Source organism: Paenibacillus plantiphilus (genome assembly GCF_927798095.1).
Lineage (GTDB): Bacteria > Bacillota > Bacilli > Paenibacillales > Paenibacillaceae > Paenibacillus_Z > Paenibacillus_Z plantiphilus.
Map to the genome: position 1 here is coordinate 1 of NZ_CAKMMF010000030.1, position 40,865 is coordinate 40,865.

At 51.4% G+C, this 40,865-nt stretch carries 42 protein-coding genes; 41 read left to right on the forward strand and 1 reads right to left on the reverse strand.

The genetic code is table 11. The annotated features are described in order from the left end of the window. The first annotated feature begins 1,140 nt into the window (after positions 1 to 1,140). From ndk to L6H65_RS21520, 25 genes are all read left to right on the forward strand, one after another. The gene (ndk, locus tag L6H65_RS21400; protein ID WP_236344802.1) at positions 1,141 to 1,584 is read left to right on the forward strand and encodes a nucleoside-diphosphate kinase; all 444 of its coding nucleotides are present in this window, start codon (positions 1,141 to 1,143) and stop codon (positions 1,582 to 1,584) included. Between the two features lie 44 nt (positions 1,585 to 1,628). Next, entirely contained in the window at positions 1,629 to 2,414 is a 786-nt protein-coding gene (locus tag L6H65_RS21405) for a CheR family methyltransferase (protein ID WP_236344803.1), read from the forward strand. 63 nt (positions 2,415 to 2,477) lie between these two features. Further along, the gene (locus L6H65_RS21410) at positions 2,478 to 2,645 is read left to right on the forward strand and encodes a hypothetical protein (protein WP_236344804.1); all 168 of its coding nucleotides are present in this window, start codon (positions 2,478 to 2,480) and stop codon (positions 2,643 to 2,645) included. Between the two features lie 301 nt (positions 2,646 to 2,946). After that, positions 2,947 to 4,116, forward strand: coding sequence for a chorismate synthase (aroC, locus tag L6H65_RS21415; RefSeq protein ID WP_236344805.1), 1,170 nt, complete (start codon positions 2,947 to 2,949; stop codon positions 4,114 to 4,116). Next, a complete protein-coding gene (gene aroB, locus L6H65_RS21420; RefSeq protein WP_236344806.1) occupies positions 4,116 to 5,213 on the forward strand; it encodes a 3-dehydroquinate synthase in 1,098 nt (365 codons plus the stop codon). The genes aroC and aroB overlap by 1 nt, the downstream gene beginning before the upstream one ends. A gap of 1 nt (position 5,214) precedes the next feature. Further along, positions 5,215 to 5,583 carry a chorismate mutase gene (gene aroH / locus L6H65_RS21425; RefSeq protein ID WP_236344807.1) on the forward strand — a complete coding sequence of 123 codons (369 nt, stop codon included), beginning with the start codon at positions 5,215 to 5,217 and terminating at the stop codon, positions 5,581 to 5,583. Positions 5,584 to 5,915: 332 nt separating this feature from the next. Continuing rightward, on the forward strand, positions 5,916 to 7,466 hold the full coding sequence (trpE, locus tag L6H65_RS21430) for an anthranilate synthase component I (RefSeq protein WP_236344808.1): 1,551 nt from the start codon (positions 5,916 to 5,918) through the stop codon (positions 7,464 to 7,466). Between the two features lie 6 nt (positions 7,467 to 7,472). After that, positions 7,473 to 8,519 (forward strand): anthranilate phosphoribosyltransferase, encoded by a 1,047-nt coding sequence (trpD, locus tag L6H65_RS21435; RefSeq protein ID WP_236344809.1) that lies wholly within the window; start codon positions 7,473 to 7,475, stop codon positions 8,517 to 8,519. Next, positions 8,509 to 9,303: an indole-3-glycerol phosphate synthase TrpC gene (gene trpC, locus L6H65_RS21440; RefSeq protein WP_236344810.1), complete on the forward strand. Its 795-nt coding sequence runs from the start codon at positions 8,509 to 8,511 to the stop codon at positions 9,301 to 9,303. The genes trpD and trpC overlap by 11 nt, the downstream gene beginning before the upstream one ends. Next, the gene (locus L6H65_RS21445; protein WP_236344811.1) at positions 9,303 to 10,013 is read left to right on the forward strand and encodes a phosphoribosylanthranilate isomerase; all 711 of its coding nucleotides are present in this window, start codon (positions 9,303 to 9,305) and stop codon (positions 10,011 to 10,013) included. Before trpC ends, L6H65_RS21445 begins: the two co-directional genes overlap by 1 nt. After that, positions 10,010 to 11,215 (forward strand): tryptophan synthase subunit beta, encoded by a 1,206-nt coding sequence (gene trpB / locus L6H65_RS21450; protein WP_236344812.1) that lies wholly within the window; start codon positions 10,010 to 10,012, stop codon positions 11,213 to 11,215. The genes L6H65_RS21445 and trpB overlap by 4 nt, the downstream gene beginning before the upstream one ends. Beyond that, positions 11,202 to 12,008, forward strand: a complete 807-nt coding sequence (gene trpA / locus L6H65_RS21455) for a tryptophan synthase subunit alpha (RefSeq protein WP_236344813.1) — start codon at positions 11,202 to 11,204, stop codon at positions 12,006 to 12,008. The genes trpB and trpA overlap by 14 nt, the downstream gene beginning before the upstream one ends. Positions 12,009 to 12,195: 187 nt before the next feature. Continuing rightward, complete coding sequence (gene hisC / locus L6H65_RS21460) at positions 12,196 to 13,293, forward strand: histidinol-phosphate transaminase (protein WP_236344814.1); 1,098 nt, start codon at positions 12,196 to 12,198, stop codon at positions 13,291 to 13,293. 4 nt (positions 13,294 to 13,297) lie between these two features. Continuing rightward, positions 13,298 to 14,389 carry a prephenate dehydrogenase gene (locus L6H65_RS21465; protein ID WP_236344886.1) on the forward strand — a complete coding sequence of 364 codons (1,092 nt, stop codon included), beginning with the start codon at positions 13,298 to 13,300 and terminating at the stop codon, positions 14,387 to 14,389. 505 nt (positions 14,390 to 14,894) lie between these two features. After that, on the forward strand, positions 14,895 to 15,491 hold the full coding sequence (locus L6H65_RS21470) for an RNA polymerase sigma factor (RefSeq protein WP_236344815.1): 597 nt from the start codon (positions 14,895 to 14,897) through the stop codon (positions 15,489 to 15,491). Further along, entirely contained in the window at positions 15,488 to 16,090 is a 603-nt protein-coding gene (locus L6H65_RS21475; protein ID WP_236344816.1) for an anti-sigma factor family protein, read from the forward strand. The genes L6H65_RS21470 and L6H65_RS21475 overlap by 4 nt, the downstream gene beginning before the upstream one ends. A 25-nt stretch (positions 16,091 to 16,115) precedes the next feature. Then, positions 16,116 to 16,706 (forward strand): histidine phosphatase family protein, encoded by a 591-nt coding sequence (locus L6H65_RS21480; protein ID WP_236344817.1) that lies wholly within the window; start codon positions 16,116 to 16,118, stop codon positions 16,704 to 16,706. 134 nt (positions 16,707 to 16,840) lie between these two features. Next, positions 16,841 to 18,052: a hypothetical protein gene (locus tag L6H65_RS21485; RefSeq protein WP_236344818.1), complete on the forward strand. Its 1,212-nt coding sequence runs from the start codon at positions 16,841 to 16,843 to the stop codon at positions 18,050 to 18,052. A gap of 291 nt (positions 18,053 to 18,343) precedes the next feature. Next, a complete protein-coding gene (locus tag L6H65_RS21490; protein ID WP_236344820.1) occupies positions 18,344 to 18,526 on the forward strand; it encodes an IDEAL domain-containing protein in 183 nt (60 codons plus the stop codon). Positions 18,527 to 18,680: 154 nt separating this feature from the next. After that, positions 18,681 to 19,103 carry a DUF2487 family protein gene (locus tag L6H65_RS21495; protein ID WP_236344822.1) on the forward strand — a complete coding sequence of 141 codons (423 nt, stop codon included), beginning with the start codon at positions 18,681 to 18,683 and terminating at the stop codon, positions 19,101 to 19,103. A gap of 246 nt (positions 19,104 to 19,349) precedes the next feature. Beyond that, complete coding sequence (locus tag L6H65_RS21500) at positions 19,350 to 19,874, forward strand: Rieske (2Fe-2S) protein (RefSeq protein WP_236344824.1); 525 nt, start codon at positions 19,350 to 19,352, stop codon at positions 19,872 to 19,874. 17 nt (positions 19,875 to 19,891) lie between these two features. Continuing rightward, positions 19,892 to 20,563 carry a menaquinol-cytochrome c reductase cytochrome b subunit gene (gene qcrB / locus L6H65_RS21505; protein WP_219870652.1) on the forward strand — a complete coding sequence of 224 codons (672 nt, stop codon included), beginning with the start codon at positions 19,892 to 19,894 and terminating at the stop codon, positions 20,561 to 20,563. 22 nt (positions 20,564 to 20,585) lie between these two features. Then, positions 20,586 to 21,455 (forward strand): menaquinol-cytochrome c reductase cytochrome b/c subunit, encoded by an 870-nt coding sequence (locus tag L6H65_RS21510; RefSeq protein ID WP_236344826.1) that lies wholly within the window; start codon positions 20,586 to 20,588, stop codon positions 21,453 to 21,455. 1,058 nt (positions 21,456 to 22,513) lie between these two features. Beyond that, positions 22,514 to 23,107, forward strand: coding sequence for a DUF1405 domain-containing protein (locus tag L6H65_RS21515; protein ID WP_236344888.1), 594 nt, complete (start codon positions 22,514 to 22,516; stop codon positions 23,105 to 23,107). A gap of 74 nt (positions 23,108 to 23,181) precedes the next feature. Continuing rightward, complete coding sequence (locus L6H65_RS21520; protein ID WP_236344828.1) at positions 23,182 to 24,108, forward strand: sporulation protein YpjB; 927 nt, start codon at positions 23,182 to 23,184, stop codon at positions 24,106 to 24,108. Positions 24,109 to 24,185: 77 nt separating this feature from the next. Here L6H65_RS21520 and L6H65_RS21525 read toward each other — a convergent pair whose 3' ends face one another. Next, on the reverse strand, positions 24,186 to 25,052 hold the full coding sequence (locus tag L6H65_RS21525) for a YitT family protein (RefSeq protein WP_236344830.1): 867 nt from the start codon (positions 25,050 to 25,052) through the stop codon (positions 24,186 to 24,188). A gap of 150 nt (positions 25,053 to 25,202) precedes the next feature. On the opposite strand from L6H65_RS21525, the gene L6H65_RS21530 reads away from it, so the two are divergent. From L6H65_RS21530 to L6H65_RS21605, 16 genes are all read left to right on the forward strand, one after another. Continuing rightward, a complete protein-coding gene (locus L6H65_RS21530) occupies positions 25,203 to 25,538 on the forward strand; it encodes a nucleotide pyrophosphohydrolase (RefSeq protein ID WP_236344832.1) in 336 nt (111 codons plus the stop codon). A gap of 53 nt (positions 25,539 to 25,591) precedes the next feature. Then, entirely contained in the window at positions 25,592 to 26,134 is a 543-nt protein-coding gene (locus L6H65_RS21535; RefSeq protein WP_236344834.1) for a tetratricopeptide repeat protein, read from the forward strand. A gap of 9 nt (positions 26,135 to 26,143) precedes the next feature. Beyond that, positions 26,144 to 26,944 (forward strand): 4-hydroxy-tetrahydrodipicolinate reductase, encoded by an 801-nt coding sequence (gene dapB, locus L6H65_RS21540; protein WP_371877749.1) that lies wholly within the window; start codon positions 26,144 to 26,146, stop codon positions 26,942 to 26,944. 54 nt (positions 26,945 to 26,998) lie between these two features. Further along, on the forward strand, positions 26,999 to 27,412 hold the full coding sequence (mgsA, locus tag L6H65_RS21545) for a methylglyoxal synthase (RefSeq protein WP_236344836.1): 414 nt from the start codon (positions 26,999 to 27,001) through the stop codon (positions 27,410 to 27,412). After that, the gene (gene bshB1 / locus L6H65_RS21550; RefSeq protein WP_371877750.1) at positions 27,412 to 28,125 is read left to right on the forward strand and encodes a bacillithiol biosynthesis deacetylase BshB1; all 714 of its coding nucleotides are present in this window, start codon (positions 27,412 to 27,414) and stop codon (positions 28,123 to 28,125) included. The genes mgsA and bshB1 overlap by 1 nt, the downstream gene beginning before the upstream one ends. Positions 28,126 to 28,237: 112 nt before the next feature. Next, the gene (gene bshA, locus L6H65_RS21555) at positions 28,238 to 29,398 is read left to right on the forward strand and encodes an N-acetyl-alpha-D-glucosaminyl L-malate synthase BshA (RefSeq protein WP_236344839.1); all 1,161 of its coding nucleotides are present in this window, start codon (positions 28,238 to 28,240) and stop codon (positions 29,396 to 29,398) included. Between the two features lie 42 nt (positions 29,399 to 29,440). Continuing rightward, on the forward strand, positions 29,441 to 30,823 hold the full coding sequence (locus L6H65_RS21560; RefSeq protein WP_236344841.1) for a CCA tRNA nucleotidyltransferase: 1,383 nt from the start codon (positions 29,441 to 29,443) through the stop codon (positions 30,821 to 30,823). Further along, positions 30,820 to 31,803, forward strand: coding sequence for a biotin--[acetyl-CoA-carboxylase] ligase (locus L6H65_RS21565; protein ID WP_236344843.1), 984 nt, complete (start codon positions 30,820 to 30,822; stop codon positions 31,801 to 31,803). The genes L6H65_RS21560 and L6H65_RS21565 overlap by 4 nt, the downstream gene beginning before the upstream one ends. A 282-nt stretch (positions 31,804 to 32,085) precedes the next feature. Then, positions 32,086 to 33,027: a 3-methyl-2-oxobutanoate hydroxymethyltransferase gene (gene panB / locus L6H65_RS21570; protein ID WP_236344844.1), complete on the forward strand. Its 942-nt coding sequence runs from the start codon at positions 32,086 to 32,088 to the stop codon at positions 33,025 to 33,027. Beyond that, positions 33,002 to 33,892 (forward strand): pantoate--beta-alanine ligase, encoded by an 891-nt coding sequence (gene panC, locus L6H65_RS21575; RefSeq protein WP_236344891.1) that lies wholly within the window; start codon positions 33,002 to 33,004, stop codon positions 33,890 to 33,892. Before panB ends, panC begins: the two co-directional genes overlap by 26 nt. After that, positions 33,885 to 34,268 (forward strand): aspartate 1-decarboxylase, encoded by a 384-nt coding sequence (gene panD / locus L6H65_RS21580; RefSeq protein ID WP_236344845.1) that lies wholly within the window; start codon positions 33,885 to 33,887, stop codon positions 34,266 to 34,268. The genes panC and panD overlap by 8 nt, the downstream gene beginning before the upstream one ends. Positions 34,269 to 34,400: 132 nt before the next feature. After that, the gene (locus L6H65_RS21585; protein ID WP_236344846.1) at positions 34,401 to 35,159 is read left to right on the forward strand and encodes a tetratricopeptide repeat protein; all 759 of its coding nucleotides are present in this window, start codon (positions 34,401 to 34,403) and stop codon (positions 35,157 to 35,159) included. Positions 35,160 to 35,188: 29 nt separating this feature from the next. Then, positions 35,189 to 38,074 (forward strand): ATP-dependent DNA helicase DinG, encoded by a 2,886-nt coding sequence (dinG, locus tag L6H65_RS21590; RefSeq protein WP_236344847.1) that lies wholly within the window; start codon positions 35,189 to 35,191, stop codon positions 38,072 to 38,074. Further along, entirely contained in the window at positions 38,071 to 38,727 is a 657-nt protein-coding gene (locus tag L6H65_RS21595) for a redox-sensing transcriptional repressor Rex (protein WP_236344848.1), read from the forward strand. Before dinG ends, L6H65_RS21595 begins: the two co-directional genes overlap by 4 nt. Further along, positions 38,708 to 40,009, forward strand: a complete 1,302-nt coding sequence (locus L6H65_RS21600) for an amidohydrolase family protein (protein WP_236344849.1) — start codon at positions 38,708 to 38,710, stop codon at positions 40,007 to 40,009. Before L6H65_RS21595 ends, L6H65_RS21600 begins: the two co-directional genes overlap by 20 nt. Then, the gene (locus L6H65_RS21605) at positions 40,009 to 40,539 is read left to right on the forward strand and encodes a cell wall elongation regulator TseB-like domain-containing protein (RefSeq protein WP_236344851.1); all 531 of its coding nucleotides are present in this window, start codon (positions 40,009 to 40,011) and stop codon (positions 40,537 to 40,539) included. The genes L6H65_RS21600 and L6H65_RS21605 overlap by 1 nt, the downstream gene beginning before the upstream one ends. Positions 40,540 to 40,865 lie beyond the last annotated feature (326 nt).

A 40,865-nucleotide genomic window follows, 5' to 3' on the forward strand; every position in this document is an offset into this window, starting at 1 on the left:
CTACTCTCCCCTTCCTCCCCCCCACTAATAATTTGTAAGATAGAAAGGTCGATCGGACGTCTAGTGCTTGTCCGATCATCAGTCTTTTACTATCATTAAAGGATAGTTAAACCTTTTTGCTGCTGCAAGCATAGCAAGCCAAGCAAGCCAAGCAAGCCAAGCAACAAGCATTGCGAGCACTGCAAGCCAAGCAAGCATTGTAAGCCAAGCATAGCAACAAGCATTGCAAGTATTGCAAGCATTGCTTAACAGCTTGCCATCGCAACGCTCGATAGCACGGCGCTGAACTGTATTTACAGCTCTACCGCTGCCGCTGGGCAGCACGGCGCTGAACTGTAACTGCAGCTCTACGACAGTCGCTCGGCAGCACCTTGTTACGCCCTGATTGAAGATCCCAGTTGAAAACTAACTGGTAACAGCCTATTGTTATTGCGACTCTTTGGCTCGATTATATGGAAAAGCTCCCTGCTGATGAAATGCGCCTAATGGTGCAACAATACAGAAATTTAGAGGTAGTCAGTCCAGCTATTTCAATGCTACTATGGCGGAAGAATCACCTGTATTATTCAGTCTGCTGTGTAAGTCATTCGAGACATTCGCTATAAGGCGGAAATACCGCTTTACAGCACAAAAAAGTGGATTGAGTTGCGCTGTAAGCTTGAAAAACCTTCTTACAGATGACAATGTATCGTAGAATCGCCTTCTGCTGTAGCTATAAGGCGGAAATACCGCTTTACAGCACGGAAAAGTGGATTGAGTTGCGCTGTAAGCTTGAAAAACCTTCTTACAGATGACAACGTACGTAGAATCCCCTTCGGTTTTCATGGTTAGGCGGCTGAAATTGAGTCTGCCGATTAGCTGTTGTAAATAGGCTCGCTGAATACACATGTATAACAAGTCAATTTAAGTGGTTAGTCTTAAAGGATAAGCTGCTTTAATGGCGCCTTTTGGTTCGTTTCAGCTAAGCCCGAATGAATGAAGCTTATTTGGTTTGTTTTCTGTTCCAATGTGTCTACGCAGCTTGTAGGGTAATCCCAATTAATGAACAGCATGCTTGCGATGTGAGTTTTTGCTCGGCCGGATGGACAAGCTTTCATCCGGTCGGCAGGGCTCGCAAAAACTTTTGAGGAGGCAACTTCGATGGAAAGAACATTTTTGATGGTGAAGCCGGATGGGGTTCAACGTGGCTTGATTGGGGAGATTTTGTTGCGATTTGAACGTAAAGGTCTGCAGCTTGTTGCTGCAAAGCTGCTGCAAATTACGCCTGAGCTTGCTGAGAAGCATTATGCGGAGCATGTCGGCAAACCGTTCTATCCGCCGCTCGTTGACTTCATTACTTCAGGTCCGGTGTTCGCGATGGTTTGGCAAGGGGATAATGCGATCGCGCTGGCCCGTGCTCTCATCGGCAAAACAGACGCAATCGATGCAGCTCCAGGCACGATCCGCTCAGACTATGCTGTACATACTAATTTCAATCTCATCCATGGCTCAGATTCGCCAGAGAGCGCGAAGCGGGAAATCGGCATCTTTTTCTCTGATCATGAGCTGGTTCAATATGTGCAAACAATTCAACGATGGATTTAAGTTAATTTAAATCCAACTAAGAATTATCATCGGAGGAACCGCAGATGGAAGATGCAGATTTTAATGTTTTTGTAAAACGAATTAAAGAGAAGACTGCCATTGATCTCTCGCAATATAAAGAGGCCCAGATGAAACGCCGGCTTACGACGCTGCGGCTCAAGCATGGCTTTACGACCTTCGCCGCCTACTGGGATGCGATTGACAGGGACCTTAATCTCATGAATGAGTTTCTGGACCGCATGACGATTAATGTGTCCGAATTTTGGCGTAATCCCAGCCGCTGGGAAGCGATGGAGAAACGATTTCTGCCTGAGCTGCTCGCGACCCAAAGCCGCGTCAAGCTGTGGAGCGCAGCCTGTTCTACCGGCGAGGAGCCATACACGCTTGCAATGCTAGCCTCAGAGCTGGGGGGGCAGGATCGAACGTCCATTCTGGCGACGGATCTGGACAATATTGTGCTGGAAAAAGCAGCGCAAGGGGTATATCAGGAGCGCTCGGTTCGTGATGTGCCGCAATCCTATGCCCGCAAGTATCTGGTGAAGAAGGGTCATGACGGGATCGAGGTGTCCGGCGAGCTCAAGAAAATGATCTCTTTCAAGCAGCAAAATCTGCTGCATGATCCTTTTGGTCATGATTTTGATATTATCATTTGCCGTAATGTGATGATCTATTTCACTGAAGAAGCGAAGCATCTGCTGTATCAGAAATTTTCGAACGCCCTGCGTCCTGGCGGATTGCTCTTTGTCGGCAGTACGGAACAGATTTTTTCGCCTGCGCAATATAATTTCGAATCGATCGAAACGTTCTTCTACCGTCGCCGCGCGGACTGAGATGTATATCGTTTTCCATCTTCTCCAATACTATAGGGTAACAATGGGATTTGGAGGTACGTAATGGACAAACGCAAAGTAATTGCGGCATACCGGAGAGGTTTTATCAATGTCCGCGAATGCGCGCAAATATTAGGCATTGACATCGGCCAAATATCAGGCTTGATCAATGATCCTTACCTGATTGCCGATCCACAGACTTTGCGGAGCAGCCAATCCGTAAACGGATAACCTTGTTCAACCTGAAGCTGTCCTCTGCACGCTGTCATTACGGTGCTCGGGGCAGCTTCTTTTTACATGCTCAAGGGTTGCGATGGCTGCTGAATTTCTTGTCAAACAGGCAAGGCTATACTATAATGAGCAAAGACATTTGGGCAGAGTTACATATTCGGACAACCGATAGCGGCACGCGGCGCAATTAGACACAGCAGCAGTACTGCCGCAGCCGATGCTTGGCTTATAATATTAAATTACGAGACAGAGGCCGTTCATATAGGAACGGCATCTGTTTACGCATGGGAGGCGCAATTACGTGAGTTTACGTTATTTGACAGCAGGGGAGACGCATGGCCCGCAGCTAACGGCCATTATAGAAGGATTGCCAAGCAATTTGCAATTGGATTTTGAGGAGCTGAATTTCCAGCTGCACCGTCGCCAGAAGGGCCACGGGCGCGGGAGACGGATGCAAATTGAGAAGGATACGGCGAATATTGTCGGCGGCGTGCGCCACGGCAAGACGACGGGCGCTCCAGTTGCGCTCATCGTGGCCAATAACGATTGGAAGCATTGGACAAGCGTTATGAATATCGAGCCGATTGAAGGCAGCGATGAGGATAAGCGCAGAGTACACCGCCCGCGTCCAGGCCATGCGGATCTGAACGGCGGCTTGAAGTATAATTTGAAGGATCTGCGCAATGTGCTGGAGCGCTCCAGCGCGCGTGAGACTGCTGCTCGTGTAGCTGTTGGAGCTGTAGCGCGTCAATTTCTGGCGAACTTCGGCATCAAGGTTGCAGGTCAGGTTATCCGAATCGGCGATATTGAAGCGCCTGCGAATGCTCTGCCCGTTGATGAGCTGATCCGCTTGACGGAGGAATCGTCCGTTCGTGTCGTTGACAAGGCGACGGAAGAGAAGATGACTGCTTATATCGATCAGATTAAGGCTGAAGGCGACTCCATCGGAGGCGTTGTGGAATGTATCGTTGAAGGCGTTCCGGTCGGTCTGGGCAGCCATGTCCAGTATGACCGCAAGCTTGACGGCCGCATTGCGCAAGCTGTCGTCTCTATCAATGCATTCAAGGGCTGCGAGATCGGGATCGGCTTTGAAGCTGGCATACTGCGCGGCTCGCAGGTCCATGATGAGATTATGTACACGGAGGATCGCGGGTTTTACCGCGCCAGCAATCGTCTCGGCGGCTTTGAAGGCGGTATGACCAATGGCGAGCAAATCGTCGTAAGAGGCGTTATGAAGCCGATTCCGACGCTGTACAAGCCATTGCAAAGCGTAGATATCGATACGAAGGAGCCATTCACCGCTCAGGTTGAGCGTTCGGACAGCTGTGCCGTACCTGCGGCAAGTGTTGTTATGGAGCATGTCGTAGCTTGGGAAGTAGCGAAGGCGTTTCTGGAGAAATTCGGCGGCGATTCCATGGAGGAAATCCGTGCCAACTACGATAACTATTTGACGCAAATGGGGCGGTACTAGTGCGTGAGGTGACGGTTGAATTAGGCGAGCGCTCTTACCCGATCTATATCGGGGAAGGACTTATTGAAGAGGCCGGAACGTATTTCACCAAGCATGAGATCAGCAAGAAGTCGCCGCTTTTGATTGTTACGGACGAGAATGTCGCGAAGCGGCATTTGGCAAAGCTGGAGTCGGCGCTCACGACTGCCGGCTTCCAGGTGCACAGCGCTGTAGTCCCGCCAGGAGAGAAATCGAAGTCGTTGTCTGTCTTTGAGGATCTCGTAACGAAAGGGCTGGAATGCGGTCTTGACCGCAAATCGGCAATCGTCGCTCTTGGCGGCGGTGTTGTCGGTGATCTTGCCGGATATGTTGCTGCCGCCTATATGAGAGGAATCAAGTTCATTCAGATCCCGACGACGATTCTTGCTCATGACAGCAGCGTAGGAGGCAAGGTTGCTGTCAACCATCCTCTAGCCAAAAATATTATCGGCGCGTTCCATCAGCCTGAGCTTGTGCTCTATGATCTTGCAACGCTGCAAACGCTGCCCCAGCGAGATGTCAAAGCTGGATTGTCCGAAGTGATCAAGCATGGCTTGATCTGGGATGCGGCGTTTACAGCTTGGGTGGACGATAATGCGGAACGTTTGCTCGCGCTTGATCCAGAGGCGCTTGGCTATGCGTTATCGATAGGCTGCGGCATTAAGGCGCAGGTGGTTTCGAAGGATGAGCGCGAGAACGACCTGCGGATGATCCTCAATCTGGGTCACACGATCGGACATGCGCTTGAAGCTGTCGCCGGATATAATGAGCTGCTGCACGGTGAGGCAATCTCCATCGGCATGGTCGGTTCCGCCAGACTCGGCGTGAAGCTCGGTGCGCCTCAGGAAGTCTATGACGTGACCAAAAGAGTACTCTCCCGTCTAGGGCTGCCGGTTCAATTGCCACAGCATTTGGACACGGATGCGATCATGGAAGCGATGCTGCACGACAAGAAGTTCTCGGAAGGAACGATGGTCTTCGTCGTTCCAACAGCTATTGGGCAAGTGGAAATTAACAAATCCGTCTCTACGGAGCTCGTAAGAGAGATTGTGGAGCAATTGAAACAGGAGGCCGTTTAACATGAGTGTTCGGGGAATTCGCGGCGCAATTACAGTAGATGTTAATGAAGAGGGGCCGATCCTCCAGGCAACTGTCGAAATGCTGACGGATATCATCAATGCGAACAGCATTGCGCCTCACGATATTTGCAGTGTTTTCGTAACGGTTACCGGCGATTTGGACACAACCTTCCCGGCACGAGCTATTCGTCAGATGGAAGGCTGGGAGCTAGTCCCGCTCATGTGCGCGCTTGAAGTGCCGGTTAAGGGCAGCCTGGAAAAATGTATCCGCCTGATGGTTCTCGTTAATACGGACAAGTCCCAAGATGAGATCGAGCATATTTATTTGGGCGGCGCACAGGCGCTGCGGCCAGATCTGACTAAAGCATAAGTATAAGCAGGGGCTTCAAGTCAGGTTGACGGATAGATAGACCTGAGGTATAGTATGTGTAATTAACATGTAAGAGCAGAGCAGAGTTGAGCCCAGCAAGTTAGCGTTCGTGTAACTTGAGATGAGATGAGTAGAGCTGAGTTGTAGTGAAGAATAAACCGAGTTCATAGGTCATGAATGGGAATCGCGCTGCTGCATGCAGTCATGCGCAATGTATTCCATCATGCTTTGAATTTGTGTTCCAGCACTCATGTACCATCTTCTGATATGCACACGGACACTCCTGCTGCGGCAGGAGTTTTTTTATTCCCAAAATAGAGGAGAGAGCGAGCATGAATCAAGAGCTGCAGCAAGTCATCAAGCTTGCGGGTACGTACAATCTCATTCCGATCGTCCGTCATGTGATGGCGGATACGGAGACGCCGATTCGGCTGTTTCAGCATTTTTACCGGGAGCGCCGCGCATTTCTACTTGAAAGTGTTGAGGGCGGGGTCAAATGGGCGCGTTATTCGTTCATCGGGACAGATCCCTTCATGCTCATTCAAGGCAAGAACGGTGAGATGCACATCGAGCAGCAGGGTGAAGTCAAGACGCTGAGAGAGAAGCCGCTAGAGCTGCTGAAGGAGCATTTGCGTTCGTTCCGCAGTCCCTCTATTCCTGAGCTGCCGCCATTCACAGGCGGGGCCATCGGTTTCTTCGGCTACGATCTGCTGCAATATTATGAGAAGCTGCCAGCGCATCGCATCGATGACTTGAACATGAATGATATGCAGTTTATGTTCTGCGATCAGATTATTGTTTTTGACCATTTCAAGCAGCAGATTCAAATCATCGGCAACGTGCATATTGGGGAAGGCGCTGTGGAAAATGATATTGCAGCCGCTTATGACCGCGCATTGTCCAAGATCGAGGCGACGATCGAACGTATTCAGCAGCCGCTGCCGACTGCGATTATGGCTGGAGGCGCGATACCGACTAACCCTGAGCTTGGCGAGGTTCAGTCGAATGTGACGAAAGAGCAATTTATCGCCAATGTGGACAAGGCGAAGGAATATATTCGCGCCGGGGATATTTTTCAAGTGGTGCTCTCCCAGCGCTTCAGTATTGAGACGACTGTTGATCCGCTTCATGTCTATCGAGTGCTGCGAACGATGAATCCATCGCCTTATATGTATTACTTGAAGATGGACGATGAGATTATTGTCGGCACATCGCCGGAAGCGCTCGTCAAGGTGGATGGTGATGTTGTCGAGACCCGTCCTATCGCGGGGACACGTCCTCGCGGAGCGACGGAGGAAGAGGATTTGGCGCTTGAGAAGGAGCTGCTGGCCGATGAGAAGGAATGCGCAGAGCATCTGATGCTTGTCGATCTCGGCCGGAACGATATTGGCCGGGTGTCTGAATTCGGAACGGTTCGTTGTGATTCTTACATGGATATCGAACGTTATTCGCATGTGATGCATATCGTCTCCAACGTTTCCGGCAAGCTTCACAAGGATAAGGATTTCTTTGATGCCTTCGTCTCCTGCATGCCAGCAGGCACGGTATCAGGCGCTCCCAAGCTTCGCGCGATGGAAATTATCGCAGAGCTTGAGAATGAAGCGAGAGGCCCTTATGCAGGTGCGATCGGTTATCTCGGCTTCGCCGGCAGCCTTAATACATGTATTACGATTCGAACGATTGTGTTCAAGAACGGAAGAGCCTATGTGCAGGCGGGCGCCGGAATCGTCTGGGATTCAGTGCCGGAGAGTGAATATACGGAAACGGTCAATAAAGCAATGGCGAGTCTTAAAGCGATTCGTGCCGCAGAGGCTATATTCGCAGCGCCGGAGCGCAGAAGCACGATGATTAATTCCGATTACTATGCAGGGGCGAAGGGATGAGCCGTGATGACCATTGAAACGATGACGATGCAGCGCGCGCTTGCGACCATTATTAGCGGTCAAGACCTGACTCGCGGGGAAGCGCGTGATGTGATGGAAATTATTATGAGCGGCGAGGCTACGGGCGCTCAGATTGGCGCAGTTGCTACCGCGCTTCGGATGAAAGGCGAGACAAAGGACGAAATTACGGGCTTCGCCGAAACGATGCGGGCACATTCCGCACATGTGCATACCGAGCAGCAAGGTTTGCTCGATACTTGTGGGACAGGCGGCTCCGGCATTCATAAGTTCAACATCTCGACGGCTTCATCGATGATTGCAGCCGCGGCAGGTGTGCGGGTAGCGAAGCATGGCAACCGCGCCATGTCGGGCAAGGCTGGCAGCGCCGATGTGCTGGAAGCGCTCGGCGTCAATATTTCGCTGACCGCTGACCAAGCCGCACGCTGTCTGGAATCCATCGGCATCTGCTTTATGTTCGCCCAGCTGTATCATCCATCGTTGAAGCATGCTGCCGGACCCCGCCGCGAGCTTGGCGTTCGGACAATCTTCAATATGCTGGGACCGCTGACGAATCCTGCAGGTGCGGATCGTCAGCTGCTCGGACTATATGACCGTTCCCGAACAGAGGTCGTCGCACAGGTGCTTAGCGACCTTGGACTCAAGCGGGCGATGGTTGTGAGCAGCCATGATGGCTTGGACGAGATCAGCATCTCGGCGCCAACCCAGATCTCCGAGCTGCGCGATGGCGTTGTCCGTACGTTCGACATTGCTCCGGATGAGCTTGGATTAGCTGTTCGGCCGATCGATGAGGTGACTGGCGGCGATGCAGCTGTGAATGCATCTATTATCCATGGTATATTCGCTGGCAATGAACGGGGAGCCTATCGGGATATCGTGCTTGCTAACGCAGGCGCATGCATATATGTTGGAGGTGCGGCAGAATCACTTCGTGATGGCGTAGAGCTTGCCGCATCTATGATTGATTCAGGCAAAGCTGCAGCCAAGCTGCAGCAATTGATTGCGACGACAGGAGAGGTAGCCCATGTTTCTTGATAAGATCGTAGCTTCCAAACGCAAAGAAGTCGATGACCTATCCGAGAATTTCTCGATTCAGGAATATGAACGAATCATTGCAGGCTTGGCCCCGTGCAGAGGCTTCGAGCGTGCGCTGACGAACAACCCGAATCGCTCGCTCGGATTAATAGCAGAGGTGAAGAAGGCATCCCCTTCCAAAGGGCTGATTCGCCCTGATTTCCATCCTGTAGAGCTGGCGCAAACCTATAAGGCAGCGGGAGCGGACTGCATTTCCGTTCTTACTGATGTTGATTATTTTCAAGGCAAGAATGAATATCTGACCGCGATTCATGAAGCGGTGGACCTGCCGCTGCTGCGCAAGGATTTTATCATCGACTATCGTCAAGTGTATGAAGCGCGTGTCATCGGTGCAGATGCGGTACTGCTCATTGCCGCCATTCTTCGTCCGTCCCAGCTCTCAGAGCTGTATGATCTGGCGAAGTCGCTCGGTCTGGATGTGCTTGTCGAGGTGCATGACCGCGAGGAGCTGGAGACGGTTCTCGGCCATGGCAAATCAACGCTGATCGGCATCAACAATCGAAATCTGCAAACGTTCGAAACGGATCTGACGACGACGGAGAAGCTGATTGACCTCATTCCGGCTGGTATTACAGTTATTAGCGAGAGCGCAATTGCGAAGCCTGAGGACATTGCTTATCTGCAGTCGGTCGGTGCGAAAGGCGTGCTTATCGGAGAGCATTTCATGCGCCAACAGGATATAGGGGCTGCTGTCGACCAATTGATGGGACCGGTGAAGGGCTAATGAGCGCAGCGGAAACGCATTCGACCCGTGTGAAAATATGCGGTCTGCGTGACGTCGAGACGATTCGCGCGATGAATGGGCTGCCCGTCGATGAGCTGGGCTTCATGTTCGCGGGGAGCAAGCGCCAGGTATCCCCTGAGCTTGCTGCGGAATTGATCGCGGAAGCGGGCAAGCTGCGCTCGCCAGCCGGTCATGCGCCGCGTATGGTAGGCGTATTCGTGAACGGGGAGCTGGAGCAGCTGCGAGAGCTGCTCGCCATCGCACCGCTCGATGTCATTCAATTGCATGGCGAGGAGACGCCTGCAATCTGTGCGGCAATCAAGTCCCAATTGGGTATTGAAGTATGGAAGGTATTCTCTGCTACTGGCGAAGATCATGTGCCTGCCTCTGATGGAGGCGAGCCGCTTGTTATTGCCGGCTCGGCTCGGCTGGCCCGTTATGGCGGTACTGTCGATGCTGTTCTTATTGATACGGCGGGCGGCGGCACGGGACGAACCTTTGATTGGTCCGTTATTGACAGCTATGTGGAAGCGGCAAAGGATATCGGCGTGCCTTTATATGTAGCAGGAGGCTTGCATCCAGACAATGTCTCCGAATTGCTGGAAGCCTATGCCCCGAGCGGTGTGGACGTATCCAGCGGTGTAGAGACGGACGGCTGGAAGGATACGAACAAGATTCGACATTTTGTAGAAAGGGTGAAACGCAAATGAATCAGGTTCCAGATATTAACGGTCGCTTCGGTAAATTCGGAGGCCGATATGTACCGGAAACATTGATGAACGCGCTGCTGGAATTAGAAGAGGCTTACAAGCATTATTCGAAGGACCCTGAATTTATTGCCGAGGTCCACTATTTATTGAAGCAATATTCCGGTCGTCCGACATCGCTTTATTATGCGGAGCGTCTGTCGAAGCATCTTGGCGGAGCCAAGATCTATCTCAAGCGTGAAGACCTGAATCATACGGGCGCGCACAAAATCAACAATACGATCGGCCAGGGACTGCTGGCCAAACGAATGGGCAAAACCAAAATCATTGCTGAAACAGGCGCTGGCCAGCATGGCGTTGCTTCTGCAACGGTAGCAGCTCTGCTTGGCATGGAATGCAAGGTGTTCATGGGCGAGGAGGATACGAAGCGGCAGGAGCTGAACGTATTCCGAATGAAGCTTCTCGGCGCAGAGGTCGTACCTGTAATGTCAGGCACACGCACGCTTAAGGATGCATGCAACGAAACGCTGCGGTATTGGGTCAGCCATGTGGAAGATACGTATTACATTCTCGGCTCTGTTACAGGGCCGCATCCTTATCCGATGATTGTTCGTGATTTTCAGCGCATTATCGGAGACGAGGCGCGCGAGCAGATTCAGAGCGAAGCGGGACGGTTGCCGGATTATGTAGTCGCTGCTGTAGGCGGCGGCAGCAATGCAATCGGCATTTTCTATCCTTTTGTCAATGATGAAAGTGTTAAGCTTGTCGGTGTGGAAGCAGCAGGCAGCGGTATTGATACGGAGGAGCATGCGGCAACGATGACCAAGGGCCGCCACGGAGTATTCCAGGGCTCCCTGAGCTATGTGCTGCAGGACGAGTATGGTCAAGTGCTTCCGGCTCACTCGATATCAGCGGGTCTCGATTATCCGGGAATCGGTCCTGAGCATGCTTATTTGAAGGATACAGGACGTGCGGAATATGTACCGATTACAGATGCCGAGGCGCTGGAAGCGCTGCAGCTGTTGTCCCGTACGGAAGGCATTATTCCTGCATTAGAATCATCCCATGCCATTGCACAGGTGATGAAGCTGGCGCCAACGCTGGATACCGAGCAAATTATCGTTGTCAGTCTGTCAGGGCGCGGGGACAAAGATGTGCAGTCGATCATGGGTTATTTGGGAGGTTCGGATCATGAATCGCATTGATGCGGTATTCCAGGAGCTTCGCGAAGGGGGCTCCACAGCTCTTATTCCATTCATTACGATTGGCGATCCTGATCTTGATACCTCCGTCGAGATCATACAGGCGCTTGAGCAGGCTGGCGCTCATATGATTGAATTGGGTGTGCCTTACTCCGATCCGCTTGCGGACGGCCCTGTCATTCAACGCGCATCAGAGCGGGCCTTGAAGCATAAGGTTACGCTTGTTGATTGCATTCAAACCGCAGAGAATGCCCGCAATGCAGGCGTCAAGCTGCCATTCATTCTGTTTACTTATTATAATCCGGTGCTGCAATTCGGGCTGGACCGTTTCTTCTCCTTAGTAGTAGAGAAGGGGATTAGCGGTCTAATCATTCCAGATCTTCCGATCGAGGAGGATGCTGAAGTGCGTGCCAAGGCGGAGGAGAACAACATTCATCTGATTCCGCTTGTGGCGCCGACCTCGCATGAACGCGTTGCTCATATTGCGAGCAAAGCGCGCGGCTTTGTTTATTGCGTGTCCTCACTGGGCGTTACGGGCGAGCGTGCGGATTTCCATAAAGGGATTGAAGCTTTCCTGTCGGCCGTACGCGAGGCAACGACGACTCCGATTGCTGTTGGCTTCGGCATATCGAGCCGGGAGCAGGTGCAGCGGTTCGAAGGTCAGGTGGACGGCGTCATTGTCGGCAGCGCGATCGTGCGCAAGATCGAGGAAATGGTTCCGCTTCTGCAATCGCCTGCTACGAAGCAGGAGGGCTTAGAGGGGATCAGAGCATTCGTCAGCCAATTGAAAGGCTAACCACATACGTATAACGAACGGGAAAGCTCTTCATTCGGCACAGGCCGGTAATGAAGAGCTTTCCCGTTTGTACAGTAGCTGCGGACTGCTGTTATGGAAAAACAACTTTTCAACGTCTTTCAGTTATGAGACAATTAAGAGCAGCACATAAGGTGCAAGAAAAGTCATTGTCATGAGGTGAATGCAGGTGAAACCGAAACAAAGCATTATCCATCTGCCTGTTTATCAGCCTGGTAAACCGGTTGAGGAAGTGAAGCGCGAGCTTGGGCTGAAGGATGTCATCAAACTCGCTTCCAATGAGAATCCGTTCGGATGTTCAGAACAGGCCAAAGTGGCTATACAGAATGAGATCGCAAGTTCAAGCATTTATCCCGACAGCTTCAGTGCGGCTCTGACCTCTGCTGTTGCCGGTCATTTAGGCGTGGAGCGCAACCAGTTAATTTTTGGCGCTGGATCGGATGAGGTTATTCTGATGCTGGCCCGCGCGTATATTTCGCCTGGCGATGAAACGATTATGGCGGACGAGACATTCCCGCAATACAAGCATAATTCCGAAATTGAAGGTGCTGTAATTATTGAAGTGCCGCTTAAGGACGGGACACATGATCTGGATGCGATGCTCGCCAAAGTAACAGAGCGGACGAAGATCATCTGGATCTGCAATCCTAACAATCCAACAGGAACCATTGTCCGTCAGGACGAGCTGATCGCGTTTCTGCGCAAGGTGCCGAGCAGCGTTATTGTCGCGTTGGATGAAGCGTACTACGAGTTTGTTACTGATGCGGCTTATCCCGACAGCGTAGCGCTCATTCAGCAATTCAACAATGTGATTGTGCTGCGTACATTCTCGAAGATATATGGACTGGCTGCGCTGCGTGTCGGATATGGTGTTGGTCACGCTGATCTTATTCATTATGTGAATCAGGTGCGAGAGCCGTTTAATACGACCAGATTCGGGCAAGCTGCAGCGGCAGCTGCAATCGGGGATCAGATCTTCATGCAGAGCTGCAAAGACCGCAATTCCGAAGGCAGAAGCTATCTGTGCGAAGCGTTCGACCGTTTGAGTCTGCCCTACTTTGAGCCGCATGGCAATTTTGTTTTGGTGGATACAGGGCTGCCTTCCAAGCAGGTGTTTGATGCGTTGCTGCGGAAGGGTATTATCGCAAGAGCGCGGTGGACCTATTATCCGACGCATCTAAGAATTACGGTAGGCAGCATGGAGCAGAACGAGAAGTTTATTCAGGCGCTGGAAGAAGTGCTGGAAGAAGCGGCGGTGCTTGGTTGACATTATGACAAAAATTGCGATATTCGGAGTTGGCCTGATCGGCGGTTCTCTCGCGCTCTGCTTCAAGGGCAAGCCGGGGATTACCGTTGTCGGCCATTCCATACGTGAATCATCCGTTGCCAAATATGTGGACAGAGGCGTTGTCGACTATGCGACAACGTCCTTGCGTGAAGCGGCTGAAGACGCGGATTTTATATTTCTATGCGTTCCTGTAGGGAACCTGACGCAATACGTTCGCGAGCTGAGCGAGCTGGAATTGAAGCCGGGATGCATCATAACCGATGTCGGCAGCACGAAAGCTTCAGTAGCGGCTTGCGCGAGAGGCTTGGGCTTGAAGGGCATAACGTTTATAGGCGGACATCCTATGGCAGGCTCGGAGCGCTCTGGTGTTGAAGCAGCGTCCTCCCATCTGTTCGAGAACGCCTTCTATGTGCTGACACCGGAGGTGGGAACATCGGATGCGGAGCTCGGCAGACTGACAGAGCTGCTTAAGCTGACCAAGGCGCATATTGTGCATGTCCATCCGGAAGAGCATGACGAGATCGTTGGCGCGATCAGCCATTTGCCGCATATTATTGCGGTTGCGCTCGTCAATCAGATTCGCCGATACCATGCATCCAATGAGCTGTATGGCACTTTGGCGGCAGGAGGCTTCCGCGATATTACGAGAATCGCCTCCAGCGATCCCGTTGTGTGGCGCGACATTCTTGTCAACAACAGAGGAGTACTGCTGGGGCTGTTGAAGGATTGGCAGGAAGAGACCGCTCACTTTATTGAAATGCTGGAGAAGGAAGACGGTGAGGGCATTGAGCAGGCCTTTATGGAATCCGGTCAATTCCGCAGCCAGCTTCCTGAGCGGCGCAAAGGAATGATCCATTCGATCTATGAATGTTATGTGGATGTCCCGGATCATCCCGGTATTATTGGCCGCATAGCGACAGAGCTTGGCAACAGCCGGATCAATCTTAGCAACATTCATGTAATCGAGAGCAGAGAGGATGTTCCTGGTGTGCTGAGGCTTTCATTCCGGACGCAGGATGACCTTGATCAAGCAGTGGATAAGCTGGGCGAAAACGGATTTTCTGTGCATTATTGAGGCGAACGGCCATATTTTTAAATAATCAGTTGGAATAATGTAAACGCTTATTGACAAAATGAAAACGTATACATATAATAAAAGTACAGTATGGTTTCTCTCCACTCCTATCCAAATCTTCGCATTTTATGCGGACCGCCTTTTGAAGGCGGTTTTTTTTTTGCGCATGGAATTGCAACTAAAGGCGGCCCTCTGTCGTCTAATTTAGACTGGGCATTTACTCCATACGCTTTTACCATGACTATTCCGCCAAGGACTGTAAAAACAGGAAATAAAGTCCCCCCTATTTATAAGCGGCTGTGATACAATACGGGTAGCTAAATGTTGATGAGCTGGAGGAGCGGTGTCGAAAAAAGCAGGATTATGGTTGTGTTTCTCGAATTTACTTATTGATCAAATAGATGCTTTCGTTTTTTTTAAAATCGATCGCGCAACTTTTTTCTCCCGGCTCGGTACAATAGTATACGAACCGGGTACACTCCGAAGGCCAGGAGGGTCGCCCGCGATGACCGATTCTCAGTTAATACGTGAAATAAAAGACGGTAACGTACAGCTTTATTCGGAACTGATGCGGCGCTACCAACGTAAAATCCTAGCTTTTATCTACCATATGCTGAAGAGCGCGAAGCTGGAGCTCTTGGCAGAGGATTTATGCTCGGAAACGTTTTACAAGACGTATCGCAGTTTGCACTCGTTCCGGGAAGTAGATGCTTCCTTCTCCACATGGCTGTATACAATCGCTCGCAATACGGTGCTTAGCGAGCTGCGCAAGCAAAAGACAGGCAATGTTTCGCTTGAAGACGCCGGTGTCATACCGGTTGCGCCTTCCGATTCCACACCCGAGCAGGCTTTGCTGCGGAATGAACGGATGACGATGGTTAGAGAGGCGATTAACAGCTTGCCTGAGAAACAACGTTCAGCGCTTATTTTGCGGGAATATGATCAGCTAGACTACCAGGAAATTGCAGGAATTCTGGGTCAGACGGTCAGCTCCGTCAAGTCGCTCTTGTTTCGTGCGCGCAGCAGCGTAAAGCTGCAACTGGAACCGTATTTTGGTGATTCGCCAGTGCCGGAAGAATACGAGGAGATGAAAACGCGATGAAATGCCTCGAGGTTCAACAATCGCTCGGCGCCTATTGGGATTTGTCCGAGAGCGATGCGGAACGATTAGGAATTGACCAACATCTTGAAACCTGCGAGTCATGCAGGGAGGAATTCCGCATATGGGAAGAGAGCGAGCTACTCATTCGCAGTTTTTCGATGGACGGGGACGAGTTTACGCCTGTTGATGATATGAACCGCGATGTGATGGACCGCATCTACGCTGAGCAAGCCTGGTATATGCCGGTTGCAAGCCGGAGCTATCAATTCACCAGAACGTTCCGCCGCAATATTACCGCAACAATCGCCTGCTGTTTGGCGATGTTTGTATGTGGTCTATTCTATATATTAACGAGCAGCAATGACGGCTCCTCGTCACAGGTTGTGAAGCTCACGGGTCTTCTGGAAACAGCTAATGCTACCGGCGACAACGCGCTAATAAGCGCCGATTTCTATGCCGATGTGCCAGTAGCGAGCATTAGCGACCCGCTGGTGCTTAATGTTGTGCCAACGATACCGCAATATTGGGTTGCGCTTTCCCTGCTTGGTATGATTATGACGCTTCTAATTCTTAACTGGTTTACCCGAACACGAAACTAGAACAGGAAGAAAGAAGGGAATTTCTTTGCAGATCGGACTAATTCGGCATGGCAAGACGGACTGGAATGCGCTGGGCAAGATTCAAGGCCAGACGGATACACCGCTCAATGCAGAGGGCATCAGACAGGCGCAAGCATTGGCGGAGCGGCTTAGCCGCGAGACGATGAAATGGGATGCTGTTATATCCAGTGATCTGATGCGGGCCAACGAGACGGCGCGAATTATTGCGCAAACGCTGCAAATTCCGCTGCTGGACAGTGACGCAAGGTTAAGGGAACGGTATTTCGGAGAAATTGAAGGGACGACAGAAGCAGAGCGCCTTGCTCGCTGGGGACCGGATTGGCGCAGAAGCAATAGCGGCCAGGAAACGGATGAACAGGTGAGAAGCCGTGCGCTTGCCTTCGTAAATGAGATCGCTGCCCGTCAGCCGAGCGAGCGTCTGCTAGTTGTCTCGCATGGCAGCCTGCTTGCCCAGCTTATGAAGGGAATGTGCGGCGAGCTGGAAGATAAGCCGATATTGAACATGTCGTTCTCGATTATGGAGCGGGACGGCGAAAGCTGGAAGCCGTTGCTGCATAATTGTACGCTTCATTTGGAGCATTCTGCTCAGGTTTAAACTTATCCATACTGAAAGCCGCTGGTCGCATTTATGCGATCAGCGGCTTTTTTCTGTTGACTGGTTATAAAATTCAGCAATGTTCCCATAATGGTAGTAAACCTGCTGGACCGAACGGGAATGGAGGAAGTGACATGAATTTGGCGGATATGCTGAGTTATACGGATATCGGACAATTAAGCAGAATTGCTGCGGCATACCGCTGCGAATGCAATGGCAATTCGAAGAATGAATTGATTCAGTCCATTCTGTCTACGATTACACGTCGAGATGTATTTGAGTCGCAGGTAGGCTCTATGGGGCTGGAGGATTTGCGATTTATGAATTCTCTGCTGTTTGATTCCAGGGATTCATTCAGTCTGGAGGAGCTGCTGGCGCGGGTTCAACAGAGCAAGTTTCCCAGCTCAGGTACTATAGACTCTGAGCATGCGCCTGTGAATCCGCCCCCGCAGGAGCCAGTCATGATCAAGAAAAATGTGAAGCGTTCGAAGCCAGTGAAAGAGAAGGCTGTCACTGAATCAGGACCACGTGAGACGATATCCCGGTTTAAGCAGTTCGGGTGGCTCTTCAACGGCTACTCTGGTCCAGATCGGTATTTGTTTCAAATCCCCAAGGATTTGAAGGACCGCTTCAAGGAAGTGATGGAGCGCAGGCTGTCGGCGCAGGTGAAGGGTCCACGCGAAGAACCGCATGCGTATCGTGACGAGCAGGGGCTGCTGGGCGAGGATGTGACGGAGCTGCTAACCTATGTTCATCATAATGAAATCCAGCTGACAGCTGAAGGAATCATGTACAAGCGCAATATTATGCAGCTATTGGAGCGTCTTGGCGTGCAGGAGCGGGTTCCGGTTCGAGGAGAGTGGCGGTTTGGCTACGGCAGACATATCAATGATTATCCTAACCGCATGTCATTGCTCTATGATTATTGTTATTACAAGGGATGGCTGTCGGAATCAAGCTCCCGGCTGCTTCTGACTGCTGCAGGGGCTGCGCGGCAAGAGGAGCGGTCGGTTGAAGCGCCGGACAAGCTGTATCGGTTCTGGCTGCGGCTGTACAGGGGAGCCATTCCCAATGTAAGAGCGCTGGTGCATTGGATTGATCGACTGTCGCAGCAGTGGGCCAGCATGGAGACGATGAGGTCTGCACTGCTTCCCTATATTAAACCGTTCTACTACGATGAACCGGAGCCGATCTTCGACCAGCGGTTAATTGCAATGATGATGCACCTGGGCCTGCTGCGAATCGGAGAGCATGCGGAGCATGGCAGCGTTATTCGTATGACGCCGATTGGACGCAGTATCGTTGCAGGCTTCAATATTGACGATGACGCTATTATGATACGCTAGTCAGCTGCGTTCTTGAAAACTAGGCGTTAACATATTCATTCTAATTGAAGGCTATCGTCTTGCGCTGTGCCCGCTGAGATGAATATGCTTTAGTAGGAGCCGGTTCGTGCATCACGTACTGAAATAAAGAATATTTGAACCCTATGCGCTTCACTTGACTCGCTTGCCGATGTCGTCAAGAGAATGCCCGATGATAATCTATTGCGAATAAGAGAGACGATTGAAGACTGCCTGGCGATAAGGAAACGGATATGGATCACTTAAACTTCGTGTTGGAGGTGTATCTATCCTATGGATCAAATGAAGGTGACTTATGAAGTGATGCTCGGTCTTGCTGCTGAGATGGTATTGGACGAAGCGGTGTTCAAGTTTCGTTCCGACAAATTGTATCAAGCCATTGACAAGGCGCTGGCAGTTGGCGATAAAGATACGTTCTGTCGGCTAACAGAGGAACTGAAAACTTTGTATGCTTAGCAAGTATGTTGTCAGGGTAATGAAAACGGCCTGCTGCTGTTCGGATGATTGTCCGAAAAGTGGAAGCGGGCCGTTTTTTTGTGCAGCGTAATGTGATAGGATAATAGTATCTTTGCTAATAATCAACAGAAGAAGCACAAGGACGGGTGGAATAATGAAATTCAGCGACCTATCGCCCCAGCAGTGGGCAGAGCTGCAGCCTTATCTGGACACGGCAGTTATTCCTTATACCGGCTTATCAGGCGGGGAAATGCCTTATGAAGCGACAGAAGCGCTGGAGAAGCTGCGTGATGTTCTGGATCTGATTGAAATCCCTTTCAAAGGAAGAATCGTTACATATCCCGCCAACCATTATGGCGCATGGGACAGCGGTGGAGTCGCACAGGCGGCGGCTATGAGTCTTAAGCTGAAGCAATGCGGCTTCAAATTTATAGTGATTGTCGCAGCGTTTTCTGTAGAAGAGGGGGCGGCGTCACAGGTTAACGCAGACCTGATTGTCAGTTTGAAGCAGGACGGAGCAATGCCTGAGGGGGCTGAAGTCAATGATGCGGTTCGCATGATGTGGCTTGGACGATAGTGACATCAAATGACGATCTCTGCATAACGAGGCTGATCTTAGGGAAAAACAAAGTCCAGACAGTGTCAATTGTGACAAAATGATAACAAATAGTGCTGCGCTTTTTGTTCCGATAAGCAAATTAGTCGCCATATTCTTGACGCTCTATATCACCTAGGCTATTATAGGTAATGTCCTAGTTCGTCGTACGTATTGCCTTCTCCGGCAAGACGCAAGATATGGCTCGCAAAGGGGGTAGAATAGAAGATGAGTAACCACGAACATCACGAAGATACCGGGAATAAGCCAGTTAAACGCAGCGGATTGTCAAGGCGGCAGTTTTTGTCGTATACACTCGGTGGAGCTGGAGCATTTATGGCTGCTGGTATGTCGCTGCCGATGATTCGTTTCGCGGTAGATCCAATCCTAAAGAAGAAAGTCGGCGGCACGTGGATCAAAGTCGTCGAGGAAAACAAAATAACAAACGATCCCCAAGAGTTCAAATTCAACATTCACCAGGTAGATGGATGGTATGTGAGCGATCCCGAGCTCTCTGCATGGATTTCCAAGGATAACTCGGGCAATTACTTTGCACTGTCGCCAGTGTGCAAGCATCTCGGCTGTACGATCAGCTGGAGCTCGGATATTTATATTTGTCCGTGCCACAATGCCCACTACACGAAAGACGGCGAGAATTTGACTGTTGCTCCAAAGCCGCTTGATGAATACGATTTGAAGATTGACAATGGTTGGGTCTATCTCGGACCAATCAAAGCAAATACGCGGGTATAAGGAGGGTGTAAGCTCAGATGTTAAAAGGTGTATACAATTGGATCGATGAACGTCTTGATATTACGCCAATGTGGAGGGACGTGGCGGATCACGAGGTGCCTGAGCACGTCAACCCTGCGCACCACTTCTCCGCGTTCGTGTATTGCTTTGGCGGTCTGACTTTTTTTATCACGGTTATTCAAATCTTGTCGGGCATGTTCCTGACGATGTATTTTGTGCCGGATATCATTAATGCCTATAAGAGTGTTGATTACCTGCAGCATAAAGTCGCGTTCGGCGGCATCGTGCGCGGTATGCATCACTGGGGCGCAAGCTTGGTAATCGTTATGATGTTCCTTCATACGCTTCGCGTATTTTTCACCGGCTCCTACAAGGCGCCTCGTGAAATGAACTGGGTTGTCGGCATGCTGATCTTCTTCATTATGCTGGGCCTTGGCTTTACCGGCTATTTGCTTCCTTGGGATAACAAAGCTTACTTTGCGACCAAGGTTGGTATTCAGATCGCTGAATCAGTACCGTATATCGGGGTTTATATTAAAGAGTTGATGCAGGGCGGAGAGATCGTCGGTGCAGAGACGCTGACGCGCTTTTTCGCGATTCACGTTTTCTTCTTGCCAGGCGCACTTCTTGCTCTTCTGGCCGCGCATTTCTTCATGATCCGGAAGCAAGGTATTTCGGGACCACTATAAGCCGAAAGGAGGTCATTTGCGAATGGCACACGGTCACAAATCGAACGAAAAAGTAGTTTTCGTCGGGGATTCACGGGTTCGCAAACGTACGGGTGCTCCCAATACGACTCCGCCGGACTATTCCGCTTATCCAGGAAAGTCGGAGGCGTTCATCCCGAACTTCCTGCTAAAGGAATGGATGGTCGGCGTTGTTGTTCTGGTCGGATTCCTTGTACTAACCATTGCAGAGCCGGCGCCGCTCGGTTATCCTGCTGATCCGACAAACGCAGCATTTATTCCGATGCCGGACTGGTACTTCCTGTTTCTCTATCAATTTCTGAAATATCCATACGTTGCCGGGGACTACATCGTACTCGGAACAGTTGGTATTCCAGGCGTAGCATTCGGAGCATTGCTGCTTGCACCTTTCCTTGATACAGGCAAGGAACGCCGCTTCTACAGACGTCCGGTTACGACTGCGCTGATGATATTGTCTCTCATCTCGCTCTTCTACTTGACTAAAGTATCGTGGGATCACTATGAACACGAGCTGGCCAAGACGAACACGATTCCTGAGCATCATCTTCGTGAAGAGAGAGCGCGTGAAGCTGCTATGAGCGGCCAGAAAGACGAGCAGCCAGTAGCTAACATTCCGATCGTTGATGGGGACGATCCAGCAATGGATATTCTTAAAGCCCAATGTTTATCTTGCCATGGTACTGATATGAAAGGCAATGAAAGCTCGGGCGTTCCAGCACTTCGCGGTGTTGGCGACAGTCATTCGAAAGAAGAGCTTGTTGAGATCATAACGAATGGTAAGGGTGGCGGCGCGATGCCTTCATTCAAAGCTTCGTTAAGCGCGGATGAAATTGACCAGGTAGCAACCTGGCTAGCGAAACAAAAAGCAGAATAATTCCAGACATTAAGCGCTGTCCATAAGGGGATTCGTTCCTGCTTTAAGGACGAACCTTACATGTTTTACGAAAAAGTGGCTGAACAGGGGACTAAACCTGCCCAGCCACTTTTCGTTTTTCGTTCTTAATGATGGTTGTTAAGCTGTCCGTGGCAAAGGAAGCCGTCGAAGGCCTTTCTAATTCAAGAATGAGGTAGCTTCTAGAGTGTAGGAACCGTCACTGTGGAGTCCCAACTCTTGATTATTCTATATGACATATATACATACACACAGTTAGCGAAAGCTGAGAAGAATCTGCGCGTCATGAACCGCTGAAAGCCGATTTTTCCGTCTTACAGCGCACAGCGGGCCAAGTTTCCGAGCTGTAGCACGGAATTTCCCGCTTACAGCGGAATCTTGCGTGTAATCTGCGCGTCGTGATGCGCTGAAAGCCGATTTTTCCGTCTTACAGCGCACAGCGGGCCAAGTTTCCGAGCTGTAGCACGGAATTTCCTGCTTACAGCGGTAGCATGCGTGTAATCTGCGCGTCATGATGCGCTGAAAGCCGATTTTTCCGTCTTACAGCGCATAGCGTGCCAAGTTTCCGAGCTGTAGCACGGAATTTCCTGCTTACAGCGGTAGCATGCGTGTAATCTGCGCGTCGTGATGCGCTGAAAGCCGATTTTTCCGTCTTACAGCGCATAGCGTGCCAAGTTTCTGAGCTGTAGCACGGAATTTCCCGCTTACAGCGGAAGCATGCGTGTAATCTGCGCGTCATGATGCGCTGAAAGCCGATTTTTCCGTCTTACAGCGCATAGCGTGCCAAGTTTCTGAGCTGTAGCACGGAATTTCCCGCTTACAGCGGAAGCTTGAGGTTAGCTTAAGGAAGGTACGAGGAGCAACAGATGGAGCAGTATGCCTATCGGAAAGCGTGCTGAATATTATTTTTCTTAACAGTCTGAACAATGCAGCCAGTTCTTTCGTTGTAGCTAGAGCTAAGGAATGAATTGTGGAGAGGGTGTTTCCCGTTGTCGTCGATATCGTTTTTTTGGAGCAAGGCGTTTCTTACGAGTCGTTCCATGCTGTGGCTGCTGTTTCTTGTCAATGCTGCCGGGACGTTCTATGGCTACATTTGGTATGGGAATCAGCTGCAATATACGGTTGATAATCATCCGCTGTGGCAGCTGGTTTTTGTGCCGGACAGTCCTACAGCCAGCCTGTTCTTTACGTTGTCGCTGCTCTACCTGCTCTTCCCGCGCAAAGGTACTCCATCTAAGGCTTTCACCGCTGTCAGGATGGGAATCGAGGCGCTTGCTGTTGTCACTTCGGTCAAGTACGGCATCTGGGCTGTGGCGATGATCGTCGGGGGAGCGATGCAGGGCGATACGCTGGAATGGCAGCATTACATGCTTATTGCTTCTCATCTTGGCATGGCATTCGAGGCTTTGCTGTATGTGAGATTTATGGTGTTTCATCGTTTGGCCGCTCTACTCGCGACGATGTGGCTGCTGCTTAATGATACGATTGACTATACATATATGGTTTTCCCATGGCTTCCGAGTGAGCTTGAGGATGATCTGCTTGCAATCGCAGTCTTTACTTTCGGGTTGTCTATTGCGAGCTATCTTGGAACGTTAACTGCTTGGCGAGCCAAAGATAGAATTGCCCGCTAACGCTTCCTATTCTACTCTCTACTAGAGGTCTAATATAGGACATCCCCTCATAGTATGCTATGGGGGGGATAATCGTGCAGAAGTCAGCGATTCGTCTAGTGATGGGACTATTCATAGTGCTGTTTGTTACAGCTGGCTGCGGGAACAGGCTGGAGAGTGCCGATGCTGCTCTTTCAAGTGCAGGCTATGGAGGAGCGGACAAGCAGCAGTCAGGAGCTCTGAATCAATTGAACCAGCTGTCGGAGCAGCTGTATACTGCTGCCCAAGCAGGCAATCGCCAGCTGGCTTACACGCATATTAACCGACTGCAGTTGGCAGCTGGCAAGGCATCCATACGGAGGCTGGGAACAACTGCGGGCTGGCGGGCATTTGACAACAATGTGAAGAAGATGAGGGATATATTGGAACGAAAGAAGGCCGGCAGTGAAGGCTACATCGTTGCGGCTAAGCTGAAGCTTGCGGTTGATGCGATTTCCAGGCCCGACTCCCCGCTATGGCTGCAATACCATGAGGTTCTTGTGGATGATTGGACACGGATGAGAAAGGCGTGGCAAGCGTCATCGGACAGCCGAATGAGCGGTGCTGTCGCATCGCTTCATGTATACCGCATGCATGTGGAACGATTGGAGATTGCGGCGCTTATGGGTCACAAGGACAAGCCGCTCATGCTGCTGCAAGAGCAGCTTCATCACATGGGGCAGCTGCTTGATGCAGCATATGGAGCGAACAGCATCGAGTCCTATCGCATACTTGCAGCATTCTCAGCACTGGAAGAAACGTCAGCATGGTTGTTCGATGAAGCTCTTGCAGCCGAGGCCGAGCTGGGGGCTGGAATTCCTTTTCACCAAAGCATATCGGTTGAAGAGTGGCTAGCTCTCTTCTTCATTGCTGGCTTCATTCTCGTCATCCTTGCCTATGCGATCTGGCGAAAGTATGCATATGAACAGGCGCATGGCTCCCCTGCTTCTTATCAAAGCAGCAATTGGGAGAGAAAACGCTGAGACTTGGTCTACCGACCGCCGTCATTGAAGCGAAACACCGTGCGCTGGGAGCTGCGCGCGGTGTGACGATAAGGCGCTCACTCCGTCTTGAAGCCTTCACCTAGCACGTCATGAACATCGGATATAACTATAAAAGCATGAGGGTCGCTGCTGCGCACAATCGTCTTTAATCGTCTAATTTCATGACGGGCGACGACGCAGTAGACGACCTGCTTTTGTTTGCCGGAATAACCGCCCTTGGCCGCAAATATAGTAGCTCCGCGATCCATCTCTCGCGTAATAACGGCTGCCATATGCTCTCCATCATCGGTAAATACGGATAAGGCCTTGGCTGCATAGGCGCCATCCTGTATGAAATCAATCATCCTTGAGGCGATGTACACGGCGACGAGTGTATACAGCACTTTCTCTTTGGGAATATAGAACAGCGATAGGCCTATAATGACGACATCGAGTGTCAAAATAATTTGGCCCATGCTCCAGCCTTTCATTTTGGAGGCGATTCGTGCAATAATATCAGCTCCCCCGGTCGTTCCGCCGAACCGAAATACGATGCCCAGTCCGGTGCCTAGTGTTACCCCTGCATACAGCGCCGCAAGAATGTAATCATTCGATGTGCGGAAGGGTACGATCCAGCCGGCGGCAATCATTTTCTCGATTAAGGCCAGAAATAGGGCGAGGGAAATTGTGCCGAAGATGGAGTATCCGGTTTGCGCTCTGCCTAGCACGAGCCATCCGACGATGAAGAGCGGAATGTTCAGCACAATTGTGGAGATGGAGAGCGGCCAGCCAAGCGCATAGTTGAACAGAATGGCGATCCCGGTGACACCGCCCTCCATCAGCATATTCGGAACGATGAAATATTGCAGGCCAAATGCGTAAATCGCAGTTCCCAGCATGACCATGGGGAGGGTGCGCAGCAGGAAGGGAAGACGTTTGTTCATGGCATCGTGCTCCTTTCAGATCGAGCAAGCTCTATATCGTTTATTATAATAGTAGTATGGCTATTTTGCTCCCAATCAAAAGCATTGTTTTCACATTCGCTTTGCGATAACATATGGAGTGAACATCAAGGTTAGAGAGGGATAGAGAATATGACGGAGAAGTCGCTTGCGGAAATGCAGCGCGAGGTGGACCGCTATATTTCGCAGTTTAAGGAAGGGTATTTCAGCCCCTTGTCCATGCTCGCCCGAATGAGTGAAGAGGTAGGAGAACTGGCGCGCGAGGTTAATCATCACTATGGCGAGAAGCCTAAGAAGGCGGATGAAGCGGACAATTCCATCGAGATGGAGCTCGGCGACATTATGTTTATCGTCATGTGCTTCGCGAATTCGCTGGGCATTGATCTGACCGATGCGCATGATGGCGTTATGAATAAATTCAATACCAGGGACGCTAATCGCTGGACGCGAAAAAACGTCGAACCGTAACTCGGCCTCTTACATATGCTGTACCATCAACCCCTGCACAAGGAGGATGGCGGATGGACGGAGACAGCAGCATTAAGATGGCTTATGAGGCCATCCTGAATGGCGATTTCGAGCAGGCGCTCGCCCGGTTTGAAGAGGCGATTGCGCTGGAGCCGGATAATGGCGATCATTATTATAAATGCTCAATCACATGCGCGCGCAGCGGCAAATGGCAGAAGGCGCTATATTATGCCGAGCAAGCGGCAGCGCTGGATCCAGATCAGGAGGAGCGGCGCTATCATCTCCGCACGGTACAGTCTATGGTGCTTGTTATGGATGCGGAATCGCTGCTGACCAAGAATAGGCAGGAGGAGAAGGCGATTGCCCTGCTTCGAGAGGCGATCACGCTCGATCCATTGAATTTGGATGCCCTGCTTATACTTGGGGCTGCATGCTTGGCAAGCAAGCGGTATGATGAAGCGGCTGTATGCGCTAGAGAGGCGATTCGTCTCGATCCGGAGCATTCTGCTGCCCAGAGGCTGCTCTCGGATGTGAAAAGAAGCAGGCTTGCTCTGAGAACCTACAAACAAAGAAGACAACGAAAAAGGAACAGGTGATACGTGATAATGGATACGATAAGGGTTGCGGTTACAGGAGCAGGCGGCCGCATGGGCCGTGAGGTAGTGAAGATGGTATTGCAGGATGAGCAGTTGACATTGGCAGCAGCGGTCAGCCCGTCTGCGGGACCGGTCGATGCGGGAACGCTGGTCGGACTGCAGGCGTGCGGCGTGACCGTGACGCCGGATCTGGAAACGGCGCTGGCTAATGCGCAGGCAGATGTGCTAGTCGATTTTACAGTGCCGCATGCCGTTTATGACATTACAAAAACAGCCATTGAGCACGGTGTGCGTCCCGTTATCGGAACGACAGGCTTTACGCCGGAGCAAATAGAGGAACTGGACAAGCTGTGCCAAAGTCAAGGCATTGGCGGCTTAATTGCCCCGAACTTCTCAATCGGCGCTATTCTGATGATGAAGTTCGCTGCGCAAGCGTCCAAATATATGCCTCATGTCGAGATCATCGAATATCATGGGGATCAGAAGCTTGACGCGCCATCGGGAACCTCCATCAAGACGGCTGAGCTGATCTCGGAGGTAAGACAGGAGCTTCGCCAAGGCAATCCGAAGGAGAAAGAAACGATCGAGGGCGCGCGCGGCGGCCATTACGACGGATTCCGCATACATAGTGTACGGCTGCCGGGTATTTTTGCTCAGCAGGAGGTAATTTTCGGCGGTTACGGCCAGACGCTCAAAATTCGTCATGATTCCTACGAGCGTGCCGGATATATGCCGGGTGTCAACGTTGCAGTGAAGAAGGTAATGACATATACGGGACTTATTTATGGCTTTGAGCATGTGATGGACTAATGGACGAATAGTGCGGCTGATTGCGGGATATACGGGAGAGGGGACAGATTGGATATGAACATCGCGTTTATTGCGCATGATCGCAAGAAGGAAGAAATGGTGAATTTCGTACTCGCTTATGAGGCAGTTTTTGAAGGCCATACCCTTTATTCGACGGGTACAACGGGTGCGCGCATTATGGAACAGACGGATCTGCAGATTCATCGCTTTATGTCAGGTCCGCTAGGCGGAGATCAACAGATTGGCGCGCTTGTGGCAGAGAATGAAATGGATCTTATCATCTTTCTTCGCGATCCGTTGATGGCGCAGCCCCATGAGCCGGATATTATTGCACTGCTCAGATTGTGTGATGTCCAGGGCATTCCGGTCGCAACAAATATTGCAACGGGCGAGCTCCTTGTGAAGGCGCTGCAGCGCGGCGACTTCGCATGGCGCGAGCTCGTTCATAAATATAAGCCGGGTGAATAATGATGGATCATGTTGCGGTTGATATTGTTGCATTCGGCGCTCATCCTGATGATGTAGAGATCGGGATGGGCGGTACGATTGCCAAGCAGGTGATGAGCGGCTATCGTGTCGCGATATGTGATCTGACAAACGCGGAGATGTCCTCGAACGGCACCGTGGAGACGAGGAGGCAGGAAGCTGCCCGAGCGTCCGCGGTGCTTGGTTTATCTGCGCGCTCCTGTCTCGGTCTCCCGGATCGGGGACTTACGGGCTCAGCGGAGCAAATTGCAGCGATCGTCCGCGAAATCCGCAGATTGCGTCCGCGAATCGTATTCGCTCCCTATTGGGTAGACCGGCATCCTGATCATATTGCTTGCAGCGGTCTCGTTGAAGAGGCGGTATTCAACGCCAAGCTGCGCAATTATATGCCGGATACGCCGGCTGTAGCTGTGGAGCAGCTCTATTACTATTACATAAACGACAGCAATGATGTTTCCTTAATCGTAGATGTCAGCGCTCATTATGACAAGAAGCGCGAGGCTCTGCTCGCATACCGCTCGCAGTTTGCGCCAACGGATGCGAACCATGTCCAGACACCGCTAACGGATCGGTACATCGAACGCGTCGAGGCGCGTGATTTGCTGCTTGGACAGACACGCCAGTGGGCGTATGCGGAGGGCTTCGCGATCAAGCGGCCTCATCCGGTTGCGTTGTTTGGTGAAAGGCAGAAGTAGCTGACTCCTCTGTCAAGCATGACGACAGCCGTATCTTCTTGAGGTCAGTCATATAATGGAAGAATCAATAGGCAGCAGCATATGCTGTGCTTAACGGAGGGAGCTTCTGGCAATGAAGCGATTGAAAATCGGGATCACTTGTTACCCTACACTTGGGGGATCTGGCGTTGTGGCTACTGAGCTGGGCAAGCTGCTGGCGGAAAAAGGCCATGAAATTCATTTTATAACCCATAGCGTTCCATTCAGACTGGGACAATTTCATAAAAATATATTTTATCATGAGGTGGAAGTGAATGATTATTATGTGTTCCGCTATCCGCCTTATGATTTATCGTTAGCGAGCAAGATGGCCCAAGTGGCCAAGATGCAAAATCTTGATCTGCTGCATGTTCATTACGCGGTTCCGCATGCGATATGCGCTTATCTGGCTAAACAGATGGTTGGCGACAATCTGCGTACGGTCACAACGCTTCACGGGACGGATATTACGGTGCTGGCGCAGGATGAATCGCTCAAGGATTTGATTCGTCTGGCGATCAACAGGAGCGATGCTGTAACCGCTGTGTCGAATGATCTCATTCAGGAAACCCGGGATATGCTCGATATTGTGAAGCCGATTGATCTCACCTATAACTTTGTTGACAAGCGTGTTTATTATCCACGGGATTGCGCATCGCTGCGCAATGATTTCGTAACCGGCAATGAGAAGATACTGATGCATATTTCCAATTTCAGGCCGGTGAAGCGTGTAAGCGATGTGATTGATATTTTCGCCAAGGTGCAGGAGCAGGTTCCGAGCAAGCTGCTTCTTGTTGGTGAAGGACCGGATCTGCCGAAAATTCAATATAAGATTCGCAATATGGGGCTGGAGGACAGGGTGCATTTTCTCGGCAAGCAGGATGATGTGGCGCATGTGATCTCCATCGCCGATCTGATGCTGCTACCATCGGAGAAGGAAAGCTTCGGTCTCGTCGCGCTTGAGGCGATGGCATGCGGTGTGCCGACTATCGGCTCCTTCGCCGGCGGGATTCCTGAGCTTGTAACCCATGGCGAGACAGGGTTCCTGTCACCGATTGGGGATACGGAGGATATGGCGAACCATGCGACCCAGCTGTTGCAGGATGAGGCGCTTTATAACCAGTTCCGCGAGGCATGTCTGACAAGGGCGCGAACTCAGTTCTGCAATGATCTGGTGACGGCTGAATATGAACGGATTTATTATCGGGTGCTGGGCATTGATGTCGATGTCCCGATCCCGATCTGCCAGGAGTAATAAGGGGCCAATGCTCCTGTGAAGTCTAGGGAGGGAAGCGTTGTGAAATGGAATGAGGCACTCTATAAAGCGCTCCCGGTATTGGATTCGCTGGAGTCTTCCGGTTATGAAGCGGTCTTCGTCGGCGGATGCGTCCGGGATACGATAATGGGCCGCCAGCTAAAGGATGTAGATATCGCTTCTTCAGCGACGCCTCATCAGGTGATGGAGATATTCCCGCATACGATTGCGACCGGTCTGAAGCATGGCACGGTGACAGTGATGCAGGATGGCGAAGCCTATGAGATAACGACCTATCGGACGGAATCGAGCTATGAGCAGTTTCGCAGACCGGCACAGGTGGAGTTTGTAACGAGTCTGGAAGCGGACCTGGAGCGGCGGGACTTTACGATCAATGCGATCGCAATGCGGCGTGACGGAACATTAGTTGATCCGTATGGCGGTTTACTGGATATGGAGCGACGCATACTCCGCTGTGTCGGCGACAGCGATGCGAGATTCCAGGAGGATGCCCTCCGGATGGTGCGTGCTGTCCGCTTCGCAGCGGAGTTTCGGATGGACATTGCTGCTGATACATGGCATGCGTTGCGCAGACATGGGAAGCTGCTGTCGCATGTTGCGATGGAGCGGGTTGGCGCGGAATCGGACAAAATGCTGGGCGGAAGCAACCCGCTGGGAGCTTTGCTATGGATGGCGGCCAGCGGGCTGCTTGCCCATACGAAGCAGAAGCTATCGGATAAGCTTACTGCTGCTGCTGAGGTGAAGCTGAGTGACAATGATGCGGGTGAACGCTGTGTTAGCGTGATGGCTCCTTCACACTGCAAGCTGGGTGCTATCAGCAGTCTGGAGCATCTGGATGATCGATGGTCTGCGCTATGTATGGCATGCTCTCTGACAGCAGATGAGACTGCGGAGCTCATCGCGAGCATGTGTTATTCCAATGGGCGCAGGTCACAGATTAGTGCAGTCGTGCGGGTGTATCGCTGGATTCAAACGGAAGCGGCTGCCTCCGTCATCGAGGATGGGCAGCTGCGTCTCCAATGGACCCGGGTAATGCTGGATGAAGGAAGGCAAGCCTCACAGGCTTGCCTTCATATTATGGACAGGCTTCCTGCTTTGTTCCTCCCTGCCAGCGGTGGAACGGAGACGAGGCATGCCGATGGCGGCGGGAAGTTTGCCCCGCTGCAGCGCTGGCTTGATGAGCTGCCGATATCGTCCCTGAGGGAGCTGGCTGTTGATGGAGCAGAGATGCTGCAGGCGCTCGGCAGGCCGGGGGGACCGTGGTTGGGCCGCTTGCTGAATGAGCTGGTGTTTGCTGTCGCAAGCCATCAGGTATCTAATGATAGAGACAGGCTGCTCGCTTACGCGGCCGCAAGTATGGAAGTGTCTGGCAGTGTAAACAAGGCGGATAAGGAGTCTTCATGAACAACAATCGAATTATTGAATTACTGGAGGAACAGCCCCGGCAATATGTATCTGGAGAAGCGCTCAGCCGTGAGCTTCAAATTAGCCGGACGGCTATATGGAAGCAAATTAAGAAGCTGGAGTCGCAAGGCTTTGAGATAGAAGCATCCCGCAGGCTGGGCTATCGTTTAATGAGCAAGCCATCGCAGCTGACATTGCCCGTCTTGTTGAAGAAGCTTGAAGGAACTGCGTTGGTTCGTTCGATCAAGCTGCTGGATACAGTGGATTCCACACAGAACGTAGCGCAGCGTCTGGCAGAGGAAGGGGCGCCGGAAGGCACGCTGATCATAGCCGATCACCAAACGAGCGGAAGAGGCCGCCATGGTAGAAGCTGGGTGTCGCCAGCAGGCAAAGGGGTATGGATGAGCCTGGTGCTCAGACCAGGCATTCCGCTGCAATTCGCGCCCCAGCTGACCTTGTTGGCAGCGGTAGCGCTCTGTCGAGCTTTAAAGTCGGTTACGTCGCTAGAGATCGGGATTAAGTGGCCGAATGATCTGCTTATTGGGGGCAAGAAAATTAGCGGAATTTTGCTGGAATCAACCGCAGAGGACGAGCGTCTTCGTTATGTGATCGCCGGAATCGGGGTCAGCGTCAATCTGGAGCGAGGCGATTATCCGCCAGAGCTTCTCGATGTGGCAACCTCGCTGCTAATTGAAAGCGGCGGGCAAATAGAGAGAAGTGATGTTGTAGCCGCATTCATCCGCGAATTCGAGCATCTGTACGCGCTTTATCAGCAGGAAGGATTCGGTCCGATCCGGACGTTATGGGAAGCTTTGTCGGTGACGCTGCACAAACTGACCCGATTGTATTCTCCTGCGGGTGAATTCGAAGGAACGCCGATCGGCTTGGATGAGCGGGGGGCTCTTCTGGTGAAGAAATCCGACGGCTCTATCGTGCCTGTATTCTCTGCGGAAATGTCCGCTCCGAAGGCTGGCGGTTGATAGACGCGAACATCTATTTTTGTTATACTGTATCTGAGTAAAGGTTAGACTAACAGGGCGGTATCGTTGCATGCGAACTGCACCCGTTATCTATTGCTTCACTACATGGAATGCCCGTTGTATATGTTATTTGCATAGAAGTGAACTCTGCTCTGAGCCGTAGGGACCGAGACAGAAGGAAACTCGCAATTACAGTGACGTTCCTTTTAGGATTGGAACCTTTTTAGCGGAGGCTGAAAGGTTTTTTTGTGTTTATATCTATCCTAAGAGGAGGACGAAGCAATGAAACAACCGTTGACTATTACGAAGCTCAAAAAAATGAAGCAAAGCGGCGAGCCAATTTCAATGCTGACCGCATACGATTATCCATCCGCCAAGCTCGCGGAGGCAGCGGGCATTGACACCATTCTAGTAGGTGACTCGCTCGGCAATGTTGTGCTTGGCTATGATACGACAATACCTGTAACACTGGAAGATATGGTTTATCATACACGGGCTGTGGCGCGCGGCGCGACGAATACGTTTATTGTTGCGGACCTGCCGTTCATGACGTACCGGCTCGGCGTGGAGACGACGCTGCGCAATGCGGCCCGGCTTATGCAAGAGGGCTTCGCGCATGCGGTAAAGATGGAGGGCGGAGCTGATATTGCGGAGGAAGTGTCTGCTTGTGTTCGGGCAGGCATTCCGGTGTTAGGCCATATTGGCCTTACACCGCAGTCTGTGCATCAGCTCGGCGGCTACAGGGTGCAGGGCAAGCTGGAGCAGGAGGCAAGACAGCTGCTGGAGGATGCCAAGGCATTGGAGGCGGCGGGCGTATTCGGCATTGTGCTGGAGCTCGTTGCCGAGCCGTTAGCAGCCTATATTTCATCGCAATTGTCTATCCCGACGATCGGCATCGGAGCTGGACGCGGATGTGATGGACAGGTTCTCGTTTATCATGATATTTTGCAGTATAGCGATGATTACAAGGAGAAGCGCATGGTGAAAACTTATGCGGATATCGGAGCAACGATCCGCAGCGCAATCGGGGCTTATGTCTCGGATGTCAAGACGAGAGCTTTTCCGGCACAGGAGCATGTTTTCCCGATGGACGAAGAGATTATTAAAGGCTTGTACGGCAGCAGCAGCGAATCGACAGGCTCTGATGAGCACTCCCCTTCTCCAGCGTTATCTGACAGCAGGAAGGGGCTGAATGCGGATGATCGTTTGCACAACGATAAATGAGGCCAGAGCCCAGCTCGCGAAGCGCCGTCTGGATGCTCCTGAAGTTGCGATCGGGCTTGTCCCTACGATGGGATATCTTCATGAGGGCCATGCCAGCCTGATGCGAAGAGCGAAGGAGGAATGCGGCTATACGGTGCTGTCGGTATTCGTCAATCCGCTTCAATTCGGTCCGAATGAGGATTTCGACCGTTATCCACGGAGCGCGGAGCAGGATATTGCGCTTGCTGAAGCATGCGGCATCGATCTCTTGTTCATGCCGACAGTTTCCGAGATGTATCCGGTAAAGCCGCTGACCAGCGTCATTATAGATTCGGTGACGGATCGGCTATGCGGAGCTTCAAGACCAGGCCATTTCGACGGGGTAGGGATTGTGGTCTGCAAGCTGTTTCATATTATCGAGCCCCATCGGGCATATTTCGGAATGAAGGATGCACAGCAGATTGCTGTTGTTAAGCGCATGGTCGATGATTTGAATATGCCAGTTGAGATTGTTCCATGCGACACGGTGCGTGAAGACGATGGGCTTGCCAAGAGCTCACGGAATGTATATTTGAACGAGCAGGAGCGGCAGCAGGCTGTCGTTCTCTCGAAATCGCTGCAAGCAGCCGAGCACTGGCTGCGGGAGCCGGGCATGACGGCGGAACGTCTTGCAGGAATGGTTCGGAAGACGATTGAGGAAGCGCCGCTGGCTGTCATTGATTATGTCGAGCTGCTGACCTATCCGGACTTGTCGCCCGTTGAAGCGCAGGCTCTGCTGCCGAATTATCCGGATACGCTAATTATTGCACTGGCGGTCAAATTCGGTGGGACACGTCTCATCGACAACCGATTATTTATCCCGCTCGGAGGTGTTCAGTATGTATAGAACGATGATGAAGTCCAAAATTCATCGTGCGACGGTAACGGAAGCGAACTTGAATTATGTGGGCAGCATTACAATTGACGAGGATCTGATGGAGCTTGCCGACTTGTGGGCCAATGAGAAGGTTCAGATTGTGAACAACAATAATGGCGCACGATTGGAGACGTATGTCATTACCGGGCCACGCGGTTCAGGCGTTATATGTTTGAATGGAGCTGCTGCGCGCTTGGTTCAGCCCGGGGATAATGTTATTATTATCTCCTACGGACTTATGACGGAAGAGGAAGCGCGCGCCTATAAACCGAAGGTAATTATTATGGATGCGAGCAATCGCCCCGTTGATACGCTGTCGGAAGAAATTCACGCCACTATTCTATAACTGCCAGCAGGCAAGTTCTTATTCCAAACTTGTGTAACGTCTGGGACAGAGTATGAAATGGATCGCCCGAGCAAAGAATGAGCATAACAATTTCACTACAGTACACTGTGGCGTGAAGGTGGGATGCGGGCGATGATAAAGCATGTATTCGCGACAATGAACGAAATGCTTGACGACATTATCATTCATTATTCAAACGCAAGCTCCGAGCGAAAGCAGCAATTGACGGAGCAGCTGGCTGTTCTAAAGCAGTTCAGCGATGCCTTCATTGAGGAATGGCTGCAATTCGAAGAAAAATTCGCGGATTTTCGCGATTTGCATTGCCTCCAAAAGGAAGCCGGGCTCAGTGAGGACGGGCCCTCCATGATTGGAACGGCCCCCCACACACTTTATCCGGCTGCCGCAATGGAAACGCTGCCCATGGAGATTTCCGTGATCGGCAGCTCGGCTGCGGAGGAGGCATTGGAGGATGCTGTGCATTCATCCGATGAACAGCGTGATGCTGCAATGTGCAAGGGGCAAGGCTATTTCAAGCTGTTCATGTTCCGTCATGCCGCGCAATATTTTCGCGAGGCGGTTAGATGCGCGCCGGAAGACAATCGGGCAAGGCTGTTTCTCGCGATGACCTGCATGCATTTGCAGGAATGGCAGGAGGCGCAACGGCACTTTCAGCTGCTTGTCGAGCTGACCGACAACGTCAGATGGCAGGCGCTTGGCTTCAATGCGCTTGGCTGCATTCAAGCGGTTCGCATGAATTTGGAGCAGGCGGAGCAATATTTTATGAAAGCACATGAGATTGACCCTGATTTTACTGAGCCGCTTTCCAATATGCATGCATGTCAGCAGCATAAAGGCCAATTATCGTTGTATTTTGGAAGTGGACAGCTTTAGCTACAGTGAATGCGAGAGGATCGAACCGGATGAATTATGCGGTACTGGATTTGGAAACGACCGGTCATGGCGCCGGCGATGAAATTATACAGGTCGGACTTGTTCTGCTCGATGAAACGATGCAAGTGATCCGGTCTTATTATACATTTGTGAAACCGACAATACCGATACCGCCATTCATTACCCAGCTAACGGGAATCGATGAAGCCATGGTTGAGCATGCGCCAGCGGTTGAAGATGTTCTGCTCCAGCTTATCCCTTTATTGGACGATGCAGTTCTTGTAGCTCATAACGTGGGCTTCGATGCCGGGTTTCTAAGCTCGGCGCTCGAACGATGCGGCTATATGCCATTCACCGGGCGCAGACTGGATACAATCGATCTGCTGCGTATATTATACCCCACGCTGACGTCTTATCAGCTGGGGTCTGTGACGGAGCAATTCGGCATTCAGCATGAGCAGCAGCATCGAGCGGATAGCGATGCGATGGCGACGGCGGAATTATTCACGGAATGCTACAATAAGCTTCAGCAGCTGCCGCTGCTCACCTTGCAACGGCTGGCTGGTTTATTGGGCGACGATTCTGATGATCTGGGTTGGTTTATCGGAGCGATTGCGCTTCATAAGGAAACAGAAACCTCGATTGACATGAATGCATACACGTATTACCGTCAATTCGCTATGAAAGCGGGGGATTGGACGGATGAGCAGCCGCCAAGAAGCGAGGAAGAAATAGCCGAAGCGGTTAGTGAAATGACTTTTGAAAGCTATATGACCCACATTAAGGAAGGCATTCGCGCGCTTATCCCTGGATATGAGGAGCGAGAGCCGCAAAATTTAATGTTTCAGGAAGTGTTGGAAGCTCTGGAGCGGGACCGGCATTTATTGATTGAAGCCGGTACTGGAACAGGCAAATCATTAGGCTATCTCATTCCGGCACTTTACTATGGTGTCCAGCACAATAAGAAGATAGTCGTAAGCACGCATACGATTAACCTGCAGGAACAGCTCAGGCAGCGAGATCTCCCCCTTCTGCATTCCGTTTTGCCATACCCATACAAGGCTGCTGTCTTCAAAGGTCGAGGCAATTATTTGTGCCTGCGCAAGTTTGAAGGAAGAGTCCACGCAAGAGATTTCACCTCTCCGATAGAAGATCGAATCACCGCTTCTCAAATGGTCGTTTGGCTAAGTGAAACGGAGCATGGCGATCAGGAAGAGCTTAACTTTGGCAATAAAGGCTCCGATTTCTGGGGGACGGTAGCAAGCGATGCAGATTCCTGTCTCAATCGCAGCTGCCCCTGGTTCAAACGGTGTTATTATCATAGAGCAAAGCAAGAGGCCAATTTGGCAGATGTTGTCATTACGAACCATTCGATGCTGTTCACGGATATACGGGCAGACCATCGCCTTCTCCCCGGCTACGAGCATCTCATTGTTGATGAGGCGCATCATCTGGAGGAGGTCGCGGGCAAACATCTCGGAACGCAATTATCTTATTACTCGATCCCCCATCCGGTGAGCAGATTATGCAAGGATGCGCGCAACGGACAGCTAGTCGGGCTCAAGGCCAGGCTTGCCAATGAGGATACGGATAAATCGGATAAATGGCGGGAAATCATTGATGAGATTGTGCCGATCTTCGGCGAGCTCCGCGATGATTGGGACCGCTTGTTCGAAATGCTGTATGCGCTTGGCGGAGCAGCGGGCAGCAGCGGATCTCAGGAAGCGGGCGGCGAGGGCGGCCAGCTTGTGCTGCGGCTTCGCAGCGGCCAGCTTCCAGCCCATTGGGAGGAAGCGCAGCTTGTCGAGGAACGTGTTCATGGGGAGCTTAGCGCCATTATTCGTCCGCTTGACAAAATGTTTGCTGAAATCAAGGAGCATGTTGATGATCCCGGCATCGTTGCGCTTGTGACCGATTTGAGCGGCACGGTGAAGGATTTGGCCCGCGGACGGGACGAAATCCGCCAGTTCATGAAGGCGGACAAGTCGGAGCTTGTCTACTGGCTGGAAGCGAACAGCACTTCACGCGCCAAATCGATTCATCTCTACGCTGTGCCGGCTGATGTCAGCCCGCAGCTGCGCACTTATTTTTTTGATACGAAGAAAAGTGTCGTTCTTACATCCGCAACGCTGTCCGTCCAGAAGTCCTTTCAATATGCTTGTGAGCAGCTAGGACTGCAGGAGGAGGAAGAGAAGGGACGGCTCAAGACGGTGCAGCTTCCCTCTCCCTTCAATTACCGGGAACAGGCGCTGGTCTGTATTCCGCGCAACTTCCCTGTGCTGAAGGGAGCGGCAGGCGATCCGCTGTTCAATGAAATGCTGGTGGAGTCGCTCGCCCAAGCCGCCATTGAAACAAAGGGACGGATGCTCGTCTTGTTCACTTCATACCGTATGCTGAAGCAGGTGTATGAGCCGCTCAAGGAATTGCTTGCGCCCAGCGGCATTCAGCTGCTTGGGCAGGGCATTGATAGCGGCAATAGAAGCAAGCTGACCAAGCGCTTTCAGCAGCGAACTGCTTCTGTATTGCTTGGTACGAGCAGCTTTTGGGAGGGCGTCGATATTCCTGGCGAGGCATTGACCTGTCTTGCAATTGTCAGGCTGCCATTCCAGCCTCCGAACCACCCGCTAGTCGAAGCGAAATCGGAAATGCTGCAGGAGCAAAAGCAGAATCCGTTCATGAAGCTGTCCATTCCGCAAGCGGTCATTCGGTTCAAGCAAGGCTTCGGGCGGCTCGTACGATCGGGAACGGATCGCGGCATTGTCTTGATTTACGATACCCGTGTTATTGATTCGTATTACGGAAAATATTTTCTCTACTCACTGCCAGGCCCCAAAATCGAGCATATGCATCTAGAGCAAATCGTACCGCGAATCAGGGAATGGTTGTCGGATGGCGAAGGGAGTGCGGAGTCATGAAACCGGTGAAAATTTCTGAGGCTGTCGTAAGAAGGCTGCCGCTTTACTTGCAGGTATTGAACGATCTGCATAAACGGGATGTACAGACTGTTTCCTCACAGGAGCTCGGGAACAAGCTGGACTTGAATCCGGCGCAAATACGCAAGGATCTCGCTTATTTCGGTGATTTTGGCCGTAAGGGAATCGGCTATGATGTGACTTATTTAATAGAGAAGATCAGGCAAATTCTGAAGCTGGACCAGCCGCTGTTCGTAGCTCTTGTCGGAGCTGGCAATCTAGGCCGCGCACTTAGCAATTATACGACTTATCTGAAGGACAACATGAAGATAACAGCTATTTTCGACGCGAATCCTTCCATCATCGGGACGCAAATCAACAGCTTGACTGTTCAGCCGATAGATGCGCTCAAGGAAACGGTTATCGCGTTGAATATTCGGATCGGTATTATTACGGTTCCGGCTGTTGAAGCGCAAAGTGTTGCTGATCGGTTTGTTGAGGCTGGAATTGAAGGCATTCTGAATTTTGCGCCGACTGTTCTGCGAGTGCCGGATGATATTCGGATTCACTATGCTGATTTCACAACAGAGCTGCTTAGCCTGGCTTATTATTTGGACAAAGAAGGGAACGAAGAGAATGAACCAGCTATGGATTGAGAATGGCACTTTCGTTACGATGGATGAGAGCCGTCCTGTTGTAAAGGGACATATGGTAATTGAGGATGGGAAGATTGCGTATATTGGCGAACAGCCGCCCCAGCCTCAGCCTCAAGGGGCGGAACGTATAAATGGCGAGGGACTCGTCTTCATGCCTGGCTTGATCAATACGCATGGACATGCTGCTATGTCCCTGCTGCGCGGCTACTCTGACGACCAGTCCTTGCAGCTATGGCTGGAAGAGAAGATGTGGCCAATGGAAGCAAAGTTCACGGATGATGATGTTCGCTGGGGAACATCGCTTGCGGTAGCGGAAATGCTCAAATCGGGCACAACGACGTTCGTAGACATGTATGATCGTATGGATATTGTAGCCCAGGTGGTAGAGCAGTCGGGCATCAAGGGCTTGCTTACGCGCGGTGTTATCGGTTTGTGTCCGCCTGAGGTACAGGATTCCAAGCTGGCGGAGGCGAAGCAATTTGTCCGTGATTGGAACGGCAAGGCTGACGGTCGCATCACTGCCATGCTCTCGCCGCATGCGCCGTATACGTGCCCGCCGGATTACATTGCACGTATCGTTGAAGCCGCCCATGAGCTGGACGTTCCGCTTCATACGCATATGTCTGAATCTGCGGCAGAGGTGCAGCAGAATGTGAACGATTACGGCTGCCGTCCTGTTGAGCATCTGGACAAGCTGGGCTTCTTCTCGCGTCCGGCACTGCTGGCGCATGCTGTACATCTGACTGATGATGAAATTAGTCTGCTCGCAGAGCGGGGCGCGGCCATCTCGCATAATCCTGCGAGCAATCTCAAGCTTGCCAGCGGCGTTGCGCGAGTGCCGGATCTGCTGAAGGCCGGTGTGACCGTTTCACTTGGAACGGACAGTGCTGCAAGCAACAACAATCTCGATTTGTTCGATGAAATACGGCTTGCTGCTCTTATACATAAAGGCGTTTCCGGCGATCCGACCGCCGTTCCCGCATGGGAGGCGCTCAAGCTGGCTACATCAAGCGGCGCTCGCGCGATATGGAAAGAGGATCGGATCGGCGTGCTCAAGGAAGGGATGAGCGCTGATTTCATCGCGCTTGACGCTGAGCAGCCGCATTTTTACCCGCAGACTGAAATTGTATCGCATCTGGTCTATTCCGGATCGGGAAGAGACGTCAAGCATGTATGGATTGACGGTCGTCAAGTGGTGAAGAGTGGCGTATGCCTGCTGCTGGATGAGGAGAAGGTACTGGCAGAGTCGCAGCGTTGCTTCGAAAGGCTGCTGAACAGCTAATGCGCGCAAAAAGCCGTAAACGCGAGCCGGTCATGACTCCATTGAAGTGGACGCTGCTCGCCGCAGCTGCGCTCATTACGATAGTGCTTCTCGTCAACGGTTATTATCGCCACGTGCAATCTCCGCTATGGGAGGAGGAGCGTGCTGCCGAGAAGCAAGCGATAGAAACTGCGGAATTCACTGAGACGGCGGATGCCCACAAGTTCGTTTGGGACGAGACATTATGGGTGGTAGAAGGCAAGGATAAGGACGGCGACGAGGCCTACGTCTGGTTGAAGCAGGAGGACAAAGATAAACCGCTGATCCTCAAGGTTAAGGAGGGGGTAACTGCCGAGGCCATTGAGGAACAATTCAACCAGTCCAAGCCTGATGCAGATATGGAGCGCGTCACACTCGGCATGCTAAATGGCGAACCTGTGTGGGAAGTTTTCTATTATAGAAAACAGGCTGGCAGCGGCAATTATTATTATGACTTCTATCGCTTCAAAGATGGCAGCGCTGTGACGACTTATAAACTTCCATCACAGTAGATGGTGTATGTTTGTTGGCTCATGGAAATGGGGCTGTAAAGCTGAAAAAGCTGCTTACAGCGACGAAAACAAAAATATTGTAAGCTGTAAGGCGGAAAAACGTTGCTACAGCCCCAATTTTGCTTGACTAGGCGCACGCTATGGGGCTGTAAAGCTGAAAAAGCTGCTTACAGCGACGAAAACAAAAATATTGTAAGCTGTAAGACGGAAAAACGTTGCTACAGCCCCAATTTTGCTTGACTAGGCGCACGAAATGGGGCTGTAAAGCTAAAAAAGCTGCTTACAGCATTGAAAACAAAAATATTGTAAGCTGTAAGGCGGAAAAA

What these genes read in the sequence shown, in the direction of transcription:
- aroH (WP_236344807.1), top strand. Translation starts at nt 5,215, where the DNA reads ATGAGTGTTCGGGGAATTCGCGGCGCAATTACAGTAGATGTTAATGAA.
- bshB1 (WP_371877750.1), top strand. Translation starts at nt 27,412, where the DNA reads ATGATGGATCATGTTGCGGTTGATATTGTTGCATTCGGCGCTCATCCT.
- L6H65_RS21595 (WP_236344848.1), top strand. Translation starts at nt 38,071, where the DNA reads ATGAAACCGGTGAAAATTTCTGAGGCTGTCGTAAGAAGGCTGCCGCTT.
- mgsA (WP_236344836.1), top strand. Translation starts at nt 26,999, where the DNA reads ATGAACATCGCGTTTATTGCGCATGATCGCAAGAAGGAAGAAATGGTG.
- bshA (WP_236344839.1), top strand. Translation starts at nt 28,238, where the DNA reads ATGAAGCGATTGAAAATCGGGATCACTTGTTACCCTACACTTGGGGGA.
- L6H65_RS21500 (WP_236344824.1), top strand. Translation starts at nt 19,350, where the DNA reads ATGAGTAACCACGAACATCACGAAGATACCGGGAATAAGCCAGTTAAA.
- panD (WP_236344845.1), top strand. Translation starts at nt 33,885, where the DNA reads ATGTATAGAACGATGATGAAGTCCAAAATTCATCGTGCGACGGTAACG.
- ndk (WP_236344802.1), top strand. Translation starts at nt 1,141, where the DNA reads ATGGAAAGAACATTTTTGATGGTGAAGCCGGATGGGGTTCAACGTGGC.
- dinG (WP_236344847.1), top strand. Translation starts at nt 35,189, where the DNA reads ATGAATTATGCGGTACTGGATTTGGAAACGACCGGTCATGGCGCCGGC.
- L6H65_RS21485 (WP_236344818.1), top strand. Translation starts at nt 16,841, where the DNA reads ATGAATTTGGCGGATATGCTGAGTTATACGGATATCGGACAATTAAGC.
- L6H65_RS21535 (WP_236344834.1), top strand. Translation starts at nt 25,592, where the DNA reads ATGGACGGAGACAGCAGCATTAAGATGGCTTATGAGGCCATCCTGAAT.
- trpD (WP_236344809.1), top strand. Translation starts at nt 7,473, where the DNA reads ATGACCATTGAAACGATGACGATGCAGCGCGCGCTTGCGACCATTATT.
- L6H65_RS21490 (WP_236344820.1), top strand. Translation starts at nt 18,344, where the DNA reads ATGGATCAAATGAAGGTGACTTATGAAGTGATGCTCGGTCTTGCTGCT.
- trpA (WP_236344813.1), top strand. Translation starts at nt 11,202, where the DNA reads ATGAATCGCATTGATGCGGTATTCCAGGAGCTTCGCGAAGGGGGCTCC.
- panB (WP_236344844.1), top strand. Translation starts at nt 32,086, where the DNA reads ATGAAACAACCGTTGACTATTACGAAGCTCAAAAAAATGAAGCAAAGC.
- L6H65_RS21565 (WP_236344843.1), top strand. Translation starts at nt 30,820, where the DNA reads ATGAACAACAATCGAATTATTGAATTACTGGAGGAACAGCCCCGGCAA.
- L6H65_RS21585 (WP_236344846.1), top strand. Translation starts at nt 34,401, where the DNA reads ATGATAAAGCATGTATTCGCGACAATGAACGAAATGCTTGACGACATT.
- L6H65_RS21410 (WP_236344804.1), top strand. Translation starts at nt 2,478, where the DNA reads ATGGACAAACGCAAAGTAATTGCGGCATACCGGAGAGGTTTTATCAAT.
- L6H65_RS21475 (WP_236344816.1), top strand. Translation starts at nt 15,488, where the DNA reads ATGAAATGCCTCGAGGTTCAACAATCGCTCGGCGCCTATTGGGATTTG.
- L6H65_RS21525 (WP_236344830.1), bottom strand. Translation starts at nt 25,052, where the DNA reads ATGAACAAACGTCTTCCCTTCCTGCTGCGCACCCTCCCCATGGTCATG.
- trpB (WP_236344812.1), top strand. Translation starts at nt 10,010, where the DNA reads ATGAATCAGGTTCCAGATATTAACGGTCGCTTCGGTAAATTCGGAGGC.
- qcrB (WP_219870652.1), top strand. Translation starts at nt 19,892, where the DNA reads ATGTTAAAAGGTGTATACAATTGGATCGATGAACGTCTTGATATTACG.
- L6H65_RS21510 (WP_236344826.1), top strand. Translation starts at nt 20,586, where the DNA reads ATGGCACACGGTCACAAATCGAACGAAAAAGTAGTTTTCGTCGGGGAT.
- L6H65_RS21465 (WP_236344886.1), top strand. Translation starts at nt 13,298, where the DNA reads ATGACAAAAATTGCGATATTCGGAGTTGGCCTGATCGGCGGTTCTCTC.
- L6H65_RS21600 (WP_236344849.1), top strand. Translation starts at nt 38,708, where the DNA reads ATGAACCAGCTATGGATTGAGAATGGCACTTTCGTTACGATGGATGAG.
- L6H65_RS21515 (WP_236344888.1), top strand. Translation starts at nt 22,514, where the DNA reads ATGCTGTGGCTGCTGTTTCTTGTCAATGCTGCCGGGACGTTCTATGGC.
- dapB (WP_371877749.1), top strand. Translation starts at nt 26,144, where the DNA reads ATGGATACGATAAGGGTTGCGGTTACAGGAGCAGGCGGCCGCATGGGC.
- L6H65_RS21445 (WP_236344811.1), top strand. Translation starts at nt 9,303, where the DNA reads ATGAGCGCAGCGGAAACGCATTCGACCCGTGTGAAAATATGCGGTCTG.
- panC (WP_236344891.1), top strand. Translation starts at nt 33,002, where the DNA reads ATGATCGTTTGCACAACGATAAATGAGGCCAGAGCCCAGCTCGCGAAG.
- L6H65_RS21405 (WP_236344803.1), top strand. Translation starts at nt 1,629, where the DNA reads ATGGAAGATGCAGATTTTAATGTTTTTGTAAAACGAATTAAAGAGAAG.
- L6H65_RS21605 (WP_236344851.1), top strand. Translation starts at nt 40,009, where the DNA reads ATGCGCGCAAAAAGCCGTAAACGCGAGCCGGTCATGACTCCATTGAAG.
- trpE (WP_236344808.1), top strand. Translation starts at nt 5,916, where the DNA reads ATGAATCAAGAGCTGCAGCAAGTCATCAAGCTTGCGGGTACGTACAAT.
- L6H65_RS21530 (WP_236344832.1), top strand. Translation starts at nt 25,203, where the DNA reads ATGACGGAGAAGTCGCTTGCGGAAATGCAGCGCGAGGTGGACCGCTAT.
- L6H65_RS21470 (WP_236344815.1), top strand. Translation starts at nt 14,895, where the DNA reads ATGACCGATTCTCAGTTAATACGTGAAATAAAAGACGGTAACGTACAG.
- trpC (WP_236344810.1), top strand. Translation starts at nt 8,509, where the DNA reads ATGTTTCTTGATAAGATCGTAGCTTCCAAACGCAAAGAAGTCGATGAC.
- L6H65_RS21495 (WP_236344822.1), top strand. Translation starts at nt 18,681, where the DNA reads ATGAAATTCAGCGACCTATCGCCCCAGCAGTGGGCAGAGCTGCAGCCT.